General features: G+C 60.6%; 56 protein-coding genes and 1 pseudogene (1 of these 57 only partly in view). 35 read left to right on the top strand and 22 right to left on the bottom strand.

The genetic code is table 11. The features are described from left to right. Nucleotides 1-614: the 5' portion of an SDR family NAD(P)-dependent oxidoreductase gene (locus tag M3I56_RS14420; RefSeq protein ID WP_254354522.1), read on the bottom strand. The gene continues 121 nt to the left of window position 1, outside the view; only the first 614 of its 735 coding nucleotides appear in the window; it begins with the start codon at nucleotides 612-614; its stop codon lies beyond the left edge, outside the window. A gap of 129 nt (nucleotides 615-743) precedes the next feature. Between M3I56_RS14420 and M3I56_RS14415 the strand changes: the two genes are divergently transcribed. Next, on the top strand, nucleotides 744-1,322 hold the full coding sequence (locus M3I56_RS14415) for a TetR/AcrR family transcriptional regulator (RefSeq protein ID WP_254354521.1): 579 nt from the start codon (nucleotides 744-746) through the stop codon (nucleotides 1,320-1,322). Between the two features lie 390 nt (nucleotides 1,323-1,712). Here M3I56_RS14415 and M3I56_RS14410 read toward each other — a convergent pair whose 3' ends face one another. Together M3I56_RS14410 and M3I56_RS14405 are read right to left on the bottom strand one after the other, a co-directional pair. Beyond that, nucleotides 1,713-2,084: a DoxX family protein gene (locus M3I56_RS14410; protein ID WP_254354520.1), complete on the bottom strand. Its 372-nt coding sequence runs from the start codon at nucleotides 2,082-2,084 to the stop codon at nucleotides 1,713-1,715. Nucleotides 2,085-2,163: 79 nt separating this feature from the next. Further along, nucleotides 2,164-3,036 (bottom strand): NmrA family NAD(P)-binding protein, encoded by an 873-nt coding sequence (locus M3I56_RS14405; RefSeq protein ID WP_254354519.1) that lies wholly within the window; start codon nucleotides 3,034-3,036, stop codon nucleotides 2,164-2,166. A gap of 280 nt (nucleotides 3,037-3,316) precedes the next feature. Here M3I56_RS14405 and M3I56_RS14400 point away from each other — a divergent pair, with 280 nt between their 5' ends. Together M3I56_RS14400 and M3I56_RS14395 are read left to right on the top strand one after the other, a co-directional pair. Continuing rightward, nucleotides 3,317-3,736, top strand: a complete 420-nt coding sequence (locus M3I56_RS14400; RefSeq protein WP_254354518.1) for a helix-turn-helix domain-containing protein — start codon at nucleotides 3,317-3,319, stop codon at nucleotides 3,734-3,736. 180 nt (nucleotides 3,737-3,916) lie between these two features. After that, nucleotides 3,917-4,249 (top strand): annotated as a pseudogene (locus tag M3I56_RS14395) (carboxymuconolactone decarboxylase family protein). Between the two features lie 20 nt (nucleotides 4,250-4,269). Here the strand turns inward: M3I56_RS14395 and M3I56_RS14390 are convergent. Next, nucleotides 4,270-5,799, bottom strand: coding sequence for a SulP family inorganic anion transporter (locus M3I56_RS14390; protein ID WP_254354517.1), 1,530 nt, complete (start codon nucleotides 5,797-5,799; stop codon nucleotides 4,270-4,272). A 111-nt stretch (nucleotides 5,800-5,910) separates the two neighbouring features. Continuing rightward, nucleotides 5,911-6,531 carry a carbonic anhydrase gene (locus M3I56_RS14385; protein ID WP_254354516.1) on the bottom strand — a complete coding sequence of 207 codons (621 nt, stop codon included), beginning with the start codon at nucleotides 6,529-6,531 and terminating at the stop codon, nucleotides 5,911-5,913. Between the two features lie 98 nt (nucleotides 6,532-6,629). On the opposite strand from M3I56_RS14385, the gene M3I56_RS14380 reads away from it, so the two are divergent. After that, nucleotides 6,630-6,848, top strand: coding sequence for a hypothetical protein (locus M3I56_RS14380; protein ID WP_254354515.1), 219 nt, complete (start codon nucleotides 6,630-6,632; stop codon nucleotides 6,846-6,848). Between the two features lie 444 nt (nucleotides 6,849-7,292). Further along, nucleotides 7,293-7,499, top strand: coding sequence for a hypothetical protein (locus M3I56_RS14375; protein ID WP_028204535.1), 207 nt, complete (start codon nucleotides 7,293-7,295; stop codon nucleotides 7,497-7,499). A 19-nt stretch (nucleotides 7,500-7,518) separates the two neighbouring features. Here M3I56_RS14375 and M3I56_RS14370 read toward each other — a convergent pair whose 3' ends face one another. After that, nucleotides 7,519-7,905: an ATP-dependent protease gene (locus tag M3I56_RS14370; protein WP_254354514.1), complete on the bottom strand. Its 387-nt coding sequence runs from the start codon at nucleotides 7,903-7,905 to the stop codon at nucleotides 7,519-7,521. 439 nt (nucleotides 7,906-8,344) lie between these two features. Here M3I56_RS14370 and M3I56_RS14365 point away from each other — a divergent pair, with 439 nt between their 5' ends. Beyond that, on the top strand, nucleotides 8,345-8,662 hold the full coding sequence (locus tag M3I56_RS14365) for a redoxin family protein (RefSeq protein WP_302056846.1): 318 nt from the start codon (nucleotides 8,345-8,347) through the stop codon (nucleotides 8,660-8,662). Nucleotides 8,663-8,731: 69 nt separating this feature from the next. Here the strand turns inward: M3I56_RS14365 and M3I56_RS14360 are convergent, their stop codons facing one another. Together M3I56_RS14360 and M3I56_RS14355 are read right to left on the bottom strand one after the other, a co-directional pair. Continuing rightward, nucleotides 8,732-9,334, bottom strand: a complete 603-nt coding sequence (locus M3I56_RS14360) for a DUF2867 domain-containing protein (protein WP_254354513.1) — start codon at nucleotides 9,332-9,334, stop codon at nucleotides 8,732-8,734. A gap of 35 nt (nucleotides 9,335-9,369) precedes the next feature. Continuing rightward, nucleotides 9,370-9,657 (bottom strand): DUF1330 domain-containing protein, encoded by a 288-nt coding sequence (locus M3I56_RS14355; RefSeq protein ID WP_254354512.1) that lies wholly within the window; start codon nucleotides 9,655-9,657, stop codon nucleotides 9,370-9,372. Between the two features lie 494 nt (nucleotides 9,658-10,151). Between M3I56_RS14355 and M3I56_RS14350 the strand changes: the two genes are divergently transcribed. Both M3I56_RS14350 and M3I56_RS14345 read left to right on the top strand, forming a co-directional pair. Then, entirely contained in the window at nucleotides 10,152-10,946 is a 795-nt protein-coding gene (locus M3I56_RS14350; RefSeq protein WP_254354604.1) for an alpha/beta hydrolase, read from the top strand. Continuing rightward, a complete protein-coding gene (locus tag M3I56_RS14345; protein WP_254354511.1) occupies nucleotides 10,947-11,291 on the top strand; it encodes a hypothetical protein in 345 nt (114 codons plus the stop codon). It begins immediately after the preceding gene. Between the two features lie 76 nt (nucleotides 11,292-11,367). Here M3I56_RS14345 and M3I56_RS14340 read toward each other — a convergent pair whose 3' ends face one another. After that, on the bottom strand, nucleotides 11,368-12,894 hold the full coding sequence (locus tag M3I56_RS14340; protein ID WP_254354510.1) for an FAD-dependent oxidoreductase: 1,527 nt from the start codon (nucleotides 12,892-12,894) through the stop codon (nucleotides 11,368-11,370). 331 nt (nucleotides 12,895-13,225) lie between these two features. Here M3I56_RS14340 and M3I56_RS14335 point away from each other — a divergent pair, with 331 nt between their 5' ends. The 3 genes from M3I56_RS14335 to M3I56_RS14325 are packed head-to-tail and all read left to right on the top strand — an operon-like array spanning nucleotide 13,226 to nucleotide 19,057. Then, complete coding sequence (locus tag M3I56_RS14335; protein ID WP_302056839.1) at nucleotides 13,226-14,803, top strand: efflux transporter outer membrane subunit; 1,578 nt, start codon at nucleotides 13,226-13,228, stop codon at nucleotides 14,801-14,803. A gap of 37 nt (nucleotides 14,804-14,840) precedes the next feature. Next, nucleotides 14,841-15,992, top strand: coding sequence for an efflux RND transporter periplasmic adaptor subunit (locus M3I56_RS14330; RefSeq protein WP_254354509.1), 1,152 nt, complete (start codon nucleotides 14,841-14,843; stop codon nucleotides 15,990-15,992). An 11-nt stretch (nucleotides 15,993-16,003) separates the two neighbouring features. Beyond that, on the top strand, nucleotides 16,004-19,057 hold the full coding sequence (locus M3I56_RS14325) for an efflux RND transporter permease subunit (protein WP_254354508.1): 3,054 nt from the start codon (nucleotides 16,004-16,006) through the stop codon (nucleotides 19,055-19,057). A gap of 15 nt (nucleotides 19,058-19,072) precedes the next feature. Here the strand turns inward: M3I56_RS14325 and M3I56_RS14320 are convergent, their stop codons facing one another. After that, nucleotides 19,073-19,237, bottom strand: a complete 165-nt coding sequence (locus tag M3I56_RS14320) for a zinc ribbon domain-containing protein (RefSeq protein WP_028208948.1) — start codon at nucleotides 19,235-19,237, stop codon at nucleotides 19,073-19,075. A 494-nt stretch (nucleotides 19,238-19,731) separates the two neighbouring features. On the opposite strand from M3I56_RS14320, the gene M3I56_RS14315 reads away from it, so the two are divergent. Then, on the top strand, nucleotides 19,732-19,935 hold the full coding sequence (locus M3I56_RS14315; protein ID WP_233888910.1) for a hypothetical protein: 204 nt from the start codon (nucleotides 19,732-19,734) through the stop codon (nucleotides 19,933-19,935). 68 nt (nucleotides 19,936-20,003) lie between these two features. On the opposite strand, the gene M3I56_RS14310 is transcribed toward M3I56_RS14315, so the two are convergent. Further along, nucleotides 20,004-20,888 carry a LysR family transcriptional regulator gene (locus tag M3I56_RS14310; RefSeq protein WP_254354507.1) on the bottom strand — a complete coding sequence of 295 codons (885 nt, stop codon included), beginning with the start codon at nucleotides 20,886-20,888 and terminating at the stop codon, nucleotides 20,004-20,006. A gap of 130 nt (nucleotides 20,889-21,018) precedes the next feature. Here M3I56_RS14310 and argC point away from each other — a divergent pair, with 130 nt between their 5' ends. Further along, nucleotides 21,019-21,948 (top strand): N-acetyl-gamma-glutamyl-phosphate reductase, encoded by a 930-nt coding sequence (gene argC, locus M3I56_RS14305; protein ID WP_254354506.1) that lies wholly within the window; start codon nucleotides 21,019-21,021, stop codon nucleotides 21,946-21,948. 206 nt (nucleotides 21,949-22,154) lie between these two features. On the opposite strand, the gene M3I56_RS14300 is transcribed toward argC, so the two are convergent. Next, nucleotides 22,155-22,685, bottom strand: a complete 531-nt coding sequence (locus tag M3I56_RS14300; RefSeq protein ID WP_254354505.1) for a GNAT family N-acetyltransferase — start codon at nucleotides 22,683-22,685, stop codon at nucleotides 22,155-22,157. A 480-nt stretch (nucleotides 22,686-23,165) separates the two neighbouring features. Between M3I56_RS14300 and M3I56_RS14295 the strand changes: the two genes are divergently transcribed. From M3I56_RS14295 to rpsU, 4 genes are all read left to right on the top strand, one after another. Continuing rightward, nucleotides 23,166-23,369, top strand: a complete 204-nt coding sequence (locus M3I56_RS14295; RefSeq protein ID WP_028208954.1) for a cold-shock protein — start codon at nucleotides 23,166-23,168, stop codon at nucleotides 23,367-23,369. Nucleotides 23,370-23,644: 275 nt separating this feature from the next. Further along, on the top strand, nucleotides 23,645-23,869 hold the full coding sequence (locus tag M3I56_RS14290; protein WP_254354504.1) for a hypothetical protein: 225 nt from the start codon (nucleotides 23,645-23,647) through the stop codon (nucleotides 23,867-23,869). A gap of 514 nt (nucleotides 23,870-24,383) precedes the next feature. Next, entirely contained in the window at nucleotides 24,384-24,650 is a 267-nt protein-coding gene (gene infA, locus M3I56_RS14285; protein ID WP_081772082.1) for a translation initiation factor IF-1, read from the top strand. Between the two features lie 111 nt (nucleotides 24,651-24,761). Next, nucleotides 24,762-24,974 carry a 30S ribosomal protein S21 gene (gene rpsU / locus M3I56_RS14280; RefSeq protein ID WP_081772083.1) on the top strand — a complete coding sequence of 71 codons (213 nt, stop codon included), beginning with the start codon at nucleotides 24,762-24,764 and terminating at the stop codon, nucleotides 24,972-24,974. Between the two features lie 233 nt (nucleotides 24,975-25,207). On the opposite strand, the gene M3I56_RS14275 is transcribed toward rpsU, so the two are convergent. The 5 genes from M3I56_RS14275 to M3I56_RS14255 form a co-directional block, all read right to left on the bottom strand. Next, nucleotides 25,208-25,612: a RidA family protein gene (locus tag M3I56_RS14275; protein WP_254354503.1), complete on the bottom strand. Its 405-nt coding sequence runs from the start codon at nucleotides 25,610-25,612 to the stop codon at nucleotides 25,208-25,210. Continuing rightward, nucleotides 25,602-26,738, bottom strand: coding sequence for a DSD1 family PLP-dependent enzyme (locus tag M3I56_RS14270; RefSeq protein ID WP_254354502.1), 1,137 nt, complete (start codon nucleotides 26,736-26,738; stop codon nucleotides 25,602-25,604). The genes M3I56_RS14275 and M3I56_RS14270 overlap by 11 nt, the downstream gene beginning before the upstream one ends. Nucleotides 26,739-26,742: 4 nt before the next feature. Continuing rightward, nucleotides 26,743-27,420: an HAD-IA family hydrolase gene (locus M3I56_RS14265; protein ID WP_254354501.1), complete on the bottom strand. Its 678-nt coding sequence runs from the start codon at nucleotides 27,418-27,420 to the stop codon at nucleotides 26,743-26,745. Nucleotides 27,421-27,502: 82 nt separating this feature from the next. Next, a complete protein-coding gene (locus M3I56_RS14260; RefSeq protein WP_254354500.1) occupies nucleotides 27,503-28,444 on the bottom strand; it encodes a LysR family transcriptional regulator in 942 nt (313 codons plus the stop codon). An 85-nt stretch (nucleotides 28,445-28,529) separates the two neighbouring features. After that, nucleotides 28,530-29,207, bottom strand: a complete 678-nt coding sequence (locus M3I56_RS14255) for a TetR/AcrR family transcriptional regulator (protein WP_254354499.1) — start codon at nucleotides 29,205-29,207, stop codon at nucleotides 28,530-28,532. Nucleotides 29,208-29,405: 198 nt separating this feature from the next. Here M3I56_RS14255 and M3I56_RS14250 point away from each other — a divergent pair, with 198 nt between their 5' ends. The 11 genes from M3I56_RS14250 (at nucleotide 29,406) to M3I56_RS14200 (ending at nucleotide 42,419) form a co-directional block, all read left to right on the top strand. Further along, nucleotides 29,406-29,816, top strand: a complete 411-nt coding sequence (locus M3I56_RS14250; protein ID WP_254354498.1) for a Zn-ribbon domain-containing OB-fold protein — start codon at nucleotides 29,406-29,408, stop codon at nucleotides 29,814-29,816. Next, nucleotides 29,726-30,985, top strand: coding sequence for a thiolase family protein (locus tag M3I56_RS41365; protein WP_254354602.1), 1,260 nt, complete (start codon nucleotides 29,726-29,728; stop codon nucleotides 30,983-30,985). The genes M3I56_RS14250 and M3I56_RS41365 overlap by 91 nt, the downstream gene beginning before the upstream one ends. A gap of 3 nt (nucleotides 30,986-30,988) precedes the next feature. Next, a complete protein-coding gene (locus M3I56_RS41360; protein WP_254354497.1) occupies nucleotides 30,989-31,855 on the top strand; it encodes a xanthine dehydrogenase family protein subunit M in 867 nt (288 codons plus the stop codon). A 7-nt stretch (nucleotides 31,856-31,862) separates the two neighbouring features. Then, nucleotides 31,863-34,808 (top strand): molybdopterin-dependent oxidoreductase, encoded by a 2,946-nt coding sequence (locus M3I56_RS14235; RefSeq protein WP_254354496.1) that lies wholly within the window; start codon nucleotides 31,863-31,865, stop codon nucleotides 34,806-34,808. Between the two features lie 4 nt (nucleotides 34,809-34,812). Continuing rightward, a complete protein-coding gene (locus tag M3I56_RS14230) occupies nucleotides 34,813-36,060 on the top strand; it encodes a CaiB/BaiF CoA-transferase family protein (protein WP_254354495.1) in 1,248 nt (415 codons plus the stop codon). A 14-nt stretch (nucleotides 36,061-36,074) separates the two neighbouring features. Continuing rightward, the gene (locus M3I56_RS14225) at nucleotides 36,075-37,640 is read left to right on the top strand and encodes an alpha/beta fold hydrolase (protein ID WP_254354494.1); all 1,566 of its coding nucleotides are present in this window, start codon (nucleotides 36,075-36,077) and stop codon (nucleotides 37,638-37,640) included. Beyond that, a complete protein-coding gene (locus M3I56_RS14220; RefSeq protein ID WP_254354493.1) occupies nucleotides 37,628-38,281 on the top strand; it encodes an SRPBCC family protein in 654 nt (217 codons plus the stop codon). The genes M3I56_RS14225 and M3I56_RS14220 overlap by 13 nt, the downstream gene beginning before the upstream one ends. 149 nt (nucleotides 38,282-38,430) lie before the next feature. Beyond that, nucleotides 38,431-39,717, top strand: coding sequence for an MFS transporter (locus M3I56_RS14215; protein WP_254354492.1), 1,287 nt, complete (start codon nucleotides 38,431-38,433; stop codon nucleotides 39,715-39,717). Between the two features lie 64 nt (nucleotides 39,718-39,781). Further along, complete coding sequence (locus tag M3I56_RS14210; RefSeq protein WP_254354491.1) at nucleotides 39,782-40,927, top strand: porin; 1,146 nt, start codon at nucleotides 39,782-39,784, stop codon at nucleotides 40,925-40,927. 27 nt (nucleotides 40,928-40,954) lie between these two features. Next, complete coding sequence (locus M3I56_RS14205) at nucleotides 40,955-41,338, top strand: BON domain-containing protein (protein WP_254354490.1); 384 nt, start codon at nucleotides 40,955-40,957, stop codon at nucleotides 41,336-41,338. 49 nt (nucleotides 41,339-41,387) lie between these two features. After that, nucleotides 41,388-42,419, top strand: coding sequence for an XdhC family protein (locus M3I56_RS14200; protein ID WP_254354489.1), 1,032 nt, complete (start codon nucleotides 41,388-41,390; stop codon nucleotides 42,417-42,419). A gap of 12 nt (nucleotides 42,420-42,431) precedes the next feature. Here M3I56_RS14200 and M3I56_RS14195 read toward each other — a convergent pair whose 3' ends face one another. Continuing rightward, nucleotides 42,432-43,067 carry a TetR/AcrR family transcriptional regulator gene (locus M3I56_RS14195; RefSeq protein ID WP_254354488.1) on the bottom strand — a complete coding sequence of 212 codons (636 nt, stop codon included), beginning with the start codon at nucleotides 43,065-43,067 and terminating at the stop codon, nucleotides 42,432-42,434. Between the two features lie 94 nt (nucleotides 43,068-43,161). Here M3I56_RS14195 and M3I56_RS14190 point away from each other — a divergent pair, with 94 nt between their 5' ends. From M3I56_RS14190 to M3I56_RS14180, 3 genes are all read left to right on the top strand, one after another. Then, nucleotides 43,162-43,935, top strand: coding sequence for an SDR family oxidoreductase (locus M3I56_RS14190; protein WP_254354487.1), 774 nt, complete (start codon nucleotides 43,162-43,164; stop codon nucleotides 43,933-43,935). Between the two features lie 159 nt (nucleotides 43,936-44,094). Continuing rightward, nucleotides 44,095-44,445 (top strand): hypothetical protein, encoded by a 351-nt coding sequence (locus M3I56_RS14185; RefSeq protein WP_254354486.1) that lies wholly within the window; start codon nucleotides 44,095-44,097, stop codon nucleotides 44,443-44,445. A 399-nt stretch (nucleotides 44,446-44,844) separates the two neighbouring features. After that, the gene (locus tag M3I56_RS14180) at nucleotides 44,845-45,369 is read left to right on the top strand and encodes a DUF3734 domain-containing protein (RefSeq protein WP_375541725.1); all 525 of its coding nucleotides are present in this window, start codon (nucleotides 44,845-44,847) and stop codon (nucleotides 45,367-45,369) included. A 554-nt stretch (nucleotides 45,370-45,923) separates the two neighbouring features. Here M3I56_RS14180 and M3I56_RS14175 read toward each other — a convergent pair. Further along, nucleotides 45,924-46,673 carry an SDR family oxidoreductase gene (locus M3I56_RS14175; RefSeq protein WP_254354485.1) on the bottom strand — a complete coding sequence of 250 codons (750 nt, stop codon included), beginning with the start codon at nucleotides 46,671-46,673 and terminating at the stop codon, nucleotides 45,924-45,926. 80 nt (nucleotides 46,674-46,753) lie between these two features. Here M3I56_RS14175 and M3I56_RS14170 point away from each other — a divergent pair, with 80 nt between their 5' ends. Then, on the top strand, nucleotides 46,754-47,326 hold the full coding sequence (locus M3I56_RS14170) for a TetR/AcrR family transcriptional regulator (RefSeq protein ID WP_254354484.1): 573 nt from the start codon (nucleotides 46,754-46,756) through the stop codon (nucleotides 47,324-47,326). A gap of 96 nt (nucleotides 47,327-47,422) precedes the next feature. On the opposite strand, the gene M3I56_RS14165 is transcribed toward M3I56_RS14170, so the two are convergent. Together M3I56_RS14165 and M3I56_RS14160 are read right to left on the bottom strand one after the other, a co-directional pair. Then, on the bottom strand, nucleotides 47,423-47,845 hold the full coding sequence (locus M3I56_RS14165; protein WP_254354483.1) for a hypothetical protein: 423 nt from the start codon (nucleotides 47,843-47,845) through the stop codon (nucleotides 47,423-47,425). A 38-nt stretch (nucleotides 47,846-47,883) separates the two neighbouring features. Continuing rightward, nucleotides 47,884-48,666: a hypothetical protein gene (locus M3I56_RS14160; RefSeq protein WP_254354482.1), complete on the bottom strand. Its 783-nt coding sequence runs from the start codon at nucleotides 48,664-48,666 to the stop codon at nucleotides 47,884-47,886. Nucleotides 48,667-49,396: 730 nt separating this feature from the next. Between M3I56_RS14160 and M3I56_RS41635 the strand changes: the two genes are divergently transcribed. After that, entirely contained in the window at nucleotides 49,397-49,789 is a 393-nt protein-coding gene (locus tag M3I56_RS41635) for an efflux RND transporter permease subunit (protein ID WP_375541726.1), read from the top strand. A 327-nt stretch (nucleotides 49,790-50,116) separates the two neighbouring features. On the opposite strand, the gene M3I56_RS14155 is transcribed toward M3I56_RS41635, so the two are convergent. Further along, on the bottom strand, nucleotides 50,117-51,205 hold the full coding sequence (locus M3I56_RS14155; RefSeq protein WP_254354481.1) for a hypothetical protein: 1,089 nt from the start codon (nucleotides 51,203-51,205) through the stop codon (nucleotides 50,117-50,119). Nucleotides 51,206-52,814: 1,609 nt separating this feature from the next. On the opposite strand from M3I56_RS14155, the gene M3I56_RS14150 reads away from it, so the two are divergent. Both M3I56_RS14150 and M3I56_RS14145 read left to right on the top strand, forming a co-directional pair. Then, nucleotides 52,815-54,608, top strand: coding sequence for a radical SAM protein (locus M3I56_RS14150; RefSeq protein WP_254354480.1), 1,794 nt, complete (start codon nucleotides 52,815-52,817; stop codon nucleotides 54,606-54,608). Between the two features lie 838 nt (nucleotides 54,609-55,446). After that, nucleotides 55,447-56,361 (top strand): tartrate dehydrogenase (locus M3I56_RS14145; protein WP_254354479.1); only part of this gene is annotated, 915 nt, incomplete at its 3' end.

The following is a 56,361-nucleotide window of genomic DNA, read 5'->3' as shown; positions in this document are numbered from 1 at the left end:
GGGATCACGGATTCGAACATCCGCTTCGCCTCCTCGTCGAGAACCTGGTCCTGCATCGGTGTGGCGATGGGCCCCGGGCTCAGCACGTTCACCCGGATATTCCTGCCCTTCAGCTCGTTGAGCCACGTGCGTGCGAATGAGCGCAACGCCGCCTTGCTCGCCGCATACACGCCGTAACCAGGAAAACCTTTTACCGAAGCCACTGACCCGGTCATGAAGATCGATCCGCCATCGTTGAACAACGGCAACGCCTTCTGAACCGTAAACAGCGTGCCGCGTGCATTCAGGTCGAAGATCGCATCGTAATGCTGCTCGGTAATCTCGCCCAGCGGGACGGCTTCGCCCCAGCCGGCGCTCGCGTACAGGACGTCGATCTTGCCCTTTTCCCGCTTGACTGTATCGAACAAGCGGTCGAGGTCGTCGAGATTGGCTGCGTCGCCGCGCACGCCGGTCACGTTCCTGCCAATCAGCTTGACAGCTTCGTCCAGCGTCTCCTGCCTCCGGCCCGTAATGAAAACATAGGCGCCTTCTTCAACGAACCGTCTGGCGCTCGCCAGCGCCATGCCGCTCGATCCACCGGTGATGACTGCAACCTTACCGTCTAGCTTTCCCATGACTTCTCCTTTCGTGGTGTCGGACAGCGTCTCGGTTCCCCTTTGCACAAAAACGCTGTATCTTGTGGATCACTGATCCAGATCCTGATTCCCAAGATACGGATCACTGATCCACTTGTCAAGAAAACTATGCGGGCCGACGCCAGAAAAAATTACGACCATCTGCTAGCAGTCGCGCGCGACGTCGTCACCGAGCATGGTGCCGATGCGTCCATGCGAGATATCGCCCGCCGGGCCGACGTCGGGTTGGCCACGCTGTTTCGTCATTTCCCAACTCGGGAAGCCTTGTTCGAAGCGTTGCTGCGCGAGAATCTGGACGCACTGACGCAAAAGGCAGTGGACCTCGAAACGTCGAATCCACCTGACGAAGCGCTCGTGTCCTGGTTTCGCGAAGGGGTGGCATTCGTTCATAGCTATAGCGGCGTTGTCGCCTTGATGGCGAGCGCTCACGCGGCACCGGACTCCGCGCTTTATGCTTCATGCGCAGCGGTGCACTCAGCGGGCGAGCGACTACTGCTCCGTGCTCAGGCCGAGGGAACCGCGCGCGCCGATATGAATGGGGACGACCTGTTCGCCCTGATGTCGGCGCTCGGCTGGCTCGGCGACCAACCCTCATTCGCGCCACGCGCCGATCATCTCTTTCACGTAATCGCGAGCGCCATCCTGACTGACCGGACGAACAACGATGTGAAAAAGGCAAGGTGTTGAATCAGACCGGCGATCGGATGCTCGGGCCGAGAAGTCGCACATTTGCGGTTAATAGCGTAACCACAGCATTAGTGCTTTGAAGGCAACGCAACAGCTTGAACGGCTGTTGACGAAGGTGATGAGCCATTGGAGCGGCTGAGTTGTCGCACTAACCAGCGACCCCACATGGCCGACTGCCGCCTGACGCGCACGGCGATAGTCGACCCCGAAGGGCCGGTCGCGAGCACAAGACGTCGATGACCGCTTCGGAATTGCTTCGGACGCCCGTTGACCCACCAACCATCAAGCTCAATTCAACAGGTCAACCCTGTCCCATCCAGGATTTGAAACCGATAACTGGTTGGTAATAGCACTTCCAGCATGCTTTTAAGCTCTTGAAGGCCGTAAGGATTAGGCCCGAGCCAAAGAACCGGTAGCGAGCCGCTTGCGCCAGGCAATGCAGCCGACAACAATCGATAGTGTCGCCACGACAAGTGGCGCCACCCCATGTCCGAATTCGCCGTGGACTGTGACGGTCGCCAGCGCAGCCAACATCACGGTGCAGCCGAGCGCCGAGCCCCACAGCCGCGTCCGTGCGCGCGCCAGCAGAACGGCGGTCATGAGTTCCAGCGAACCAGTCACGAAATGGAACCAGTGCGGATATCCCCACTTCAGGTATTCCTCAAAGATGGATCGCGGGGCGACGATGTTACTGAGCGATCCCACGACGAAAAAAGCGGCAAGAACGAAAGGTAATACCTGGCGCCAGGAAATCTTGGACATTCTTCTACCTTCTCTGATGAGGGCACTGGCGAGGATCAGTGTGGCTCGCCGGGTCGACGAGCCGGCCGATCTCCGTTGTTCATGCCGTAGTGGCCTTGTGGGCCGCCGCAAAGACATCGCGAGGGGACGTCGTGCCCGCGATGTGCTCCGTACCCGCGACGCCGAGGTCCATCCAGCCCGCGTTGACGGCATCGAACATCGCTTCGGCCGGTCCGGTCTGGCCCTTCGGGATGCCGAACTGTTCGAACGCTGCAGGCCACCCGGCCCGCGGGATGGCAAAGGCCTTGACGTCGCGCTGCAAGACTTCACCCAGCTGGGCTGCGACTTCATCCGCGCTGACCATCGAGCCAAGCTCAACGACGCGATGCCCTGACCACGCGGGCCCGGCCAACAGCGTCGCCACCTCGGCGCCGATATCGTCGGTCGCGACCATGGTCGACTTCCGACTCGTCGGGTTGTAGTAGACGGGTAGCGTGCCGCCCTGGGCGACGTGCAGGCCGTAAAGGAAGTTTTCGAAAAACCCGCCGGCTCGCACATAGGCGATCGGCAACGTGAGGTGGCGCAGTCCTTGCTCCAGAAGCGACAGGGCCGTGATCATTCCCAGCCCGCTGGTTCTGTTCGCACCCATCGACGACAGCACAACCACCCGCGGTGGTGCTGCCCTGGTCAGCGCCTCGACATAGTTCGCGATCACGCTCTTTGCTTCCCTGAAATCAGGCGAGGGTGCCCAGACAGTCGGTAGCATGACAAATGCGCCTTCGACCCCTTCGAGCGCTTTCTCTACGGCGGCTGCATCATTCCAGTCGCCGTCGACGAGTTCCACATCTTGATCCGCCCATTTCGTCGCCTTCTCGCGATTGCGGACCAGCGCCCGTACCTTCCTGCCTTGCGACAACAGATGTTGGGCCGTCGCACCGCCTACGCGTCCTGTAATTCCCATTACCAAAAACATGTGTTTCTCCTGAAAATTGGCATTGCCCTTAAACGCCAACATTCCTGCGGCTGCCGATGGATGCGGTGAACCTGGAATCTTCGGCTTCCACCTGCGACTCCACCACGCGCTGGCCCGGATGTCCGCCGGAGTCTGGTACAGAAGGCAGGCGGGAACAGGGTTTGATATCCGAGCTCCCCGAGGAACAGTCTTTGTTTGAGGGCAGGTCTATCATAGAGACCGATGCCTCACGCCGGAAGGAGGCAGTTTTTTGTTACCAGAAGAGTTAAAGGGAACCCGAATGAGCACCGCTCAGAATGCGATCGAGAGATTCAGCCGATATCAACGTCAATTGGGCGACGCCCAGGCCGCACACTGCGCGATTCGCGACGTGCTCGACCGCATCGGCGACAAATGGAGCATGCTCATGATCATGGAGCTCGCGACGCGATCGCAGCGCTTCAGTGAGCTTCACCGGGCCATCCCGGACATTTCCAAGCGCATGCTTACCCAGACACTCCGCGATCTGGAGCGCGACGGACTCATCAGCCGCCACGTTTTTCCCACCAGCCCGCCAAGCGTCGAATATCGTCTGGCCCCACTAGGCCAATCCCTGTTGGAGCCGATGGCGGCCCTCATCGATTGGGCTGATCGTCGTTATCCCGACATCCATGCCGCACGTGTCCGCTTTGACGGCGCATCCGGTGCTGTCCCGCGCTAGATGCTCGGCCCGATGTGCGCCAAGCCGGAGACCACGCACTGCCTCGCCAGCGATGATTGAATTTTCATCCAGTTCGGCTGCGAGTGCGTCCGTCAACGCCACCATGCCGTTGGCTTTCACGAAGGTCGAACCATCAGTAGTAGTCACCCCCTCAATCAACTTTCGTAACAGAGGAAAAACATGAACGACTGGAACGAGTATCGCGAGCAACAGACGCTTCGGTTGCGCGAATTCTCCTAACTTGCCCCGGAAACCATGAAAGGCATCGCGTCACTAGGCCAGGCAGGGGAGAAGATAAACCATCTCGACGCGAAGACACGCGAACTGATCTCTCTTGCCGTGGCCGTGACCACGCGCTGCGACGGCTGCATTGCGTTCCACGCGAGTGAGGCGAAGAAAGCGGGCGCAACGGTGGAGGAACTGTCGGAAGCGCTCGGCGTTTCCATCAACCTGAATGCCGGAGCAGCACTGGTCTATTCTGCGCGCACTTTGGACGCTTTCAGTAAAGCCTGATCGTCATCCTGGGCGAGCGCTCAGGCGCCTGAGCGAGTTGCAGGCGGTAGCACGGCTGCGGCATGCCGGACTTCCACCGCGATCGATCGCAGCGGCGCATCGGCAATGAATCGATCGAGCAGTTCACGCACGTCGTGATCGATGTAATCGGCACGCGAGGTGTCGACGATCACCGTCGCGCGATCCGGGATATGGGCGAGCATTTGCTTGAGCGGCACCTTACCTAGAAATGACACGTCCTTGCGAAAGGAGACCAGGAAATGATCGTCGTGCCGCGCGAGCGCGATCGGCCGATGCAGATTCGCCCACAGTGCGAGTCCGGCGCTGCACAGCACGCCGAGCATGATCCCGGTGAGCAGGTCGGTGGCGAGCACGCTGGCGATCGTAACGATGAATGGCGCGAACGGCGCCGTGCCCTGTTTCGCGAGCGCGATGAACAAGGAAGGTTTGGCGAGCTTGAGGCCGGTATGAATGAGAATGGCGGCAAGACTCGCGAGTGGAATCATGTTGATCACGTCGGTGAGCGCAAACACGCTGACGAGCAGCAGCACGCCGTGCACGATCGCGGAGAGCCGGCTTTGCGCTCCGGCGTGCACGTTCGCGGAACTGCGCACGATGACCGAAGTGATGGGCAGTCCGCCGATGGCGCCGGCGACGATATTGCCGACCCCTTGCGCCTTGAGTTCACGGTTGGGCGGCGCGGCGCGCCGCTGCGGGTCGATCTGCTCGACAGCTTCGAGGCTCAGCAGCGTCTCGAGACTTGCAACGACGGCGAGCGTCAGGGCGACGATCCAGATCTCCGGGGCGGCAAGGCGCGCGAAGCTAAGCTCGAATTCACCGAACTGGAGGGCGTCGCCGAGGGCCGCGAATGATTCGATGGCAGGCAGTGCCACGCGTTGTTCGACCGGCAAAGCGAACGTCGTGCCGGGCGAGCCACAAACCAGCGTCGCGCCCACGCCCGCAAGCACGACGACGAGCGGCGCGGGTGCGAGCCGCACTAGCGGGAAGCGTCGCAATGCGCGCGTTTCCCAACCCGCAAGAATGGCAAGCGAGATCGCGGTGACCGCGCATACGATGGGCGAGATCGACTCGAGCGCGTGAGTCAGAGACCCGGTCTCGTTGCCCGAAGTCAGTCCGAGCGCGAGCGGAACCTGCTTGATGACCAGCAGCAGGCCGATTGCGGCGAGCATGCCCTTGATGACGGGTGTGGGCACATACGAGGCCAGGCGCCCGGCCTTGAGCATGCCGAAACCGAACTGCAGCACACCCGACAGCAGCACAGCAATCAGGAATGCAGAGAAACTGCCAAGGCGCGCAATGCCATCCACGACGATCACGACGAGTCCAGCGGCGGGGCCGCTTACGCTCAGGCGCGAGCCGCTGAGCGCGGCGACGACGATGCCGCCGACAATGCCGGAAACCAGGCCGGCCAACGGCTCCGCGCCGGATGCCCTTGCAATGCCGAGGCACAGCGGCAGGGCGACGAGAAAGACGACAGTGCCTGCGGCGAGGTCACGCGCAAGCGCGGACAGGGAAGCTCTCGAAGTCATGATGGAAGCGGGTAGAAGAGAAGGGTGGAGAACTCGGCGGCAGCGGCCTTGGCGCGACTTGAGGCCTGCGCCTCGAGCGTGCCGGGCTTGCGCAATGCGGAATGGATTTGCTCAGGCCGCCACGCTTGCCTTCGCAGTTTCAACGTCGTAGCCCGACGCGAGTTCGCGCAGCTGGCCGTCGTTCAGCGAAAAGATCCAGCCGTGCACGAGCGGCACAGGTGCGCCGTCGCGCACGAGCGGATGTTCGCGCAGCAGGCGCACCTGCTCGATCACGTTCAGTTCGGCAAGGCGGTTGATGCGCGCCTCTTCCGACGGCAGGCGCGCGAGCGTCGAGCGATGCGTTTGCGCGAGCGCGCAAAGCGGCTTGATGCGACGGTTCACGTGGGGCAGGGCTTCGGCGGGCGGTAGCAGCGAGGCGCGTACGCCGCCGCATCCGTAGTGTCCGCAAACGATGATGTGCACGACCCGCAGCACATGCACGGCGTATTCGAGCACGCTCATGTTGTTGTCATCGTCGGGATGGAAAAGGTTCGCGATATTGCGGTGAACGAACAACTCTCCGGGCGCGCAGTGCGTGACGCTTTCGGCGGGTACGCGGCTGTCGGAGCAGCCGATCCAGAGCACCTGGGGCTTTTGCCCTGTGGCAAGCGTGCTGAAGAAATGCGGATCGCGCCGGGCGATTTCCTGCGCCCAGGCGACATTGGCAACGAGCATACGTTTCGGAAGATTCATGGGTCGAGGCTCCTTTCAGGGCGGCGGCTTCGTTCAATCCTTACGTATACCTTTCTATCAGAAATCAGCCTGTCGTTTTCGAAAAATAAATCGGAACAATGCGCGGCGAATATAAAAAAACAGCCCCGCAATGCTCGTCGGTCAACGGCGGAAACGCAACGATCGAGATCTGGCTTGTCGCGCCGAACGTTCGGCAGCCCGCTGAGACGATCATCAGGTTCGCCTCGCGCGACTTCTTCAACAGGGCGGCGACATACGGCAACGAGGCCGCACAAGTGTGGCGTTCCTTGCGTAATATCGCTCATTTCGACCTCTGAATTGGGTCGAGGGGATTTAAATCACGATCTCAACAATAGGGCACATGCGCGGAACCGTCAGTGATATTTAATTATTTTCGGGTACGTTTTGAAAATGTAAAAAGTGGCGATTCCAACGTTCGGAAACCGTGGATAGAAAGCAGATTTAGTTGGTTTTCGAAGGTCTATATATCGCTGGAAATCCAGCGTTCAAATGTCCGTGCAACGGTGTAGATCATTGACCGTTGTTGGCCGCCTGCGACCGAGTGTGTCTCGCGGTAAGCGAACCCAAAGCGGACCTGCATGCAACGTCGTCGCGACGACCGTTGCGATCGCCAGCCGTTTGAGCGCATGATGGGTGAGCGCGGCTGGTTGTGCTCGTACCGCCGGTAGGCAGCACGCCTGGCGCGGCGGCGATACCCGGAGCAGTGAAGAAACGCACGGCGGCGGCACAAGGAGCTGGCGATGAAATTCTATGCGCGTGAGTATGAAGGGCGGCTGGAAGTGTTTAGCTTCGACGGTGTTTATAGAATTCGCATCGCTCAGTTGTGCGGCGCGGCAAAAACAGCGTTCGCCGATACCGTCCAGCTATGGATAGGTGACGGCGTATCAGCAGACGAAGCCGTTGCCCGAGAGGCCGAGTCATTGGCTCGATTAATTAACGAATACTAGAAAATGACAAGTCCGACGATCAGAGATCTCCGCGCACCTCACCGGTTCCCAGCGCGCTCCGCCGCCGGTTGACCTCCGCCCAAAGCTCATCGCTGTCGTCATTGCGCAGCAGGACCACCCAGTCCAGTTGATTGTCGGCCACGCCGAAGTATCCCAGGATCTCCCTGCGAACAGCATCGACGAACTTCGCGTATTCCGGGGTTGCCTGGGCCTGAGCGTGCAAGGCGTCGTATGCCGCATCGTCCGCGCCGCCGCCGTGCTCGTCGATGTAGCGCGAGATGCACTGGTCCCGTTCGCGGTCGTAGTCGGCCTCGGCCTCGGCGCGCATCGCCTGCACTGCCGTGTAGAAATCCAGTTGGGCAAACGCGGCGATCGCCGCCGTTGTTGCCTCGTCGAAGGTTGTCATCCCATATCTCTTGTTGACGGTGGCGCATCATCTCACGGGCCGCACCCGGGCGGGTGCCGCGAATCCGGATGGTGCATCGTGCCCCCGGGGCGCCGACGTTTGGCCCGCACAAAGGCACCATGATCCGGCGGTCCACGCCTTCGAGCGCGCCATTCACATGGGCCCCACGGGGCGACAGGACACTCAATTTGCCGCACTGCGTCTCACGCGTCTCGGTACGCAGCTTATACAGCACGCATAAGCTGCCCCTAACCTGGCAGTCGTCGTGCCCGAAAGCGGCCGTTGCGAATCGAGTGAAAAGTGATTGCAACCGAAACAGGAGAGTCACATAAGACATTCGTTAACGAGTCCAGCAACTGGCGGCACGCTCGCTAGCTATGCAAGCCCTTGTCGTCGGCTCACCGAGAGAGCTAAACATGAAAGATCCGATGGACATTGACTGGTCAACCATGCCGGCCCCTATAGACGACGGGAGGGCAAAAGCTATATCTTCGGACTGTCAACGCAGGATACGCCGTATCAAAGAGGCGCCGTTGAGCGTCTGCATCTCCCGTATCCGCTATTGTCGGACGAGCATCTCATGTTGACGAAGGCGCTTTCCCTTCCGACGTTCACGGCTATGGGCATGACGTTGTTGAAGCGCTTGACGATGGTCATTAACGACGGCGTGATTGAACACGTTTTCTATCCGGTGTTTCCCCCCGATCAGAATGCGGCTGAAGTGCTCGCCGGGCTAGAGGCGCAATGCGGTCAATGAGCGTCTAGACGCTAGCTCGGGCTACGCTTTGCGCTTGACCTGCATGGCGTGCGGAGACACGTTGTCGCGTCAATTGACCGCCCGTTGCAGCATCGAGCGAGACAGGCGCTTATGAAATGGCATGATGACGAACAAGTAGACTCGTCCAAGGAGATTGTTGATTTTAACCAACGTTGAGATCGTCACTTCCGATCCCTTCGGACTCGGTTGAATGCTTATCCAGATCCTGAAATCCAGATGCTTGTCGTTACCACCAACGACGACTTCAGTGCCCGTACTTGAGATAATCGGAAACACGTCGATTTTCCCCAGCCCGCGATCGCTAAAGTCAATACCTGCCTTTAGTCCGAACGGCGCCACGATTTCGTTACGCAAGGCCATCAGACATCGGACCATGTGTGGCGGATCGGCGAACACGGCGCGCGCTGCTTGTTCGGCGTCGACGTAGGTTCGATCCGCCAGACCGGAATAACCATCGGCGAAATCAATGTGCGTCAATCCCGACGCGCGAATTGCCGCCGTCGGCGTGGGAATCAGCAAGACTTTGTTTGTCATGAGTACCCCAGGTGAAATTTCCAGTGTGGGAATCCATGTCGCGTAGCGCCTGAAATGCACTGCCGCATGCTGCAAGGCACACAGACGCGCAGTCGTGCCGCGTGAGTCATAGGTCAAAGCCCGGCTCCGCGGGCCGAACGTCGTGCCTTTTGTCACACGCCTTCGACAAGAACCGCGCGATAGCGCGCACCCTTGAACCGGTGCTGCGCGACTTCCTGATACGCCGGGCTGTCGTACCACGCACGTGCGGCCGCAGTCGACGGAAACTCCACTATCACGACGCCCTCTGGCGCTTCGCCCTCAAGAACCTGTTGAGGTCCGTAGGCCGCGAGAATCTTGACCGGATGACCCTTGAAGGTCTCGCCCACCTTGCTTTGGTAGATGTCGAGTTCACTCTGATCCTGCGTGCTTTCCTTCGTGAAGACAATATAAGTCGCCATTGCGTCGCTCCTCAGGTTGTGTGAAGGTCCGCACGATGATGCCATGAAACCGCATCGGGCCTCGATACGCAGTGTCGGTGCGGATATCGCCCCATCACTGGGCGAGAGAACCACCCGATCCTCGCAAACAGAGGTTCGCGAGGCGATCCTGGAGGCGGCGTTCCCCACCCGACTGGCGGCATCGCCATGGCTGGTTAAACGTACAGTCTCGCAAGCCCCGGGGGGAAAGGTTAGACTGATTAATCCGATGTCTACGCGGAGCACACCATGGTCACGAGGACGGTCCGCCGTGCATTGTCTGGCTTGGCTTCCGCGTTTACGCCAATGCCCAAAGCAGGGCAACGGACCGCGCGCACCTTGAAATCCGCGCAGCAACATGCCGATGAAGCCTGGAAACGCACGATGAATGGAGGCGGTATCGTCTCGCATCGGAAGATTCCAAAGCCGTGAGCTGCGGAATGTAGAAGCCGTTCGAGGCGATGAACGTCGCCGGGATGCCCAGGAGGAATGGCGCCACGTCTAGCCTTCGCGGGTTGGTCCTTTTGGAAGGCGTTGCCATGTTGCAGGAACGTTTTCTCTACTTTCCTGAGAAGGTTGCAATCGAGGACATCGTCTCCGACCGACTTGTGACCTGGCCGACTACGGAGGCGTTCCGAGGCCTTGTTGGCGAACCGCCCGGAACCGTGCGCGGCACGGCCATTGTCTTTCATGGCAATGCGGGGCACGAAGGGCACCGGTCCTTCTATGCCTCAGCGCTCAACCGGCTGGGACTGCGCGTGATTCTCGCCGAATATCCGGGCTATGGGCCACGCGAAGGCTCGCCAAACGAAGCATGTCTGATCGTCGATGCGCAAGAGACCATCGGGCTTGCGCATCGTCTCTACGGCGCCCCTTTGCTGCTTGTCGGGGAGTCGCTCGGAGCGGGCGTGGCCGCAGCGGCCGGCTCGCGCGAGCGCGACAAGGTCGCCGGCCTGATGCTCATTACGCCATGGGATAAGCTCGAGCACGTCGCCGCCTTCCACTACCCATGGGCGCCCGTGAAGTGGCTGATGCATGACCGATACGACAGCGTGACCCACCTGGCGGCGTTCGGCCAACCCGTTCTCGTCGTGGTGGCCGAACGCGACAGCATCGTCCCGGCGCGCTTCGGCGAAGCGCTACACAGCGCGCTGCCCGGTCCGAAACAGCTGAAGATCGTGGAGGCGGCTGAGCATAACGACTGGATTGGCCATGTCGACGATAGCTGGTGGCGGGAGGCGATCGGCTTCCTGCGCGCGCCTGACCAATAGATGAGATCCCGCTCCGTCCCGCCCAGGGGTGAACGCTTCTATGTCCTCGATGCGAAGAACAGGCCTGTCGAGGTGTTCGACCGCAGCGAGTGGTCTCGCTGGATGGCGGAGAACGAATTGATCTTTCGCCGTACGTTGCTCGAAGAGTCCGGCGTGACAGTCACGACGCGCTTTCGCGGTGTGGCCGACGCGGGGGGTGGGGAACCCGCGCTGTTCGTGACGCGAATCGCCGGAATGGAAGTGCGCGACGACAACGAGAGCTATGGCGCCAGCACGCTCGAAGCGGCGCTCGCGCGGCACGAACGCATCGTTCGGAAGATCCTTAGGAGTCTGACCGGGCAGTGACTGGTGCATAAATTCACGGCAGGCCACTGCGAACGATCCCAGCCTGGCGAGAATCCGTTTGCGATTCGTTCCGGTGTCAACGCAAGTCGCGCTCCATATCGACTTCTGCCCGCAGACTTTCTACATCGCGATAAATAGAGGCTACGGCGACGACCCGTCCGTCTCGCTTGTAGCGCAGGAAACAGTCGCGTCCTGCAATATCGCCGTCAACCGAAATCTCGTCCCAGCTGTCCGCGTGCCCGAGATAGTTGATCGGGACATCGTAGTGCTGGCTCCAGAAGAATGGCACGGCGTCGAACTTCTCATGTCCGCCAATCAGGTTCATCGCCGCCGTTTGTCCCTGGCGCTGCGCGACGACCCAGTGCTCCACGCGAATCGCCGTGCCACTGTGCGGATCGGGCCAGCGAGCGATGTCGCCGGCAGCGAAGACGCCAGGCGCGCTGGTCTGCAGGCAGGCGTCGACTACTACGCCGCGGTCGATTGCGAGGCCGGCTTGCTCGGCCAGTGCCAGTCGCGGCCGCACGCCGACGCCGACCACCACCAGATCGGCCTCCAGGTTGCCGCCTGCTTTGAGCGATACCTGCTGCGTATCGATCGCGCTGGCGGTGTTCCCGAGGTGGAAGACGACGCCGTGTTCTTCATGCAACCGCTGCACAAATTCACCCATCTGGGGCCCCAGCACACGCTCCATCGGACGCTGCTCCGGCGCCACGACGTGGACTTCGAGTCCACGCGCGCGCAACGACGCCGCCACTTCCAGTCCGATGAAGCTAGCTCCGATGACAACCGCGCGCCGCGAGTTCGCGGCGCGAGCGATGATCGCGCGGCAGTCGGCCAATGTGCGAAGGGTATGCACATGCGGCAAATCCATGCCGGGGATAGGCAAGCGAACCGCTTCGGCTCCCGTGGCCAAAAGCAGGCGGTCGTAGGGGACCTTGCTCCCATCCGCCAGTTCCACTTCCTGCGCGGCGACGTGAAGACGCAAGACGCCGGCGTTCAGCCGCAGATCGATGCGCTGATCTGCGTAAAAGGCATCATCTCGAAGCGGCACCCACTCCTCCGGCGCGCTGCCGGCCAAATAGTCTTTGGAGAGGTTGGGCCGGTCCACCGGCGGCGCCTCGTCGTCGCTCAGCATCGTCAGGCTGCCCGCGTAGCCGAGGCGCCGCAGACGCTCGGCAGCAGCGAAACCTGCAGCCCCTGCGCCGACGATCACGATCTTCTGTGGCGCTCCGGCCGGCGAGGTCACGGAACCTGCGGGCGGCGCTTTTTTGTGCAGTACGACAACCTTGTCGCCCCGGATCTCCGTAGACCAGCACGCGACAGGGCTGAGCGCAGGAGCCCGCAGCGCTTCCCCGGTGCGCAGGCTGAAGCACGCGTGATGCCATGGGCACCGTACTGTGTCCCCGACGATCAACCCCTCGGCGAGCGGGCCGTGGTAGTGAGTACAGGCAGCGTCGATAGCGAAGAATTCAGCACCGAGCCGTGCAATCAGCACCGCGTCATCACCGACGTGTCCTGACAACAGGCCAGCTTCGCCGAGAGATTCGATGGGCACGCCTCGTGCCAGATCGGGACCGCTTTCGTTCGATGCCTCACCACTCATGTCGACCTCCACGGGTACGTGACGCAGCCCATGCACCACCACCAGCGTCCCGGGCAGAGGCCGCCTCTTCCCATGTTAGTCCAGGTTGATCAGAACACCGCCACCGGCGGCAACCACAAACAGCACCTGGCATCGGGAGATATCAGTCCGCTTTCGGAACCCTTTCGGTCATCCGAAAGCTTCGGGACTCCGCCATTCGGCTGGCACCTGCGGTGAGGCGCGGGTCCCCCGGGAAGTCCGTTCGCGGGTCGCGTGAACAGGTTGTGGCATGATTTCAAGCTCTGCCTCTGCCGTTTCGTTCGTATTCCGCGCAGTGAAACAAGGTGGATCGATGATCGATGACGTCAACCACGGTTTCCGTCGCAGCCGCTCGCACTGGCATTCGCGCAGTGCGTCTCGCCGCCATGCAGCCTGCGAGACGGTTACGCGTGCTGCATGGGGCACTGTCCTGATCGCCTTGTCCGGCTGCATGGTCGGCCCGGATTACCATACGCCCGCGCCGCCCGCTACCGGCACTTACACATCCACGCCGCTACCCGATCAAACCGCCTCGGCGCCGGGCGCATCGGGTGTCCCGCAACAGTTCGTGGCCGGCCAGGACATTCCCGCCCAGTGGTGGACGCTCTTTCATTGCGAGCCGCTCGACGCGCTGATCCGCGAAGCGCTTGACAACAGTCCCAACGTTGCCGCGGCGCAGGCGGCGCTCAGGCAGGCCGGCGAGAATCTTCGTGCGCAAATGGGCACCACGCTCTATCCGTCCGTCGATGCGAAGGCCAATGCGACGCGCGAGAAGTTCAACGGCGTCACGTTCGGCGAGCCGCAGCTCACGGAACTGCTGAACCTCTATAACGCATCGGTGAGCGTGTCGTACAACCTCGATGTGTTCGGAGGCGGAAGGCGCGAGCTCGAATCGTTGCGCTCGCAGGTCGATTACCAGGGCTTTCAGCTGCAGGCTGCGTATCTCGCGTTGTCCGCGAACATCGTGACGGCGGCCATCAAGGAAGCTTCGCTGCGGGAGCAGATCGAAGCGACCGCGCGCATCGCCGACGACGAAGACGCACAGCTCCGCATCATGCGCCAGCAGCTCGAGCTGGGCGGCGTGAGCCGCCCAGCGGTACTTGCGCAGGAAACGCTGGTGGCGCAGACGCGCGCGACATTGCCGCCGTTGCACCAGTCGCTCGACCAGACGCGTCACCAGCTCGCGGTCCTCGCGGGCAAGCCGCCGAGCGATACGGACGTGCCCGAGTTCAGGATGTCGATGTTCACGCTGCCGCAAACGTTGCCCGTCAGCGTGCCGTCTTCGCTCGTGCGGCAGCGCCCCGACATTCTCGCCGCCGACGCCACGCTGCATCAGGCGAGCGCCCAGGTCGGCGTGGCGACGGCGAACATGTATCCGCAGCTCACGCTCTCCGCGAGTTACGGCCCGCAGGCGCTGACACCCGCAGGCCTTCTCAAGTACGCCGACATGATCTGGAGCATCGGCGCAGGCATCACGCAGCCGATCTTTCACGGCGGCCAGTTGAGCGCGCAAAAGCGCGCGGCAGAAGCCGCATTCGACGAGGCCAACGCGCAATACCGTCAAACGGTGCTGCTCGCATTCCAGAACGTCGCTGATACGTTACGGGCGCTAGAGCACGATGCAACCGGCCTGAGCGCGCAGACGCAAGCATGGCGTGCTGCCAGCGATTCGCTCGACCTGACGCGCGGCCAGTTTCACATCGGCGGCGTCAGCTATCTCGCGCTGCTCGATGCACAGCGTCAATACCAGCAGACCGTCGTGAATCTCGCGCAGGCGCAGGCCGCGCGCTATGCGGACACGGCGGCGCTGTTTCAGGCGCTCGGCGGCGGCTGGTGGAACGACACGGCGACGAGCCAGGCAGACCAGCCCACGCCGGCTACGCCGAAATGAATCCTTGTGCAATGGCCGCCCCTGCCAGGACATGACGATGACGACGAAAAAACCGATGGCAAAGCGGATGATCATCATGCTGATCTGCGTGGGCATGCTGCTCGGCGCGCTGGTCGGCTTCAATCTGTTCAGGGCGCACATGATCCGGAAGTTCATGGCGAGCAACGCCGCGCCGGCCGCCACCGTCACGGCCGCTATCGCAAGCTATCAGACATGGCAGCCGCAGCTTGCCGCAGTGGGCAGCCTGCGCGCGGTGCGCGGCGTCGACGTGACGACGGAAGTGGCCGGGCTCGTGCGCGAGATCGCGTTCAACTCGGGCCAGGAGGTGAAGACAGGCCAGGTGCTCGTGCGCCTGAACGACGATTCGGACCGCGCGCAGCTCGCGTCGCTGCAAGCAGCGGCGGACCTTGCGCAAACGGTCTACAAGCGCGACAAGGCGCAGTTCGACATTCAGGCGATTGCGAGGGCGCAGCTCGATGCCGACGCCGCCGACCTCAAGAGTAAACGAGCCCAGGTCGATCAACAGGCCGCCCTCGTCGTAAAGAAGACGATTCGCGCACCGTTCGCGGGACGCGTCGGTATCACGACGGTCAACCCCGGCCAGTACCTCAATCCGGGTGACGCCATCGTCACGCTGCAAGCCATCGACCCGATCTACGCCGACTTCTTTCTGCCGCAGCAGCAGCTCGGCCAATTGCAGGTTGGCCAGACCATCGTCGTCGATACGGATGCGTTCGGCAACCGCACGTTCGACGGCAAGATCCGCTCGATCAATCCGCGCGTGGACAGCACCACGCGCAACGTCCAGATCGAGGCGACCGTCGACAATCGCGAGCGCAAGCTGCTGCCCGGCATGTATGCGAACGTGAAGATCGATGCGGGCGGCGCGCAGCGCTATCTGACCTTGCCGCAAACGGCGATCACCTACAACCCGTATGGCGCGACTCTGTTCGTCGTGAAGCCCGGCGAACAAAAGAATGCACAAGGCAAGATCATGCCCGTCGCGCAACAGGTGTTCGTCACGCCGGGGCCGACGCGCGGCGACCAGGTCGCGATTCTCAAGGGCATCAGCGAAGGCGCGCAGGTCGTGACGAGCGGCCAGTTGAAGCTGAAAAACGGCACGCCCCTCGTGATCGACAACCGCGTGCTGCCTGCGAACAGCCCGAACCCGACGCCCCAGGAACAATAGAAGAGCGCGCGATGAAATTCACCGACATCTTCATTGAACGGCCGGTCCTCGCATCGGTGGTGAGTCTGCTGATACTCGTGCTCGGCTTGCGCTCGCTGGCGGCGCTGAAGGTCAGCGAGTATCCGCAAACCGAAAACGGCGTGGTGACGATCACCACCGCGTACTATGGCGCGAGCGCCGACACGATGGCCGGCTTCATCACGCAGCCGCTCGAAGCCGCGATCGCACAGGCACAGGGTATCGACTACATGTCGTCGACGAGCACCACGGGCGTCTCGACGATCACCGCGACGCTGCGGCTCAATTACGACTCCAATCGCGCGCTCACAGAGATCAACACGCAGATCGCATCGGTGCGCAACCAGTTGCCGCCGCAGGCGCAACAGCCCGTGCTGACCGTGCAAGTGGGTCAAACCACCGACGCGATGTACATGGGTTTTTACAGCGACGTGCTGCCGAGCAACAACGTCACGGATTATCTGCTGCGTGTCGTGAAGCCGAAGCTCGATTCGGTCCAGGGCGTGCAGACGGCGGAAGTTCTCGGCGGCCGTCAGTTCGCGCTGCGCGCATGGCTCGACTCGGGCAGGCTCGCCGCACACAACGTGACGGCCGCCGACGTCTTCACGGCGCTCGGCAACAACAACTATCTGGCGACGCTCGGCACGACCAAAGGCCAGATGATCAGCGTCGACCTGAATGCGGGCACCGACCTGCATTCCGTCGAGGACTTCAAGAAACTCGTCGTCACGCAGAAGAACGGCGCGATCGTGCGCCTCGAAGACGTCGCGAACGTCGTGCTCGGCGCGGACAATTACGACTTCAACGTCGCGTTCAGCGGCAAGCGATCGGTGTTCATCGGCATCAAGGTGGCGCCCGATGCGAACGTGCTCGACGTCGCGAAGCGCGTGAAAACGATCTTCCCGGATCTGCAGAAGCAGTTCCCGACGGGCATGACGGGCGACATCGTCTACGACGCGACCGACTTCATCAACACGGCGATCGCAGAAGTGGTGAAGACGCTCGTCGAGGCGCTGCTGATCGTGACTGTCGTGATCTTCCTTTTCCTTGGCAGTCTGCGCGCAGTGATCGTGCCCGTGATCGCGATGCCGCTCTCGCTGATCGGCACGTTCTTCGTGATGCAGGTGCTCGGCTATTCGATCAATCTGCTGACACTGCTTGCGCTCGTGCTCGCCATCGGCCTCGTCGTCGACGATGCGATCATCGTGGTCGAGAACGTCGACCGGCATATGAAAGAGGAGGGCAGGCAGCCTTTCGACGCCGCACTGATCGCGGCGCGCGAACTCGGCGGCCCGATTCTCGCGATGACGGTCGTGCTGATCGCCGTGTACGTGCCGATCGGCTTTCAGGGCGGACTGACCGGCGCGCTTTTCACCGAGTTCGCGTTCACGCTGGCGGGCGCCGTCACCGTGTCGGGCGTGATCGCGCTGACGCTTTCGCCGATGATGTGCTCGCGCTTTTTCCGCATGGACCAGCAGTCGGGCCGCTTCGCACGCTTCGTCGACCGGCAGTTCGAACGTGTGCATCACGGCTACCGGCGTCTGTTGCATGCGTTGCTCGACACGTGGCACGTGTTCGTCGTGATGGGCGCGCTGCTCCTGTGCGGCACCGTCTATCTCTTCATGACGTCGCAATCGGAGCTTGCGCCTCAGGAGGACCAGGGCATCGTTCTGTCCCAGGTCCTGGGGCCGCCGAACGCGACGATCCAGCAGATGCAGACCTACGCGGATCAGGTCTTCGAAATCTCGAAGCAGTTGCCGGAATACGCGCAGATGTTCCAGCTCACGGGCGTGCCGACGCTGAACCAGGGCATCGGTGGCGTGCTCTTCAAGACGTGGGACAAGCGCAAGAAGGGCGCGACGCAATTACAGCAGGAGTTGCAGCAGAAGTGGAACGGCATCGCGGGCGCGCGTGTCGCCGCATTTCAGTTTCCGCCCCTGCCGGGCGCGCAAGGACTGCCCGTGCAATTCGTCATCAGCACGACGGAGCCATTCGAGAACCTCAACGAAGTGTCGCAAGCCGTGCTGCAAAAGGCGCGCGAAAGCGGCATGTTCTTCTTCGTCGACAGCGATCTGAAGATCGACAAGCCGGAAAGCGTGTTGCTCGTGGACCGCGACAAAGTCGCTTCGCTCGGCCTGACGCAAAGCGATGTCGGCCAGACGCTGGGCGCGGCGCTTGGCGGAAACTTCGTCAACTATTTTTCGATTGCTGGCCGCTCATACAAGGTGATTCCGCAGGTGCTGCAAACGGACCGGCTGAACCCGTCGCAAGTGCTCGACTATTACTTGCGCACGCCCAATGGCAGTGTGATTCCCGCATCGACGGTCACGCATCTGAAACGCAACGTCGTGCCCGAGTCGATCAATCACTTCCAGCAGCTTAATTCGGCCACGATTTCCGGCGTGCTCGCGCCGGGCATCTCGCAGGGCGAAGTCCTCGACTTCCTGCGCAAGGCCACCACCGACGTTGCGCCGGCGGGATACACGGCCGATTATTCGGGCTTGTCGCGACAGTTCGTGCAGGAGTCTGGCGGCTTCGTGACCACGCTGCTGTTGGCGACGATCATCGTGTTTCTCGCGCTCGCCGCTCAGTTCGAGAGCTTTCGCGATCCGGTCGTGATTCTCGTGTCGGTGCCGATGGCGCTGTTCGGCGCGCTGATCTTCATCAACGTGGGACTCACGACGCTCAACATTTACACGCAAGTGGGCCTCGTCACGCTGATGGGCCTCGTCAGCAAGCACGGCATTCTGATCGTGCAGTTCGCGAATGAACTGCAACGCATGGGGCGCGGCAAGCGCGAAGCACTCGAAGAAGCGGCTGGCGTGCGCTTGCGGCCGATCCTGATGACGACGGCGGCGATGGTGCTGGGCGTCGTGCCGCTCGTGATCGCATCGGGTGCGGGTGCGGCCGGCCGCAACGCGATGGGACTCGTGATCTTCACGGGGATGTCGATCGGCACGCTGTTCACACTGTTCGTCGTGCCCGCGATGTATATGTTCCTCGCCGCGGACCATCATCGGGACAGGGAGCATCCGGAGCAGACCTGAGCAACCGAACAGATCTCAGGACTTTCTGGATGTTTTCGCCACAAATGGTGTGGGAATGTGCTGAACCTTCTCGCTGCCACACTTGGGGCAAGGCGGATGAGCGGATTCATGTTCAGCAAGATGCTCGGCATGCTCGAACATCTCACCGCATTTCTCGCACCTGTACTGGTAAGTCGGCATGGTATTCCTCTAACGAGAATCCGGGCGATAACCCATTCTAGTGCAGGAAATGGGAGCGCTCTTCGGTGTCAGCCCGAGCCGCCAGCTAGTGCTTGCGATGCATCCAGCTCATATGGTGCGTGTCGAGCCACTGGTTCAGGCTCTCTGCCGGATGTTCGCGCCTGTAGCGACGGGACAGGGCCATGGCAACGACAACGAGGACTACAAGGCCAACCCAAAAACTGATCATTGACTGAGTCATGGCAGCCTCCTTCGGGAATGCAACCATGCTTGAATTCTAGTGCCGAGACGGCGGAATTTGCCCCGAAAGTTGTTGCGGGGCAGGGGCAGCAGGGCCGTACCCCACGCGCGTCTCCCGAACTTTGCCTCGTAACTGGGAACCGTGATGGCGATTTATGTAGTGCTTGCACAATTCACCGCCGAGCGCGTAACCGATGCACCCTCGTTGCGCTGCGCGGGCGACGCCAGCGGTGGTTTTCTATCGAGGAGGTCAAATGAACACCAAGGACAAAGGCAACGTGCGTGCATTCGTGCAGACGGCAGAACAGATCGGCGGATGGGTGTGGGTTATCTCGCTCGTCGACTTCGATGCGCGCGAAGTGCGGCGCTCGCTCGTAGCCGAAGAACCCTTCGCCACGGAGCGCGCGGCGAAAGACGCGGGTAACGCTCGTCTCGAAGCGCTCGCACACGATCAGTAGCCGCGCAGGGAGAGCCCCTATGGGCGTTTGAATTCGCCGGACTGCCAGGGAGCGGCAATTGGCAACGCCTACGCCAATCGCAAATCCCACAACACATCAAGTACGTGTTGCGCGGAACGCTCGACGTACCCCGCACGATGTGCAATACCGAGCCGTCGCCACAACGCTGGACGCAGCGCACGCATGACAATGCGCTTATCGGGTAATGGCGTAGTGGCCTCGTGGGGCAACAGCGCTGCGCCGTAACCTGCCGCTACCAGACTCTTGATCGCGTCGTTGTAGTTGAGCTGAATGCGCGGCGCAGGATGCTGCCCACCGGTTGCGAACCACTCCGCAGTCAGACGCGAGAGACGCGTGGTCGCGTCATTGAGAATGAGAGGTTGGGCGGCGAGCCATTCAGGGGTAACGCGGGCCGGACACCGCCAATGCGCCGGCACAAAGGCCATCACAGGGTCGCGGCGCCAAGGCTTTATCACGAGCCCGGCCACCGGGGGCTGAGGCAGCGCGACCAGCCCGACGTCCAGCGTTCCGTCCAGCAGCCGGGACAGGGTTTCTTGCGAAGTCAGCACTGCAATCTGAATGTCGATGGCGGGATGGTGCTCGCGCAGGACCTCGAGCGCTTGCGGCAGCAGGTGTGCGATCACGCCCGTGGATGCGCCGAGACGCGCACGCCCTTCGAGCCCCTCAACCTGGCGTTGAACATCGTCTAACGCCTGCTCCGCGTCGGCCAGCAGTCGGCGCGCGCGCTCCACCAGCACCTCGCCGATAGACGTCGGCCCCACATGTCCGCGCTTGCGTGACAGGAGGGGAGCCCCAATGCGGTCTTCGAGTTCGGCGATGTGCAGGCTGACCGTTGGCGGCGCCAGGTGCAGTGCACGCGCCGCATCGGCAAATGAACCACGGTCGGTAACGGCGACCAGAGTGCGCAAGCGGTCCAGGCTGATCTCTCGCATGACGGCGTCCAGATTCAGAAAAACTGAATGTTTGCGTTATGAAATTCAACTTTCTCTATTCTAGCCGTCCGCGCAACATAGGGGCTCGTTTTTACCTGTTACAACCCACAGTCAGCGGAGTCATCCACGTATGAGCTCTCCCGTAGTTTTCATCGACGGCGACCAAGGCACCACCGGGCTGCAAATCCACGACCGGCTGCGCAACCGGATGGACATCAGAGTGTTCACACTTGCCGCTGCTGAGCGCAAAGATTCGCGGCGTCGCGCAGAAGCCATCAACGCCTGCGACATCGCCATCCTCTGTTTGCCGGATGCCGCCGCGCGCGAGGCAGTGGGCGCCATTGCCAATCCTGCCGTCCGGGTTATCGACGCAAGCTCCGCCCACCGCACACAGCGGGACTGGACCTACGGTTTTCCGGAAATGACGCCGGGGCAGGCTGAGCGAATTGCAAACGCACGTCGGGTCACCAATCCTGGTTGCTATCCGACCGGTGCAGTTGGCCTGCTGCGTCCGTTGGTGCAGGCCGGGCTCATACCGGGCAATTACCCGATCAGCATTCATGCGGTATCCGGCTACTCCGGACGCGGGCGTGCCGGCGTGGAGGAACACGAGGGGCCGGGAGCCGGCAACGCGCCTTCATACCAGGTCTATGGCCTGGAACTCGCGCACAAGCACACGCCGGAGATCCAGCAACACGCCTCGCTTGCGCAGCGTCCCATTTTCGTCCCTGCGTACGGCGCGTTCCGTCAGGGCATCGTGCTGACGGTGCCGCTGGCGCTGCGGCTGCTGGCGCCCGGCGTGGATGGCGCCACGTTACACGCATGCCTCGCACGCCACTATGCCGAGGCAACTCACGTACGCGTCTTGCCGCTGCACGAATCGAGCGCCTTAAAACACCTGGATCCACAAGTGCTGAACGGTACGAACGACATGCACTTGAGCGTATTTCATGACGTCGAACACGGGCACGTCCTGCTGTCCGCGGTTTTCGATAATCTCGGCAAAGGCGCATCCGGGGCTGCGGTTCAGAACCTGAACCTCATGCTCACGCGGCAATAGTGGCCGATGGCTCTAGCTAACGTTCGGCCGCCCCATATGCCGGCAACGGTTGCCAGTCTGGCCGTGGCCGTCGAATGTCTCATGCTGGCCGACGACAGCCCGATGTGGTCGGGCACGAACTCACCTGTGGTGAAAAGAACGGACAGGCGTTCGTCCCATACGACCGGCCGCGCTTCGGCCGCTCGCAACGGAAGTCGCACTGGCAGTCAGCCACCGCTCTTCCATTCCATTTTCTGCACGTTGATGCCGGGCTGATTGGCTAGCGCTTCTCGTTCGGGCAAGAACTGGAAGCCATGTCGGCGATAGAGACCTACAGCGCAGGTGTTGTCTGGCGAGACTCTCAACACGACTCTTTGCTGTCCGCGTTCGATCGCACGCGCCTGGATTGCGTTGACCAGGCGACCTGCAATTCCCAAGCCTCGGCACTTCGAGTGAACCCACATGGCAATCAGGTTGTATTCGCGCGAGCGGCTTATCGCATCGCCGATAAGACCGACTGCTTGCCCTTGCACTATGGCTACCAGATATTGCGGTTGCGTCTGACCTGAAGCACATTCGCGCCATTGCTGCTCGCTATACGCGGCCGCGGTGGCGTAACTCAGGCCGAATGCCGTTGGGCTGTCAAGCAGCGCGGCCAGGAAGACCGTCTTCAAGGTTTGCCAGTCGTCTTCCGCGCTCGGGCGAATTAGAACCGGGCTCGACTCTGTGCGATGGCGAGCGTTAACGATTGCTTTCATCAGGCTTTCTACGTGATTCGTTCAATCGGACCGAATGATGTGGCGGGCAGAAAGGGAAAACGGCTCGGCTCGATCGCACCTGCCGTTGATTAACGACCGCTATCGCCAAACCTGAATGTCTATGGCGGCCGGGTTTTGCCAGAGGGCCGCGGATTCGATCAAGCGAACGCGGTGGAGGCATTTTCATGCAGTGCCGGCCCGCCACCTCTGTCCAACCTGTACGCCATGGCTGGCAAGGGGTCGCAGCCGGGCACCCCCCCGCATCGCTTAGCCTGCAGAACGGGCGCGTGGTGAAGCAGTTACAAGATAAGCCTTGACGCCAATCCCCCCGGCGGGTAGTCTGCTGCACGAAGTTCAAGAAGTTCGATTGCTGTTCATCAATTGCTCGCTCCTAAGCGGTATTCGTGTCCTTTCCCTCCTTGAAGCTTCACGCACTCTTTAATAGAGCAAATCTTCGTATTTTTTCCTCAAGGATTCTTCATGGAAACCGGCACCGTTAAGTGGTTCAACGACAGCAAAGGCTTCGGCTTCATCACCCCGGACAAGGGCGGCGACGACCTGTTCGCTCACTTCTCCGAAATCAGGAGCGATGGCTTCAAGACGCTGGCTGAAAATCAGAAGGTGAGCTTCGAAACGAAGCAAGGCCCGAAGGGGCTGCAAGCGGCTAACATCAAGCCGCTGTAAAGTTGAAGGGCCCGGCATCCCGATGGATGCCGGGTTGCAGCGACATCCTCGCGGAGTTTAGTCTCCCTCAGTTGGCGCGATCACTCCTGATTGGCATCTGTTTATTGAGCAGCTTGCCAGGCGCCATACGCCTCGTTGCACCCTCATTTTCCCCTCTGGCTTCAACGCCATTTTTCGCTCTTCGATTGCGTCAGTATTCGGCTCGAATCGCTTTGAATCGGCGCACCCGTGCACTTCGCACGGCACGAGCGCACTCAACTATCATTAAAATTAAAATGCAAAACAAACAAATGCAACAATACAACGGCTATGCCGTCGAATCCTCGGCACATCGTTTGCCCGACGGAAGCTTCTCATCCAACCTGCTGCTCGAACGCATCGATAGCGCGCGAGACGAAGGCCGCTACTGGTTCTATTCGCTCGAGTACTTCAAGAGTGAAGAGCAGGCATTGCAGCACTCGACCCTGTGGGCACGCGACTGGATCGATATGCGCGGTTAAAGACGACGCCACAGTTCGCAACCCCCAACTCATCTGAGCGCCAGGGCGGGTGCAACAACACGTGCCCAAACATCACGCATTATCCCGAACTGCGCATCGTCGGCACCCACGGCTGACACCGTCCCCTCCTTCTGGCCCCGCCGAAAATGGCAGGGCAAATGGCGACCTTCGGTTACAATGCACGATTAGTTCGCTTCGCACAGCATTAAAAGACGCGAGTTGATTCGTCGCGAACTTTCCTTTGATTGATAGTCCAGTGAGGCTGGCGATACCGTGCTCGCTGGACTGCACGCCCCGACTCGCATCGGTATTGCGAGCCGCCGCGTCTGCCCCATCCCCTGCGTACCTGATTCGCCGTCCGCCAAGGCGGTGTCGATGACCTCCTGGACGCAGGGGCTGCCCAGCAATCTTCATGCTTCCCACTACCGCGCGAGCGCGCGTCGATCAACGCTCGCGACTTCTTCCTCACGGCGGCATCCGGGCCCACGTCCCGCCAATCGATCAGGAACCTTGAATGGCCAAAGAAGAACTGCTGGAACTCGACGGTATCGTTGAAGAAGTGCTGCCGGACAGCCGCTACCGCGTCACGCTCGACAATGGCGTGGTGGTAGGGGCGTACGCGTCCGGTCGTATTCGCAAGAATCACATTCGCATCCTTGCTGGCGATCGGGTAACGCTGGAACTTTCGGTGTACGACCTGACGAAAGGACGAATCAATTTTCGACATAAAGATGAGCGCAGCGGTCCCGCATCGCCAAGAACCGCATTTCGCCGTCGTTGATGGCGCGATAGGCGAGCGTCGGCTGGCGTAGATACTTGTCTGTACCACGACGCCGCGTGCCCATCTTCATCACCATTCACCATTGCTGACGGATCTCAACCAGGGAAAAAAATGACTACCGTAATTCTGAAACCCGACGAGCCCGTGGACGTTGCATTACGCCGTTTTCGTCGCGCGATCGAGCGCACGGGGTTGATTCAGGAGCTTCGTGCCCGGACAGCCTATGAAAAACCTACCACAGAACGCAAGCGCAAAAAGGCTGCTGCAGTGGCACGCGTGCGCAAGCTGGTCAAACGGTCGTTGCCGCCGAAAAAACGCTACTGACCGGGAACGGCCAGGCAGCCATGCTGAAGCGGCCGCCTGGTGCCCAACTGGGTGTCTCGAAGAACCGCCGCATGGGGAACCGGTCATGATCCGGGCCGAGTGGCCGGTTGAATCCGCCTTCACATACCGGCCATCCGATCGAGCCTGCTCAGTTAGTCACACTCGCGCCCGGAGGCCAGCTTCCCGGCCGGCTCGCGCGATTCGTGCCATGAGCACAAGCAACCACAAGCAACCTACAGCACTGCCGTCGCTTCGATCTCGATCTTGAAGCCGAAGTGGAGCGGCCCCGTCGGCACAATTGTGCGTGCCGGCCGCGTCTCGCCCGCCCAATCCGCGTAGATCTGATTGAAACTCGGCCAATGCTCGATATCGTCGAGATAGACGCGAACCTGTACCAGTTGCGCGATGCTGCTGCCTGCGCCTTCTAGCGCGACCTTGAGATTCGCCAGCACCTGCTCTGCCTGCACCTCGAACGACGCGTCCGTCAGCTTTTGGCCCTGCGCGTCGATCGGCAACTGACCGGACACGAATACCAGTCCGTTTGCGATCGCCACGTGACTATAGTGGCCCCCCGGGGGACGCAGGTTCACCGGGTTTTCCGTGCGCGGCAATCGCGTGCCCGATTCGTTACCAGCCATGAAAGCGGCTCCATACGGTTGTATCGCCATCTGCGGATAGCGCGTGATACTCCGGGAACTGCGTACCCGTCGCGCAGGCATGATTGGGCAGGATACGCAGCTTCGTTCCGATCGGAAAGCGTGTCGCCAGGCTCGTTGTTTGCTGCGTCTCATGAGCGGGCGACAGAATGCCGTGCTCCTGGTTTGCGCCGCTCAAAACCCAGTCGGTCAAAGGCGTGCCATCGAGGCTGCAGGGCAGACCATATCCGAAATCTTCCGTCTGCCGCGACGTCCCGCGGTCGCGGCTCATCGCCATCCAGCCTGCGTCCACAATCACCCAGTCTTTTTCCGGCTGATGGCCGATGACCGTCGTGAGCACGCTCAAAGCGATGTCATCGGCTGAGCATACGCCGATGTTGCGCATCACGAGATCAAAAAAGACGTAAACACCCGCGCGCACCTCGGATACGCCATCGAGTTTCCCGGCGGACAACGCGGTGGGTGTCGAACCGACGCTCACCGCGTCACAAGGGAGGCCCGCGTCACGCAGCCGTTGCGCTGCGCGAACACAGCCCGAGCGTTCCTGCTCGGCGAGCGCAGACAGCGCGTCAGGCGTGTGAAGCTCGTAGCTGGATCCCGCGTGCGTCATCACGCCGCCAAGCTTGACGCCGCTGTCGTGCAGGATGCGCCCGACCTCCAGCAACGCATCCTGCTCCGGTGCGATCCCTGAGCGATGCCCATCTGTATCCACCTCGATCCAGACTTCGAAGGCTTCCTGCTGTCCGGCGCAAAACTTCGCAACCTCTACCGCTGCGCGCGTGTTATCCACCACCAGCTTCAGATCGCAGCCCCGTTGTCTGAGCGCCATCGCTCTAGGCAGCTTCGACGGCGCGATACTGACCGCATAGAGAATATCGGTCACGCCAGCCGCAAAGAACGCTTCCGCTTCTTTCAGCGTCGATACCGTGATGCCGTTCGCGCCGGCTGCCAATTGCGCCCGCACGACCTCCAGACATTTGGTCGTTTTCACGTGCGGGCGAAACCTCACGCCGAGCGCGTTCATGCGCGACTGCATGCGCGCAATATTCCTGTTCATCCGCGGGATATCGACCAGCGCCGCAGGGGTATCGAGTTCATCAAGTTTCATGATTTCAGACGGGCAGGTTGTTGTGCGTCGAAGCGTCAAACCGGCTGCACCAGGGCACGAGTGCTTCCAGTGTCGGCGCCTCGATTTCAGGAGGCGGCGCACCTTCTACCAATGGCAGGGCAACCCTGTTGTGCCAATAAGTCCGCAAGCCGACCGAGGCGGTGCCGAACATGTCGTAGCTCGATCCGGCGACGAAGACGGCCTCTGAAGGCGTCACGCCGAGCACGTCGAGCGCCAGGCGATAGGGCCTCGGGTCGGGTTTGTAGGTTCCGGCTTCTTCGGCGGTGATCACCGCATCCCATTTGACGGGAATGATTCCTGCCGCCTGGCGGCCAAGTCGTATCGAGCAGTTGGTTATGATGGCGATCTTGCAACGCGATTGAAGTTGTTGCAATGCCTCGACAGCACCGCTCCACGGGGTCAGCTGAAGCCAGTCTGCCTCAAGCGCGAGTGCGGCGGATTCGGGCAAGCCCACGTGCGCCGCGGATTCCTTTACCAGCTGTTCGTAAGCGACATAGCGCCCGCACCCGTAGGTTAGACGCAAATACTCGGCGCGCCACGCACGCCCCGCCTGTTCCGAGCCTGCGCAACGGTTCCAGAGCGTCCACGAGTCGAGCAGTGCAGTCAGGAGATCGAAGAGGACCGCCTTCGGATAGCCGGTCGGTACAGATGGATTGCTCATGAGCGAGGCCTCCATGCGGTTCGTTCATGGCATCAAGTATAGAGTTCGACCAGGCGCCGGGAATTCAGTCGGACGAAATCAATCATTCAGAAAGATTGAATGTCTTTCGAGGCGTCGCCTGGCTTCGCCACGGCGGCTGTGGCCGAAACTGTGCCTGCAGATATTGCATGAATTGCCGGGTGCGGGTGGGCAAGCCGGCGCGACTGTTGGTGAGCGCGATCACATCGGCGTCGTGCGTCTTCCATGCAGGGAGCAGTCGCACGAGGTTTCCCTTCGCGATATCGCCGGCAACGTCCCATTCCGAGCGGAGAATGACGCCGCGGCCCTCACACGCCCATTGGCGAATCACCTCGCCATCGTTACAGCTCAACTTCGACGACACGCGGATGCTGCGCGCCGTGCGGCCCTTGCGGAATCGCCAGAGCGATGCATCTTCGTTGTTCTCTCGCAGCACGATACATGGCAGTTGCGCCAGGTCGTCAGGGGTTTCCGGCTTCGGAAAGCGCTTCAGAAACGCGGGGGATGCACACACGAAACGTGCATTCGGCGCAATCGCGTAGCCGATCATATTGGACGCAGGCAGTTCGCCGATGTGAACCACGATGTCATAGCGGTCGGCCGACTCAATCAATGGTTGATCGGTGAGCGTCAACTCGATGTCGACGTCGGGGTTGCCTTGCTGGAAGCCGGATACGACGGAAGCGAGATAGCGCCGCCCGAAACCTAGTGGCGCGCGAACCCTCACGGTGCCGACGAGCCCGCCGCGGCGTGCGCGCAAATCCTCGAACAGCGTGTCGAACTGTGTCACCAGGCGCGCGCCGCGTTGACACAGCAGCATTCCCTCTTCCGTGAACCGTAAGCGGCGAGCGGTGCGGTCGACGAGACGGAGATCGAGCTTTCTTTCGATCTGCTGCAACCGCTGCGTGATCGCTGGCGGCGAAAGCCCAAGCTTTCTCGCTGCCGCAATGAGGCTGCCCGCTTCCTGTATGGTCAGCAGGAAGCGAATGTCATTGGAATCGCTCATGTGGGTCTCGTCGCAGTTGCGGCTGCGATTGTTGTCTGGTAGACCCCGCAGCGGGAGGGACGCGGCGGGATCGCTGCGATGCGATTCATTGCACTCGATATCGCGCCAGGAAAGTGCAAATGGCGCTCTCGACGATGCGTTCTACGTGATCGTCGGATAGGGCGTAATCGGTTTGCATCAGGCGAGGATAAAAAACGGTTTCGCCCAGCATGCCAATGAACTCTGCGCGTGCGAGCTGCACGTCGGCAACACGCAACTCGTCTTCGTCAACGCGCCTTTGCAACCAGGCGTCCGTAATATCGCTGAATAAATGCTTCGCAAGCTGAAAGCGGGCGCCCACGGCGGGAAAGTTTCGCACTTGCCCAATGATCAGGCGCATCGCGGAAATCAAACGCGCATCCGAAACGAGTTCGCAGAATGCGCGTCCAATTTCGCGCAGGCCGGGTTCGACGTCGTCGGGCACGACGTGATCTTTCCAGCTTGAGAATAGCTGATGGATCAAATGGTCCACCGCTTCGACGAATAGCGTTTCCTTGCTGGGAAAATGTTTGTACAGGGTCGCGTATGACACTGTCGCGCGATCGCCAATGGAATCCATCGTGGCCGCGTCGTATCCGCTTTCCAGGAACGTTGCGATCGCAACCTCCAGGATCAGCGCGCGCTTTTCCCTGCTAACGCGCTGCTGATATCCCTCTACGCCGTCCTTCGAGGAAGCCTCTCCCCGCGAGATGGGCTTCTTTCTTCCTGCCTTCGCTATTTCCACTCACGAGCTCCAAAACTATCGGTCTGGAAGGCATTCTGCCCCCCGTTGGCAAAAATCGCCAGCAAGCGAGACTGCGGAACGTCTTTCGGAATCGGACGCATCGGCAGTGCCGGGTTTTCCCTACCTTTCTCGCTGCCGCTTAGTACTATAGTGTAATACACACTACACCATGAAGCTCAAACAGAAATGGGAGCCAGCGTGAACGGTTTCAGACGATTAGGCACAGCCTCGGTTGTTAGAGGCGGGAAGGGTTGGTCATTACTCGGGGCGAAGTGCTCCGGTTGCGAAGCGCCGATCTATCCGGTACTCACCGTGTGCCCGCACTGCGGCGGTCGTGACTTCGTTGCGTTGCCGTTGCCGGCAATCGGCACCCTCTACTGCCACAGCGTGGTGCATATGGGACCAAGGGGCGTCGACACGCCCTATACCGTCGGTTATGTGGACTTTAGTGACGGCCTGAGGGTTTTCGGGCGCATCGAAATGGAGGTTGGCGCTGTCCAGACGGGGCAGCAACTCGAATTGCGAGTGAAACCAGCAAACAAACGAGCGAGCCAGTTCATCTACTTCTTTGCCGCGCCCGGCGAAGTTTCCGGGCAGGCAAGTTCATGAGCGTGACGAACGGTTTGAGGAGCGTGAGCGTCGTTGGCACAGGCATGGTTCGCTTTGGGCGTTTCCCGGAAGTGAGTCTTCCACAACTCGCCGCGCCAGCGGTCATCGAAGCACTTGACGAAGCTGGAATCGATCGATCGCGCATCGGCGCCATGTATTGCGGAACAGTATCCGGTGGTCCATTGGCCGCCCAACGTATCGCACGGGAGACGGGGCTGACCGGCATCGAAGCGGCGAATTTCGAAAATGCCTGCTCGTCGTCAGCGAGCGCATTTCGGCACGCCTGGCTCGCGATTGCCGCGGGGGCGGTGGATTGTGCCGTCGTGGTCGGAGCAGAGCAATTGACTCGTCTCGGGGGCGGCCCGCTTGACCTGGGCGATGAGGATGTCGAGGCGGCGAACGGATTGACGATGCCGGCGCTGTACGCAATGCGCGCACAGCGATACATGCACGAATTCGATTTATCGCCTCGCGATCTCGCGCAGATCGCGGTCAAGGCCAGGGCGAATGGTGCGCTCAACCCCTATGCACAGATCCGCAGCACCATTTCGGTGGATGAGGTGCTCGGCAGCCGACAGGTGGCCTCGCCGCTGACGTTGCATCAGTGCTGCCCGCTGGGCGACGGCGCATCGGCGGTGGTACTTGCGGCCTCCGGCCTTGCCATTGCGAATCGGCAAGGCGCCGTGACGATTCTTGCGTCCCATCTGACGTCGGGCCGTTACATGCAGGGAGGCAGGGATATGACGACTCCCGAGGTCACGATGCGTTGTGCGAACGAAACCTACGAATCCTGCGGCATCGGCCCTTCCGACATCGATCTCGTCGAGTGTCACGATGCCTTCACCATTGCCGAATTGCTGTACTACGAAGCACTGGGTTTTGCCCGCCACGGAGAGGGGGCGGGTTTGATCAGAGAAGGTCAAACGTCGCTGAACGGGCGGATTCCGTTCAACCCGTCCGGCGGTCTGCTCTGCAGGGGCCATCCGCTTGGCGCGTCGGGAATCGCGCAGATCGTCGAAATAACCCGTCAGTTGCAGGGTCGCTGCGGCGCACGGCAGGTAGCGAAAGACAAGTCGCGCGGTCCGCGAATCGGGCTGGCGCACATCACCGGCGGAGGTACCTACGGCTTCGATCACGGTGCCTGCGCAATACACATTCTTGGAAGGTGAGAAGTGAAATCAGCACCCTTTACCTGGCACCGCCCGGAAAGCGTGGCGCGTGCTGTCGAGCTACTTGCCACGCTGGACAACGCACGCCTCATCGCTGGCGGGCAGACGCTGATGCCGATGCTGGCCATGCGTTACGCGTATGTGGACCATCTGATCGACTTGAACGCGATACCCGGCCTCAACGAGATAGCGTTGGAAGGCGGCGAGGTCTGCATCGGCGCACTGGTTCGCCAGCGGGATATCGAGCACTCTCCTCTGATTCATCAATACGCACCGCTGATGGTCGAGGCGTATCGATTGGTCGGTCATATTCAGACGCGAAATCGGGGCACTTTTGTCGGAAGCGTTTGCAACCTCGACCCGGCCTCGGAGCAGCCCGCACTCGCCGAAATCTTCAATGCGACCATCGTCGCTGTGGGACCCCGCGGAGAGCGGCGTATCCCATTTCATGAGTTCGCGTGCGGCTTCATGACGACTTCGATCGAATCGGACGAAATGGTGACGCAAATTCGCCTTCGCATCTGGAACGAGCCGCACGGATATGCGTTCGAGGAATTCGCGCGCAGGCATGGGGACTTCGCAATCGTCGGCGCCGCGGCCATGGTGTCCGTCGACGCAAATCGCGCTATCGGCCGTGCTGACGTCGTCCTGTGCGGGATGGGCGGCAAACCTTGTCGTCTGCAGCTTGACGACGTCCTCCAGGGGCTGCAGCCCAGCGACGGTCTCGCAAAGGTAGCAGCCAGCAGAGCAAGCTGGATTGATGCCATTGGCGACACGAGTGCCAGTGGCGCATATCGGAAACGCCTCGCGTGCACCGTGACCGAGCGTGCGCTTGGGCGCGCGTTCGCTCGCGCATTGAACGCAAGCTGAGGGAATCATGGATCAGAGAATCGAATTCGTAGAACAGCGAAGGATTGCCTTCGAACTGAACGGACAGGCAATGACCTGCGACATCGACCCCAGAGTGACGCTCGGCGATTTTCTTCGTCACGAGCTTGGCAAGACAGGCACGCATTATGGCTGTGAGCATGGTGTTTGCGGGGCATGCACGGTACTGGTGGATGGACGGTCCATGCGCTCATGTCTTCAGCTTTGTGGTCAGGTCGACGGGCGGAAGGTCACAACCGTAGAGGGGCTGACGAATACTGACGGCTCGCTCGGCATCCTGCAGCAGGCGTTTCAGGATCGCCATGCGTTGCAGTGCGGATACTGCACACCAGGCATGTTGACCACGCTCACGGAGTTTCTGGAGGCCAACCCCGACCCGTCCGAGGCGGAAGTTCGCGATGCGATCAGCGGGAACATCTGTCGCTGCACAGGCTATCAGGCCATTGTCGAAGCGGCGCTGCTCGCGGCCGCCCGAATGCGCGGCGAGCCCGATCGCGTTTTCGGACTGGTTACCGCACACTCAAAAAACAGCGATTCCCCTTTGGATTCGGCCGTAGGCGCGCGATATGTCGGCAAACCGGTCAAGCGCACGGAAGACCCCGCGCTGCTCAAGGGCGAGGGGCAATTCGTCGACGATATCCACCTTGCTGGAACGTTGCACTGCTGTTTCGTGCGATCGTCGCACGCGCACGCCCGCATCCGGCACGTCGATACGCAAGCAGCAAAGGCTGTACCGGGCGTACAGCATGTCTGGACATCCGCCGACCTGGATGAAGCGCTTCGGCGGCCATTGCCTGTCCTCGCTCCCACTCACATGCTCAATGAGCCGCGCATGTGGTCGCCGCTGGCTGCGGACGAGGTGTGCTACGTCGGCGAGGCGGTTGCTGTTGTCCTCGCCGAAAGCCGGTACATCGCGGAAGACGCCGCTAACCTGGTGCAGATCGATTTCGAGGTGCTGCCTGTTGCCGGCGACATCAGGAAGATATTCGACCCGGATGCGCCGCGGGCTCACAGCGACGTTCCGACAAACCTCCTGCTCGACATGCCGTTTGCGTTTGGCGAAGTTGACTCGGCCTTTGCGAGCGCAGCGCACGTGGTCAAGCGTGAGATATTGCATCATCGCGGAACGGCGCACCCGATGGAGTGCCGCGCGACCCTCGCGCGGCTCGATGGCGGCACCGGCGATCTGACCGTCTGGAATTCAGGCCAGGCGCCGCACCTCGAAAGACGTCTTCTCGCGCAAGCGCTCCGCTACGACGAAGCGAAGATCCGGGTCATCATGCCGGACGTCGGAGGGGCTTTCGGTCCCAAGGGTATCGCCTATCCGGAAGAGTTCGTCGTGGCCTCCGCGGCACTCAGGCTAGGTGTGCCGGTCAAGTGGACCGAAGATCGGCGCGAGCACTTCCTGTGCATTACCCAGGAGCGCGATCAACTGTGGGATCTCGAGATGGCGCTCGACAAGGACGGAAAGATCCTCGGCGTGCGCGGCTCCGTGGTCCACGATAACGGTGCGTACGTGCCGTGGGGCATTGTCGTGCCGATCATCGCGGTGACCTCGTCGCTGGGTCCGTATGTCGTCCCGGCATTCGACGTGAAGCTGAAAGTCGCGTGCACGAACATGGTGCCGACCACGCCGGTGCGTGGCGCGGGACGGCCTAAAGCGGTATTCGCGATGGAGCGGATGCTCGATGCGGCAGCCGACCAGCTCGGCCTCACCCGCCTGGAAATTCGACGCCGCAATTTCGTGCAGCCGGAACAGCTGCCGTACAAAACCGGCCTGATATTCCGCGACGGTTCGCAGATGGTGTATGACTCCGGAGACTATCCGGAGACTCAGGAAAAGGCGGTCGAGCTTGCCGGTCTGGACGCGTTTCGCGCCCGTCAGGAGGACGCGCGCACGCAGCAACGGTATCTCGGGATCGGCTTTGCCAACTACGTCGAAGGTTGCGGTCTCGGTCCTTATGAAGGGGCGGAAGTCACGCTGCAAAACGACGGACGCATACATCTGGACGTCGGTGGCGCCGGCGCGCAGGGGCAAGGAATGAAAACCATCTTTGCCCAGATAGCGGCCGATCAGCTCGGTGTCGGGATGGATGCCATCACGGTAGTCGTCGGCGATACGGCCAAGCTTGCAATGGGCATCGGGACATTCGCGAGCCGGATCACCGTCAACGCCGGAAATGCCGTTCATATCGCATGCGGCAAGCTCGCCGGAAAAATCAGGGCGCTGGCTGCGAACGCCCTTCGCGTTCCGCTGGATCAGATCGAGATCGCGCGTGGCGTCGTACGCGTGCGAGGTCAGCCAGAAAGGGCGTTGCCGCTCGGGAAAATCGCTCAAATGTCTTACGGGATACCTGGGTTCACGCTTCCTGACGGGCTGGATGCAGGCATGACCGTCACGCATTATTTCTCCCCGAAAGCCAGTGTCTACGCCAACGGAACGGCGTTCGCGGAAGTCGAGGTGGATATCGGGACTGGCTACGTGAAGGTCCTGTGTTATGGCGTTGCGCACGATTGCGGGAACGTGATCAATCCGATGCTCGTCGAGGGGCAAGTGATTGGCGCGATTTCCCATGGGATCGGCAATACGCTGCTCGAGCGCCACGCCTACGACGAGAATGCCCAGCCGCTCGCGACGAATTTCGCCGAGTTTCCGCTGCCAGGCGCGCTCGACATGCCATCCCGCATCGCGATGGCGCATCTCGTTTCCCCCTCGCCGAACAACCCTCTTGGCGTCAAAGGCGCCGGGGAGAGCGGGACGATTCCTGCATCCGCCGCGATTGTCAGTGCCATTGAGGATGCGCTGAGCCATTGGTCTATCCGTTTCGACGAAACTCCCGTGCTGCCTGAAATGATCTTTGATCGTCTGCATGCCGCCGGCGCCTACAGCGACGTCGCCCCCCGACACACCTCGAACGAAGAATTTGCAGGATAACGAAATGGACTCTGGAAAAACTGGTCCGCTGAGCGGAGTGAGGGTTCTGGACCTCACGCAGTTCCTGTCGGGACCTTTCGGAACGCAAATCCTCGGTGACCTCGGTGCTGAGATCATCAAGATCGAGCCGCCGGCGGGCGAACTTTCACGCGGCGTGCCTCCCCATTTCGTAGAGGGGGACAGCGCCTACTATCTCGCGGTCAATCGCAACAAGAAGAGTGTTGTCATTGACCTCAAGACGGAGAGGGGAGCGGAACTCGTTCGGGAGCTGGCGGCGCATTCAGATGTCCTCGTTGAGAACAATCGCCCCGGTGTGATGGAGCGGCTCGGGCTCGGTCAAGCGGAGCTTCGCGCGCGCAATCCGCGACTCGTCTATTGCAGTATCAGCGGCTTCGGACAGACCGGCCCGGACAGGGATCTTCCCGCTTACGACATGATCGTGCAGGCGATGTCGGGGGGCATGAGTCTGACCGGAGAGCCCGGGCGGGCGCCCGTTCGCGCTGGCATTCCGATCGGCGACCTTGCGGCCGGCATGTATGGCGTAATGGGCATACTGGCTGCGCTGGTCGAGCGCCAAACTACCGGCGAAGGACGGTTCGTTGATGTATCGATGCTCGATGCGCAAATCGCGATGCTTTGTTATCAGGGCGCCTATTACCTGCTGTCGGGCGAAGTGCCGGAACCACAGGGACGAGGCCACGATTCGATACCGACTTACCGCGCGTTCGAATGTGGCGACGGCGTTTCACTGGTCGTGACCGCCAACACCGAACGTATGTGGGCCGACCTGTGCAAGGCAGTCGGTTTGCCTCACCTTGTGCACGACCCGAGATTCAAGGATCCGGCCGAACGCCTGGCAAACAAGGTGGCGCTATGGGAAACACTGGAGGCGCGCTTCCGGTCCGAACCAGCGCAGAGTTGGCTCGATTCGCTGAATTCGGCCTCGATTCCGGCCGCTCTGGTCAAGACAGTGGATAAAGCACTGAACGCCTCTCAGGTCGCGCACAGAGACATGCTCATCGAGCTTCGCAGTCGAGCGGGATCTCATGTGCGCGTGCCCGGCAATCCAATCAAGCTTGATACATCAGGGCCTGTCGGTGCGAGTTACCCACCCCATCTAGGGGAGCATACGAACGACGTGCTTGGAGAGTACATCGGCCTGGATATCGAAGAACTGAGGACACTTCAGAACCAGGGGGTCGTTCGGCAGTTTGTACCGGGCATGCCATCACCCGGCGTGAAATCGCGATGAACGTGGAGATCGGAATGCATGAAAAGCTTCTGCTGAAGATGAAGGGTCATGTTCTGCATATCGCCCTGAACAGCGCTGACGGCAGGAACGAACTGGATGATGCAATGTTGCGAGCGCTCACAGAGGTGATCAGCGATCCTCCCGAGAGCACCGTGGCAATCGTGTTGTCCGGAGAGGGCGAGAACTTCTGCACAGGCCGGGCCGCATCGCCACCGCCGGCACTTTCCCCAATGGAAGATCCACGCCCAGCAATCAAGGAGCGCGGGGCGGCGCCCATTCTCGCGCTCTATGAGGCAATCCGTTCGAGTGCGGTACCGGTTGCCTGTTTCGTCAAAGGGCTCGCTTCGGGTATGGGTTGCGCAATCGTTGCAGCGTGCGACTATGCAGTCGCCGACGTGCGTAGCCAGTTCGAAGCCAACGAACTGGAGAAGCAGTTTGCGCCTGCACTGCTGATGTCCGTGCTCATCGCGCGTATCCATGTGAAGGCGATTTCGCGTCTGGTTTTGACGGGCCGGCCCATCGACGCGACGACCGCTCTGGAGTATGGGCTTATCGGCGACATAGTCGCTCCCTGGGAACTGGACAAGGCGCAGGACGAGTTCATTGCTTTCATGAACAGCCGGGCTCCGCAGGCATTACGTGGAGTCAAGACCTTCCTGCGCGAATCGGCCGGTCCGCATTCGCCCAAGCTTGCCACGCTTGCCGCCGACGTTCTGGCGGAATCGATTGCGGCTCGCCTCGACGTGACAGCGCCGTTCGTGCCGTCCCACGACAAGCGGTTTCTGAGCGTCGACGGCGAGCGCATTGCCTATATCGACATCGGTAGCGGGCCTGCGGTCGTTTTGCTCCATAGTCTCGGCACATCGAGCGCGCTGTGGGACGATATTCTGCTCGCACTCACCGCGAAATATAGAGTGGTAGCAATAGATGCACGAGGTCATGGCGACTCGACGAAGCGAAGCGCGTGGAATGCAGACGCTGTTGCCAACGACGTCGTCGCAGTGGCGGAGGCCATTGGTCTCGATTGTTTTGGCCTGGTGGGCATCTCGATGGGGGGACTGACTGCGGTACGCGTTGCCTCGAAGTTGGGTCGACGCGTTGCTGTCATGGTCTTGTCGAGCGCTTACGCAGGCGTTTCAGGACCCGCGATGGAAAAGCGGCTCGCCGCAGCCGAAGGGATGTTGAAAAAACTGCCTATGCATCTCTTTGCGCGCATGTACGTGGAGCAGACCCTCCACAGGAACACCGCGTATCCGAAGCGGGAGCGACTTGCCCAGCAGATTGCGGCGATGGCTTCAACGGATTACCTGGAAATATTGCGCGCCATTTCCACGGATGACGTGTCCGGTCTTTTGCGCAACATCGAGGTGCCGACGCTCGTGCTGAACGCCGAACTCGACATGAGCATACCCAGAGCCGTATCGGCGAAGTTGGCACAAGGAATCCCGGGCGCGAAGGAGCGAACGCTGGGCGCTGCCGCGCACCTCGCATGTGTTGATACGCCCGAAGCGTACGCGGAAGTTTTATTAGACCTGTTCGAGAAATACACGGATGAAGGTGGGGAAGTATGGAAATCGTAAATCGCTTTGCAGTCGACTCGACTATCGAGAACGCCTGGAACGCACTACTCGACGTCCCGCTGGTGGTGTCCTGCTTTCCCGGTGCGACGCTCACGGACACACTCGGCAAAGATTCGTACAAGGGGTTGATTCGCGTCAAGCTGGGTCCAATCGCGATGGAATTCGCCGGTACCGTCAAATTGAGCGCCCCGGTGGCAGACGCGTATACGGCGAGCGTCGAAGCTACATGGCAGGAGACCAAAAACCGGGGATCGGCCAATACGGTGACCACGTTCTCTCTAGCGCGCCTCAGTGAAGCCGCCGGCACTCAGGTTGACGTTCGCACCAGCGTGCAGATGGCGGGGCAGGTGGCGCAGTATGGCCGCGGAGTTGGAATCATCAACGCCGTTTCGGAACAGATGGTCCGTCAATTCGCGGCTAATTTGCTGGAGAAACTTGCGGACCGGCAGGCTGAAACAGGGGTGCCCTTGGTCGGCACAGACGCGTTCGCTTCAACATCCACTGGAGAAAGAGAACCCGTCGCGGCAACGCGCCGTGACAACGCTGCGGGCTCAACGAACGAGATTTCCGTGCTTGGTTTGTTGTGGAAAACGATGGTTTCGAAGTGCAGGCAGTGGTTTGCCAGACCGCGTTCGTCATAGCTCTCTTCGTTGAGGTTTCTGTTCAGTTTGGTCAGGTCGGCAAACGGCAGCAGCTTCTACTGAGCCTTGTCATGCCCGACACGCGATGCCATCGAATTGATGGAAAGTGTTTGTCAAATCGTAAGTAGTACAAATCAGGAGACGGGAAGATGGAAACGAAATCGACTCTTTTTGAGTCGACGGACCACGGGAGCAACGTCAGTGTTTCTGTCGTGGGCAAGGCCGCCTGGATTGTGCTTGCGTCCGCGTTTGTGGGGTGGATGTTCGACGCGATGGATCTCTACCTGTTCACCATGATCATGGTTCCGGCCCTTCACGACCTGCTCGGGGCCTCACAGGGCAGCGTCATGCGGATCGGAGGGTTCATTGTCGGCGCGAAGCTGCTTTGCTGGGGCATCGGCGGGATTCTGTTCGGTATCGTGGCAGACCGGTTTGGGCGAGCCCGAGTGATGCTCGGCACGATGTTGATCTACTCGGTATTCACGGCCGCCGGTGCCTTCGCGCGGGACTGGCATCAGCTCCTTGTGTTTCAGATGCTGGCGGGCTTTGGCATCGGAGGAGAGTGGGCCGCCGGCGCCGCGCTAGTCGTGGAGACCTGGCCGGAAAAACACAGGGCGAAGGCCATTCAGGTGATGCAGGTTGCCAATGTGGCAGGGCTGGTTGCGGCCTCCGCGCTTGCGATCCTGCTTTCAGGCGCTGGATGGCGTTGGGTGCTTGGCGTGGGGGCGGCACCGGCAGTCGCGAGCCTTGGCCTACGGTTCATCACCCCGGAATCGGCGCGTTGGGAGCAGTCACGTGCGGCCGCAATGCGTCATGCGGGTCCGAAAATGGGCTCGATATCGGAGATATTTGGCAGCCAGTTGCGCCGTCGAACCATAGTTGGAACGCTCATTGCCTCGGCAATGATGATTGGTGGCTGGGGCGCATCCATCCTCTTCCCCACATTGCTGAGAGAGTTCTTCCCATCCGCCGGCAACGCGGAATTCACGAGACAGACGGGCATCGCTTTCATGGCGACCAACGCCGGCGCGGTACTTGGATACGCCTCGATTCTGCTCCTCGTCAGTCTGATACCGCGTGTTTCCAGACGGATCGTCTACGCGGTGTTTTGCGCTGGCGCCTGGATTGCAGTCGTTGCCCTTTTTGGAGGGTCGAAAACACTGGGGACGTTTTATTTCGCGATGCTTGGATTCGGGTTTTTCGCAATGGGCGGATTTGGGATCGTCGCTCTGTACCTGACTGAGCTTTTTCCGCTCCATGTTCGCGCCACAGGACAAGGCTTCGCCTGGAATATGGCACGTCTCTTTACCGCGCTTGGACCGTTGGTCGTGTCGTTTGCGTCGGAAAGTCTGGGATTCCGTGTGGTGGGAATCACTCTCGCAACCGTTTTCGGAATGGGATTGGCCGCTGTATTTTTTGGGCCAGAAACTGGCTGAAAAGACCACGCGGAAGTTCGAAGCGTGGCACGCATCCGCCAAAAAATATGACATTGGAGACAACATGAAATCGAAAGTGATCGTTGCCTCGACGCTCTCTGCGTGGACGGTCGCGGCACACGCGCAATCGTCGGTGACGCTGTATGGCGCCGTCGACACGGGATTGCTGTATCAAAGCGCGAATGCGCCGAATTTCCAGTCGAAGGTGAATCTCGGGCACGCGTACGAACTCAAGGACGCAGGGATTTTCACCAGTTTCTGGGGGCTCAAGGGCGTTGAAGACATTGGCGGTGGTTACAAGGTCAACTTCAGGCTCCAGGGAGCATTCACCAGTACCAGCGGGAAGTTCGGGCTGTCCGACACACCGGGCTCCAGCGCAATCTTCAACCAGCAAGCGACGTTAGGCATCTCTGGTCCTTTCGGCTCGCTCGACGCGGGCCGTCAGTTTGTGCCAATGATATTTGCGATGGCCGACACCGACGTACGGGGTGCGCAATTCTTCGGCAGTATCCTCACCGCATGGCTTGGCATGAATCAGGCCGCAGGCTGGCAGGGCACCAGTACAAACGGAGCGATCGGTGCGCTGTACGACTCCAACGCGATTGTTTACCAGTCGCCGAAGTTTCACGGCATATCGCTGGGACTCGAATATGCGCCGGGCGGCGTCGCCGGTCAATTCCAGGGTGGCACGCGCGAGTCCGCAGTGCTCAGGTATTCGAACTACGGCCTGAACCTCTCGGCTGTTTACTACAACGGCCACGACAGCAATCCCTTCACGACGACAGCCACGGGCGCGATCATCACGGCACCGTCCACGGGACGCGATAACAATCGATTTTACTATTTCGGCGCGATGTACACGTTCCACGACTTGTCAGTATCGACGTCATACAGCATCGGCAAGGATCCGGCGAACAGCGGTCAGGCCGACATCGAGATGATTTCCGGGGGGCTCGGCTACAGGTTCACTTCTGCTCTCAAGGTCACCTCGGGCTTCTATTACCTGAAGGATCGCAACGTGGCATCCAGTCAATCGGATTTATACGCGGTGGGTGCTGAATACGGCTTGTCCAGGGCCACCATCGCCTACGTACAGGTTGGCCATGTCAATAACCGGGGCAAGATGAGCCAGACAATCGCCTATGCCGCGCCGGTTCCTGAGGGCACCTCTAGCACCGCCGCGATGATAGGCATTCGGCACACCTTCTGATCCCACCGTGGCTGAGCGGAGCATTCAATGAAGACAAGCAGAGCACTGGTAATCGCTGTCGGGTTACTGGTTGGATCAACCTCCATTCACGTCTGGGCGCAGGCCAGCGAGAGCGAAGTGCACACCGTGTCGAAAGGCACAGCGACCGAAGCCTCCGGCAGCATGACGCAGACGAGTAGCCGGAAGGACAATTTTGCGCTGCGCCGCAAGGTCTACGCGGCGATCGCGCAGCACAAGGAGATCAACGCGGGCACCATCAGCGTGGTGGTGAAGCGCGGCGCGGTGGCGCTCGACGGGACGGTGGTTGATGCCTCACAAATCGGTGAGATGACGGAGATCGCGCAAGGCGTTCCTGGCGTGAGGTCCGTGACCAACAGGCTGACGGTCAAGACGCCGTTCGGCAGTCAGTAGGTGCATGTGCATGACGCAACTTGACTGCGTACCGAAGGAGAATGTGAGCATGAACAGTGTCGATTTCGAGGTGCTGGAAGCTACGATGCGCTGGCTTGATGCAGGCCACCGAATGCTGCTCGTGACGGTGGTGAAGACTTGGGGCTCGGCGCCTCGCCCGGAGGGGGCGATGCTTGTCCTGCGCGACGACGGTTACGTGGTGGGCTCCATTTCGGGCGGCTGCATCGAAGATGATCTCATCGACCGTGTGCGTCGATACGGCGTCGCGCAAAGGACGCCGGAAGTGGTCGAATATGGCATTAGCACCGAGGAGGCGCGTCGGTTCGGGTTGCCTTGCGGCGGCACGATGCAACTCGTGCTTGAGCCGATTATCCGGCAAAGCGGTATTCCGGCCCTGCACGAAGCGCTCAGTCGCGGCGAACTGGTAGCGCGCACGCTAGACATGACAACGGGTGCAGTCACACTTGGGCCAGCGAGGACGACTGAAGGTGTGTACTTCAACGAGACACGTCTGACGACGATTCACGGGCCCCGTTACCGTATGCTCGTTATTGGCGCGGGACAGCTATCGCGCTACTTATGCCAGGTTGCGACAGGGCTCGACTATCAGGTGGTGGTGTGCGACCCACGCGAAGAGTACGTGCACACATGGGATGTGCCCGGCACGACGCTCGTGCGCACAATGCCCGACGATACCGTCCTGGCTATGAGACCCGACGAACGCACTGCAATCATTACACTCACGCACGATCCTAAACTCGATGATCTCGCACTGATGGAAGCGCTGAAGACACCCGCGTTTTATGTCGGCGCGCTTGGCTCGCGACGCAATAACGCTGTGCGGCGAGAGCGGCTTAGAGAATTCGATCTGAGCGACGCACAACTTGCACGGCTACGCGGTCCGGCCGGTATCTATATCGGTAGCCGTACGCCGCCCGAAATCGCGGTATCGATTCTCGCGGAAGTGACGGCCGCGAAGAATAGTGTGTGGCTACCGGCAATCGTCCGGGTCGAGCGTGGGAAGACGGCAAAGGAAATCACGAATGGCACACCGATAAGTGCGCTGGATCGTGTTTGGTGAAAGCGGGTTCTCTCACGAAACCGCGTTCTGGCGATGAACTGCACGCGAAGGCCATGCAGACATCGCAATATCAGCCAGCCGCTTCAGCGTATCCCTGCATGCCCCATCACAGGCTTGCGCCGACATGCCTTGCACCACTGCGCCATAAAAGCGTGCGAGCGCTTCGGTGTCGGTATCCGGGGCAAGCTCGCCCTCGGCGACGGCACGGTCGAAGCGTGCCTTGAGGGTCTGCAGCCCAAGCTCCCGTCGCGCGGAGACCAGCTGGGCGACAGACTCGCTCTTTTCGGCATGTTGGAGAACGGCAGTCGAAACCATGCAGCCGCGCGGCCTTCCCGGGTCGCTAAAGCGTTCCGCAGCGTCGTGCAGATAGAACGCTATCGCATCGCGCGCCGGCAGCTTTCCGCCTAGCGCTTCCAGCGCTGCCTTGTTTTCACGCTCGCTGACATGGTCGAGCGCCTGTCTGTAAAGGTCCTCCTTCGAGCCGTACGTTGCGTAGAGGGACGGCGGCGGGATGCCCATGGCCTCGGTCAGATCGGCGATCGAGGTGCCCTCGTATCCACGCTCCCAGAACAGCCGCGCGGCGACATCGAGTCCCACGTCGCGGTCCAGCAACCTCGGCCTGCCACGTTTCCGGGCGGGTTCGCTCATTTTTATATCGATTCCTATAAAATTCGTTGACAAGGGTCTTTTGACCTTAATATTATAGCGATCACTACTAATTCAGTCATGAAAGGAGTGGTCGATGTCTGCAAAACTTTCAAACAAGGTGGCCCTTATTACTGGAGGCTCGCGTGGCATCGGCCGTGCTGTAGCACTGGCCTTTGCGAGAGAAGGGGCTGCGCTCGTCGGCGTGCACTACGGCGCCAATCAGGATGCGGCTAACGCCACCATCCGCGAAATCGAAGCTCTCGGATCGAAAGCCGTCGCTATCGAAGCGGACCTGAGTCGCGGGAAGGAAGCAACGGACAGTCTCTGGGAACAGTTCAAGGCAGCTGCGATCGCCGCCACGGGCGAGCCGCGGCTGGACATTCTCGTCAACAATGCTGGCGTGGCACCGGCCATCCCCCTGTCTCAGACGAGTGAGTCCGTATTCGACGAGGTCCTGACGATCAACTTCAAGGCACCATTCTTCCTGATTCAGGCTATTGCAGATCACATCCGCGACAATGGACGAATTATCAACGTTTCGACGGGCTTTACGCGTGTCGCGGCTCCAACGCATCCCGCCTACGCCGCATCGAAAGGTGCCATTGAAACGCTGACGCTGGCGCTGGCCCCTGAGTTCGGCGCTCGCGGCATCACGGTGAATGCGGTCATGCCGGGTGTGACGGAGACCGACATGAATGCGGCGTGGATCAACGTACCGGAGGCACGTGCTGGCGCAGAGGCCATGTCGGTGTTTTCACGAGTGGGCCAGCCTGTCGATGTGGCTGACGTCGTCACCTTCCTCGCATCGAATGAGGCACGCTGGACGACGGGGCAGGTGATCGACGCGACGGGCGGTGCCCGGCTCTAAGCATTGCGTTCCCCTCGACAGGGCATCTGAGCGCAAGGATGCCGCGCGCCTGCTGACAAACGCCGCGCCCCCTCGACAGGCCTTCCGCACGAAGGCCCTTGTCAGGCGATGCCAGGATCGCCGAAGATCGGGGATCCGCCCATTCTTCCCGGGGACGACATGCATCCATTCGCGGATTCCGCCAATCCACCGCTCCATGATGGCGTCTTTGCACTCTGGGATCGGCTGGCCGAGTTCTCCGCAGGCGAAGGCGATGCCGCGCTGACCCATTTGCTCACCACGCTCTGTGCGATGGTCTCGGCACAGAATGCGCTTTGGGCCGTAGTCGTGCGATTGCCTTCGCCCGCGCCACAGGATCCTTTGTTCGGCTGGCGTCCACGTCTGGTTCGGCTCCTGCATCCGGTACCCGCGATGGTCGCTTCCGTGCAGGAGCAGTTCGACACACTCTGGTCTGGCAACGTCGACTCGTCACATGTCGTGGCCGCGTCGTTTCGGGCTTCTCACAATTGATGAGGAATCCGACGCAACTGAATGGGGGCTAGGACATGAGATTCCAGATCCATACCACAATCGTTTTAGCCTGCTGTACATTCGCGGCGATTGTGGCTGCAGGGAGTCAAGAATGCGTTGCAGCTTCCGACGAAGCCGAATTCGAGCTTGGTGACTCAAGGGACGTGCCCAATCCAGGAGCTACGCCGTTCTCACGCTTCTTCCCTTTGCATGCGCCGTCGGATGCGGGGGCGCCCTAACCACCCCTGGAAATTGCGCTTTGCCTCCCGGACCTGTATTGCTCACTCCAACACGGGTAGCGCAGCGTCGTTGGACGCAATATCTGGAGAAACTCAAGCGCGTGCTGGCGCAATCAATGAAATAGGCAGGCCGCGCCAGGCTCCCATTTCGAGGGCGTCGTTGATTGGCCCGTATCCGGTCCGTAGTGCCGGAAAAAACACAAAGACCCAAGGTAAAAAGCCGCGGGTCCTTCTTCTTTATGGCCAGGACTGCGCCGATCGTCAGAAGCATGCGCGTTTCATCAAGGAGTTGCTCCCGCACGTGCCGGCCGAACTGCGCAGGACCGATCCGCTCTTTCGTCTCGCTGAAGAAGCGGCCGATGGCAGCGCGATCAATGTGGTGCACCTCATCTATAAAAGCAGGCCTTATGAGGGGCATTGCAAGGATTACGAGTTCCGTGTCGACACGATGCAGGAGCACTGGCGAAGCGGTCTCGAAGACATGCGCGATTCATTTTCCCGTCGGGATTGGTTCGATGTGCCGAGCCGCGAACAGGTTTTCGTGACTCACGACGTGCATCGCCGACCTCGCTCCGTGCCGGAGTCTGACCGTGATGCGATCGCATTGCCCACCGCGCTACGTGCGCGATTCACCATGGAGCCTCGCGGGCGCCATCGGGCTACATTGTCCGCAGCTTCGCATTGATTGTACTGGCCGCCTGCCCATCGATCATATGCGCCTGCCTTGCGCAGACCTCAGCAAGTTGGCATTTGTTTGAACGGTCGGGATCGGTAATAACAATCGTCGGCCTTCTGTTGGCGTCGCGCCACTATCTTCTTCTGGCTCTCGCTGTAGTAGATCCGGCGTCTCTGTTTCATTTGCAACACTCCCGCTGCTCACGCAGCGTTCATTGCGTTGCATCGACCGGTTGAATCCGCGTTGCCAATGCGATCATCCGTACTGGCCACAGCAAGCTGTAAAGTACAGTGCGGTACCTTGGGCTCGAAGTTGACGATACCTGGAGATCTCCGAGCAGACCGAAATCTGGCGGGACCGGCGCATGCCGCACGGACTGGGTGCGAGTTCGTGCGGCAGCTTTTGGGCGCTCCTCCAGCCGCGCGAAACCGGCCAGGAGTTGACTATCGTCATCCTGGTTAGAGCGTCCGCAGGAAGCAGACAAACGGACGTATATACCGTCGCTCAGCCGCTGCGGAAATCGGTGTATGTCTGGCGAGAGCGACGCAACGGTGCATTGGCGCTCAAACCGCGAGTGATCCACCGTCCACGAACAGTTCGACGCCCGCGATGTAGTTGCTTTCGTTTGATGCCAGGAAAAGCACGGCACGCGCGACCTCATCCGGCTGCCCCAGGCGCCCCATCGGCACAAGTTGCTTCAACACATCTTCGACTCCCGGACGTGCGTCGAGGTAACTACGCATCGGGCGTGTCTCGGTACCGCTCGGCGAGACCACATTTACGCGGATGCCTCGCTCCTTCAGGTCGCTCGTCCAGCTTCGTGCGAACGAGCGCACCGCGGCTTTGCTCGCGTTGTAAAGCGACTGGCCCGGAAAGCCTTTGCTGCCCGCAACCGAGCCGTTAAGGACGACAACGCCGCCAGACGACAGCAGTGGCAAGGCTTTCTGCACGGTGAAAAGCACACCACGCACGTTCAGGCCGAAGAGATGGTCGAAGCTGTCCTCATCGATCATTCCCAGCGGTCGCGGCTCGCTTTCAGAGACGCCAGCGTTTGCAAAAACGACATCGAGCTTGCCATAGTCGCGCCGGATGCGCTCGTAGAGCCGGTCAATGTCGGCGAGGTTACTGGCGTCCCCCTGAACGCCAACGGCGCCGTTGCCGATTTCCCTCACTGCTTCGTCAAGTCGATCCTGCCTGCGACCCGTAACATAGACCCGCGCACCTTCGTTTGCGAACAGCCGGGCAGTTGCCAAGCCTATGCCTTCAGTGCCGCCGGTGATCGCCACAATCTTGTTTTCGAATCGCTTTGCCATATCTACCTCTGCTTAAGTGGAGTATTGCTCCACTTAGTATATGGAGGCATCATCCACTTTTCAAGAGAAATCACGGCAAAATGAAGAGCAAGCTTTCCGCGACCGACGAAGCGCCGCTGCGTGCGGACGCAGCCCGCAACCGGGAACGCATCCTCGAAGCGGCGGAAGAAGTGTTTCTCGAACGTGGCGCTGAGGCTTCGCTCGACGATATAGCCAAGCGTGCCCAGGTAGGTATCGGCACGCTCTATCGTCGCTTCCCGACGCGCGATGCGCTCCTCGCGGCGACGAGCGATGAGCGCCTCCTGTCACTCGCCGAGGCGAGCCGTGCACGGGATGAAAAGCTCGAGCCGAGCGCTGCCATACGCGCCTTCGTCAAGGAACTCGTGAACCACGCGAGTCACTATCGCGGGCTCGCGGCGTTGCTGGGAACGGTACTCCAGGAAGACACGCCTGGCTGTCACGCGGGACGTGAAGAGGGACACCGACTGCTCCAGCGTGCCCAGAAGACGGGGGCTGTTCGCAAGGACGTCTCTTTCGACGATCTCGTCTGTATGGTCACGGCGATCTCTCTTGCCATCGAGCAAGGCGGCTCGTCGAAATCGCGCGTTGCCCATCTGGTGGACCTCTTCTTCGACGGCATTGGTCATACCTAAGCGGTGTGAAAGCTCACGCGGCGCGCACCCAGTTCGGTCAGACGAACCTCAAGGGGCACGCGCCCCTCCAGCAGGGGGCGTGACCCCGCCTGCGTGTCACGAGGCCTTGCCGGCGAGCTTGTCGAACGTGTCTAGGAGGTTGTTCATTGCGGCGGTGCAGTCAGCCTGCGTCGGGTGGTCGGCGCGTAGCGCTTCGAGGGCGCGGTCGATCGCCTTGTCGAGCCCATGCCAGTCGTTCGCCGCACGCGGTTTCAGGCCGGCTTCCGCCTCGTCCCAGGCAACCTCGAGATCCTTGATGCGTGTCTTGCCTCCTGCGAGGTCGCCCTTCGCGACGAAACCGGACACGTCGGCGGCAATCGTGCGGAACTGGGACAGGTCGCCGAGCTTCGATGCACTCGTGGGCGAGCCACTTTGTGCGGTGGCGCTGCCAGCCTGTTTCGAGCAGCCGGCTGCGAGGCCGAGTGCAGCGCAAACGGAAACGGCAACGAACAAGCGCGAAAGCGTAGTCGGATGGCGCATGAAAGATCCTCGATTCGATGATGAAGTAAAGGTGACGGTCATTCGGTGACCCCGACGCGCGTGCGGCGACTGGCGCCGAACTGTGCGACGGCGACGAGCACAACGATCACGGTGAGGAACAGCAGACTCGTCGACGCGGCGCCCAGGCCGAATCCGCCGTAGCTGCGCGACTGCGTGAGCAGGTCGCCGAGTGATGCGCCGAACGGACGCGTCAGCACGTACGCGATCCAGAACGTCAGGACCGCGTTTACGCCCGATCGCCATGTGAGACAGGTGGCTGCAAGCAGGGCGCCGAAGCACACAGCGCCGAGCGAGAAGCCGAGACCGAGCGCTTCGGTCGCGAGATCACCGGCGGCAGTGCCGAGCGCGAACGTGCAGAGGATCGCGGCCCAGTAGAACAACTCGCGACGTGGGGTGTCGATGGCGCCGATCGATAAGGTGCCCTCGACGCGATACCAGATCGCGAAAAACGCCGCGAGCATAACGGCGAAGACCCCCGTGGTGATATACAGGCTGACCCCGAGGCCGTCGGTAAGCAGATCGGTGATTTGTGTCCCCACGATGCTCACAAGCACGACTGTGAGCCAGTAGATCCATGGCGTGTACTTGCGTGTGCGCATCTGCAGGATGAGCGCGATCGCAAGCAGCGACATCATCAGCCCGCGCGTTGCGCCCTGGCCCCATCCCACGTCGACTGCGAGAAAGTCGGCGCCGGTTTCGCCGACTGTGGTCGACATGATCTTGATGATCCAGAACGCGAGGGTAATCTCGGGAACCTTGTTGAGCCGGCGTGTGGCCGGTCGATCGGCAGCGTAGGACATGCGGACGACTCCTGGGAAATCGGGTGACGAATACGCAGGCTAATTGCTCAGACTTAGCAGAACCTTATCTGGGCGCTCGGACGATTAAATTTGCCAACGCACTCGATCCTAAGGAAGCGGTTAATTCGTGCGGCGCTACCCGTCGCCACTCGGGTTTTCGATCCTGGTACCCGAGGGATGGGCCGTCGCGAAGCAACAGGCTCAGTCACGTTTTCGGACAAGTACTACACAGTTGCGATCGCGGTATCGCAGCGATCGCAGCCCCCGACCCTCAACGACATCAAGGCCGGCGAAATCAATCAATTGCTCCAGACAGGCAACGTCATCCGTGTGAACTCTGTCAAGGCCGTACGCTTAGCCGTCCGGCAGCGCGTTCGTCGTGTCACACGCGACGGATGCGCATGACCTGGCAGATGGACCATGGCCGTGTGCATGGGCCGAACGCCGAAGCGCGGCTGACCAGAGCCGCGTCCGGTCTGGACGCGAGTTCCGCGGAGCAGCGGTAATGGCGCGCTGGCTAAGGCTCATCCTCTCCGGGCATCCGGGACGATTGCTTCGGTGCGCTGATCGGTCTGGCGCTGACGGTCGGCCTGCTCACCACGCTCGACGGATTGGTTGTGTCATCATCGCGACCGTCAGTTCTCCCACGGGTAGGCTGGACGGGGCGCACCGGTCGCGGACGGTGTAGTCCACCGACCAGCTTTCCAACGCATCTACGTTCGATGATTGGATCATCGCCTGGCGCGATGATTCACCTGCGTACGTTCGCGATGTCGGTCGCGCGATCGTCGTCGCTATCCACAAGGCGCCGGGCGCCAATGTGACGGCCGCCGTTGATGCGGTCGTGGCACTGCTGCCGTCACTCGAAAGCAGCTTGCCCAAGACGATTTCGGTCGAGGTGGAGAGCGACCGTGCGCAGACCATCCGTGCTTCGGTCGCCGACGTTCAGTTGAGCGTCCCCCGTAGTTCGCCGCAATCGTCGGCGTCATACGGGAGTTGCCCCGTGAGACGGTCGTCCGTCTACCGGCTATTTTCATGCAGAACGCGTAGCTCCCGATTGGAGGGTGCGTCACGTCCGGGCTCATTTGGAATCCCGGCTCCTCAACTACCCGTTTCCGGATGATTGAATGGTGTCTTTGCGTTTGCCGGCGGCGGCCTCGCGCAGCCGCCGCACTTCATCACGACTCCCTTGTTGAGGCATTATCGCTGCGCCGCGCTCGGACATAGCCGATTCCCCACTGATGCAGCCGCACGTCATCAAATCTGATAGCGGTTTGAAACTAGGCTGCGTTAGCATCTGCGCCATGAAACTTGTCGACGGGCGGTTGTTGGCTGTATCGGGTCGGGCTGCCTGGGACCGTCGCGACGTTGGCGAAGCACTTGCCGGATGACGCAATCGCCGCGAAACGGCTTGCTGCGATCACGTCATCCGGCAATCAATGCGCGGCCGTTATTGCTGGGCGCCTGTCGATACAAAGACCATGCCGTGCGGACTGGCCAAATTGGTTACCAGCGGCAGAAGTGCACCGCTGCGCAAATCAAGTTGGCCAACATAAGCCGGCACTGCCGGCGTGCTACCCGTAGCGGCCACACCCGTTGAGGCGGAGAACGCTGCGTCACGCTGCCAGACATTGGCGCTAATCTTGTACACCGTGTTGGCTTTCGTATCGGATACCAGCAGGTAGCCCCGTTGCGCAGTGGCGAATACCGTGTCATCAACCTGCACGTTGCCGAGAAGTGGCAGATATTGCACGCGCGGCTCATCGCCCGACGAGCGCAACAGGACAAGCTGGCCATCTCCCTGATCATCGAGCAGTACATCTCCCGACGGCGTTAGCGTCATTGAATCCGGATCGGTCAGGTTGAGGGTCGCCACCGTGCCAAACGGAATGTTGCTGGCGTCGAGCGAGCCGCTCATCACCGGCGTAACGTCGATCCTGTAGCTGTTTGCATCAAGGTGCACGACGCGGACGATCGCGGGCCCCGTATTCTTGCCGCTAGCGTTAAGGGTGGGATTGGACGCACTGAAGTAGGCCTGCCCGTCCTTGAACACGATGTCGTCATAGCCGCCGCCGTGCAGCGTTTTGGCGAAGGAATACGGCTTGGATGCCTGGCCGGTCGCGGGATTGATGATGACGAGGTTCGGATTCGCATCCTCGTTCTGCATCGCCCAGATCTCGCGCGTGTACGGGTTGACCTTCAGGCCATCGTTGTGTCCCGCGACTTGATACGACTTCACGACGCTGCCGTCCAGCGTGTATTCGACAATCACGCTCATCGCGCCATTCGTGCCATCCGGTGCGCCGGTGTTTGCATAGCCGACCCAAACGTGATCATCAAGCACGGCAAGTGAGTCCGGTGCGCTCATCAGGCCGCCGGAACCCGTCGCGAACACGGCCAGGCTGAAGCCCGGAGTGACTATCGGCTTTGCCGAGGTCTGCGCGTCGGCGGCACCAGCCGCGAAGCAGAGTGCGGTGAACACCAGCGCGGTGCTGCTGAAAATGCGGCTTGCTGCGTAAAGAGGTTGAATGCTTCGCATGTTCATCTCCTGAAGCGGGTATGCGGGCAGAAAAGTCGGGGCGCCGTCGTTTCCGAGGCGACCGGTAAGAAACCGAAATAGATGGAAACATGGGGACGTGACTTGACCGTGACGATGCATGAGACGCCGGCCGATATCGCATCAGGTGCCGGCGAGGGAACGATTTCCAACCGGTTCGACCGCGGCCTGGACCCTCGGTCCCCGGTTCAACCGCCTTGTGCGCATCGTCGACCCCACTATGGTCGTTCGATTCCGCACACCCCAAACCGAACCTTTCGAATGCACTTCGGCCGCCAATTCCGATAAGCCCCAGAGGCTCCAGACGCATAGTTGGACCTCTTTGTAGATTTCCGATGCGATCGCGATGGCTCTGTCAAGTTGACTGGCGAAAACTACATGTGTTGCGCAAATAGTAGTTATCCTTACTAGATAATTTGATCGATTGCAGCAGTGACAGTCCAGCCATCCTCCGCCCGACAGGCCACGTCGGCTGGCGAGCGTGACATGGGAATCCAATCCCTCATTGACGCTTTGAACGCACGCGCGTGGAAAATTTGCCACACTTCTACACGAATGTCGTTACGGTCCGGGGTTGTTCAAAGACCGCAAGCAGGGCTTCTGTGCATGCTATTCAACTCAAATGGGGGCAGACATGGCTTCCGGCAAGTACCGTGGTGTCAACAGAACAAGCCAAACGTATTCCTGCTTCTGTAACAAGGCGCTGCCCAGTATGCGAATCGCCGCATCGGCGCCGACCTCGCGCGGCGAGGATTTCTGATCGGCATGGGGGCGACCATGCCCTGTACAGGTTGTTCACCAGGTGAAGGCGAATGCCGCGATAGCCTGCAGTGCACTCTCGCCATCGTCGCTGCCTGGGTAGCGGCACCGATCAGCTGACAGCGGGACGAATGCGATCGTCGCGTGAAAGCCCGTTGTGTGACTTGAGCCGACGTTTGAATCTCGGTCAAAATCTCCTGGTGAGCGACAGGAGGTGGCCGCACTGCGTCCCACGACCGAGCACGCCCGGCGTCCCGGATGCGTGTCTCATGCAAAGGGCATGGATCGACCCGTTGGTACCGGTCGATCCGGTGTTCCCTCAACGGCAATTTTATAAGGTGCAACGGCCGTTCGCGTGGTCCGATTAGCGGGGGGGCTTGTTCGGACGATTCCGTCCGCCAGGCAAAATATAGGTATCTCGCGGGTCCGGACGCCAAAGCCGATGATACGAGGCGCCGAGTGTTCAAGCTGCTCGAGGATCGCATGCAAACGCTGCGTCCTTTCGCCGTTGCCAATCCTGACGAAGAGGAGTCTGCTGATCCTGAACTTGACGCCGCTGACCCATTGAAGGGATTCGGTAAGCCAGAACAACGAAAACGTGTCGAGCAAGCTACGGAAAACCAGTCATTGCCCACTACACTCAATTCAGGTGGAACCCATGCCGTCTCCTCGCCGATTTGCGCCTGGCGGCCGCGGAATTGTAAACACAGCAGGGGGCCAGGCGGGTAGGATGCGCGTTGTTGTACTGCCAGTTCACCATCCAACTCCAGTTTTCGGAAGACGGACGACCTTCACGGTTTTGTGACTTCCAGACAGGGCTACAGGGCAGACCATGGACACGATGCACTCGATTTCTGACGGTCTCCGATTCTCTCTCGTCCTCATCAAGCCGACCCATTACGACGACGACGGCTACCCGATCCAGTGGCTCCGCTCGGTCATGCCTTCCAATACACTCGCCTGTATGTATGCGCTCGCTGATGACGCGCGAAAGCGAAACCTGCTGGGCGCTGGCGTCCATTTCGAGATCGAAACATGCGACGAAACCAACCAGCGGGTGTGGCCGGAGCGCATCATTCGTGACCTGAAGGCAATGGGCGGGAGATCGATGATTGGCTTGGTCGGTGTCCAGTCGAACCAGTACCCACGCGCACTCGACCTCGCCCGCCAGTTCCGTGCCGCAGGCTTGCCGGTTGCGATCGGTGGCTTCCACGTTTCTGGCTGCATCTCCATGCTGCCCGAGATGCCCGCTGATCTTAAGGAAGCGCAAGCAATGGGTGTGGCGCTCTTCGCTGGGGAGGCCGAGGAGCGGCGTCTTGATGAGGTCCTTCTCGACGCGTGGAATGGTGCAATGAAGCCCTTGTATAATTTCATGGACACGTTACCTTCGCTCGAAGGTGCTCCCCAGCCCTTCTTGCCGCGCAAGCATATCGAACGCACGGCAGGTACCTATACATCGGTTGACCTCGGCCGTGGTTGCCCGTATCAGTGCTCGTTTTGTACCATCATCAACGTGCAGGGGCACAAGAGTCGCTTTCGCACTCCCGACGATCTCGAAAAGATCATCCGCGAGAACGCAACGCAGGGCATCGACCGGTTCTTCGTCACGGATGATAATTTCGCCCGCAACCACGACTGGGAAATCCTTCTCGACCGCGTCATCGAACTTCGGGAAAAGGAAGGCATTCACTGTGGCTTCACGATCCAGGTCGACACGCTCTGTCACAAGATTCCAAACTTCATCGAGAAAGCAACGCGCGCGGGTGTGCGTCGGGTGTTCATCGGGCTTGAGAATATCAATCCCGAGAATCTGATCGCGGCCAAGAAGCGGCAGAACAAGATCACTGAATACCGCGCCATGCTGCAGAAGTGGCGCGCCCACGGCGCGATTACCTACGCTGGCTATATCATCGGATTCCCGGCGGACACGAAAGAATCGATCCTGCGCGATATCGAGATCATCAAGCGTGAATTGCCAATCGACATTCTCGAATTCTTCATGCTCACCCCGCTTCCGGGCTCCGAGGATCATCAGACGATGGTAAGGAACGCTGAATGGATGGACCCGGACATCAACAAATACGACACCAACCACCGGGTCACGCACCACCCGAAAATGTCGGACGCTGAATGGGAAGAAGCGTATCGGTGCGCCTGGAGCGCGTTTTACTCGTACGAGCACATCCGTACGATCGTCAAGCGGGCAGCGCAGATCCCGAACGGCCGACCGAAGACAATCATGCGCACAATCGCCTGGTTCAGACTGATGATCGAACACGAGGGTGTGCATCCGCTCGAAGGGGGAGCCCTGCGAATGAAACACCGACGTGACCGACGTTGGGGGCTACCGGTCGAATCGCCGCTTCGCTTCTATCCGCGCTACTGGAGTGAGACCGCTGTCAAGTTGACAAAATATCTGCGCTTCTACCTCAGGACAGAGGCGACCCTCAGGGAAGTCATGAAGGCACCGGAGCGTTACGCCTACACGGATATTGCCATCACGCCGCTGCAGGAAGAGGAGTTCGAGCAGCTTGGACTCTTTCACGCCACGAGCGGCGGCGAGGCAGCGCTGGCTGTCCACCACCGGCGTATTGCCATCCGGTCATCGGGCCCGTCTGCAGCCTGATATCGTTGACAATGTCATCCAGTTTTCCTGGGCATCTACCTATTTTCTGGTCTGGCAGGCTGTTGAAAATAGCTCCCGCCGTCGTCATCGGAGCGGGGGCGGTAAACGTTGAACCAGAGAAACGGAAAGTACTGTGATCGAAACGATGCGCTGAGCAGATGGCTTCCCCGAGGCGATGGCATCAATTCGACATGAACCAGACCTACGCGGTGGCTCTTTGGAAAAGCGTGCCGCGCATCGGGGATGTGTCTTTCAACAGCCTGCCAGGTCACCGACAGTCGATAGCTTCAGCCACTATTGCACGTGCGTCGGAATGCGGACGTCTCTGGTGCGTTGCAAGCAGCCGTTGACATGTGCAGGATGCGACCGACGCCTTCGGGCCGAGAGTACGTATTCGACCGCAGTGAGAACTGCCATTCATGGTCGTGCGGGTGCTGATGGCTGAACGGCAGGGTTAGGACTCCTTGCTAAATATTATCCATTAAAGCTTCGTCGGTATTGATATACGGCGCTGATGCACGCTTGACACTTAATGTCGCAACGTTGGCAGATTCAATGTGCTCTACGTCTGCGTCGGAAAGCCTGCGCCTTCAGCGGAACGGGGCGAGGGGCGATCCAGGCGGATTTTCACGAGCTGAAGTTTACAATTAGAATCGACGACTTGTGATAAGAATACTTATCCTAATGTTAATAAAAACCCACACCTCCCGCCCAATTATTCACACCCCGTGTTCAACGGCTCAACGCTGCGGGGGCTAATTTCCAGCGCGCATTAAGGCATCCTTGCATCTATCGAGCGCGCACCCATTCAGGCGCGCCGCGCAACGGAGAACGAGACATGAGCAAGACATTCAAAATCGCCGCCATTGCCGGCGACGGTATCGGCCAGGAAGTGATGCCCGAGGGTGTGTGCGTCGTCGAGGCGGCGGCCGCGAAGTTCGGCCTGAACCTCGAAATCACCCATTTCGACTGGGCAAGCTGCGACTACTACCTGCAGCACGGCAAGATGATGCCCGACGACTGGTTCGCCACGCTCAAGGGTTTTGACGCGATCTATTTCGGCGCGGTCGGCTGGCCCGACAAGGTGCCCGATCACATTTCGCTGTGGGGCTCGCTCCTGAAATTCCGCCGCGAGTTCGACCAGTACGTGAACCTGCGTCCGGTGCGTCTGCTGCCCGGCGTGCCGTGTCCGCTCGCCAACCGCAAGCCCGGCGACATCGACTTTCTCGTGGTGCGCGAGAACACCGAGGGCGAGTACAGCTCGGTGGGCGGCAGGATGTTCGAAGGCACCGAGCGCGAGTTCGTGCTGCAGGAATCGGTGTTCACGCGCCACGGCGTCGACCGCATTCTCAAGTACGCGTTCGAACTCGCGAACCAGCGCGGCCGCAAGACACTCACGGCGGCCACGAAGTCCAACGGCATTTCGATCAGCATGCCGTACTGGGACGAGCGCGTGGCCGCGATGGCCGAGGCGTATCCCGGCGTGAAGTGGGACAAGCAGCACATCGATATTCTGTGCGCGCGTTTCGTGCTGCAGCCGGACCGCTTCGACGTGGTCGTCGCGTCGAACCTGTTCGGCGACATTCTTTCGGATCTCGGCCCCGCATGCACGGGCACGATCGGTCTGGCGGCTTCGGCGAACCTGAATCCCGAGCGCAAGTTTCCGTCGCTGTTCGAGCCTGTGCACGGCTCGGCGCCCGACATCTTCGGCAAGCAGATCGCCAACCCCATCGCGATGATCTGGTCGGGCGCG

This window comes from Paraburkholderia sp. CNPSo 3281 (assembly GCF_024206515.1).
GTDB lineage: Bacteria > Pseudomonadota > Gammaproteobacteria > Burkholderiales > Burkholderiaceae > Paraburkholderia > Paraburkholderia nodosa.
Note: the sequence above shows the minus strand (reverse complement) of the source record. Positions and strands in the feature narration are given on the sequence as shown.

Coding starts and splice junctions, on each gene's coding strand:
- M3I56_RS14370 (WP_254354514.1), bottom strand. CDS start 7,905: ATGACAACCTTCGACGAGGCAACAACGGCGGCGATCGCCGCGTTTGCC.
- M3I56_RS14350 (WP_254354604.1), top strand. CDS start 10,152: ATGCCCAGGAGGAATGGCGCCACGTCTAGCCTTCGCGGGTTGGTCCTT.
- M3I56_RS14415 (WP_254354521.1), top strand. CDS start 744: ATGCGGGCCGACGCCAGAAAAAATTACGACCATCTGCTAGCAGTCGCG.
- M3I56_RS14270 (WP_254354502.1), bottom strand. CDS start 26,738: ATGAAACTTGATGAACTCGATACCCCTGCGGCGCTGGTCGATATCCCG.
- M3I56_RS14310 (WP_254354507.1), bottom strand. CDS start 20,888: ATGCGAGAGATCAGCCTGGACCGCTTGCGCACTCTGGTCGCCGTTACC.
- M3I56_RS14385 (WP_254354516.1), bottom strand. CDS start 6,531: ATGAATCTTCCGAAACGTATGCTCGTTGCCAATGTCGCCTGGGCGCAG.
- M3I56_RS14170 (WP_254354484.1), top strand. CDS start 46,754: ATGAAGAGCAAGCTTTCCGCGACCGACGAAGCGCCGCTGCGTGCGGAC.
- M3I56_RS14290 (WP_254354504.1), top strand. CDS start 23,645: ATGCAAAACAAACAAATGCAACAATACAACGGCTATGCCGTCGAATCC.
- M3I56_RS14230 (WP_254354495.1), top strand. CDS start 34,813: ATGGACTCTGGAAAAACTGGTCCGCTGAGCGGAGTGAGGGTTCTGGAC.
- M3I56_RS14390 (WP_254354517.1), bottom strand. CDS start 5,799: ATGACTTCGAGAGCTTCCCTGTCCGCGCTTGCGCGTGACCTCGCCGCA.
- M3I56_RS14295 (WP_028208954.1), top strand. CDS start 23,166: ATGGAAACCGGCACCGTTAAGTGGTTCAACGACAGCAAAGGCTTCGGC.
- M3I56_RS14405 (WP_254354519.1), bottom strand. CDS start 3,036: ATGTTTTTGGTAATGGGAATTACAGGACGCGTAGGCGGTGCGACGGCC.
- M3I56_RS14275 (WP_254354503.1), bottom strand. CDS start 25,612: ATGGCTGGTAACGAATCGGGCACGCGATTGCCGCGCACGGAAAACCCG.
- M3I56_RS14265 (WP_254354501.1), bottom strand. CDS start 27,420: ATGAGCAATCCATCTGTACCGACCGGCTATCCGAAGGCGGTCCTCTTC.
- M3I56_RS14320 (WP_028208948.1), bottom strand. CDS start 19,237: ATGCCGACTTACCAGTACAGGTGCGAGAAATGCGGTGAGATGTTCGAG.
- M3I56_RS14205 (WP_254354490.1), top strand. CDS start 40,955: ATGAAGACAAGCAGAGCACTGGTAATCGCTGTCGGGTTACTGGTTGGA.
- rpsU (WP_081772083.1), top strand. CDS start 24,762: ATGACTACCGTAATTCTGAAACCCGACGAGCCCGTGGACGTTGCATTA.
- argC (WP_254354506.1), top strand. CDS start 21,019: ATGAGCTCTCCCGTAGTTTTCATCGACGGCGACCAAGGCACCACCGGG.
- M3I56_RS14345 (WP_254354511.1), top strand. CDS start 10,947: ATGAGATCCCGCTCCGTCCCGCCCAGGGGTGAACGCTTCTATGTCCTC.
- M3I56_RS14190 (WP_254354487.1), top strand. CDS start 43,162: ATGTCTGCAAAACTTTCAAACAAGGTGGCCCTTATTACTGGAGGCTCG.
- M3I56_RS14400 (WP_254354518.1), top strand. CDS start 3,317: ATGAGCACCGCTCAGAATGCGATCGAGAGATTCAGCCGATATCAACGT.
- M3I56_RS14150 (WP_254354480.1), top strand. CDS start 52,815: ATGGACACGATGCACTCGATTTCTGACGGTCTCCGATTCTCTCTCGTC.
- M3I56_RS14335 (WP_302056839.1), top strand. CDS start 13,226: ATGATCGATGACGTCAACCACGGTTTCCGTCGCAGCCGCTCGCACTGG.
- M3I56_RS14195 (WP_254354488.1), bottom strand. CDS start 43,067: ATGAGCGAACCCGCCCGGAAACGTGGCAGGCCGAGGTTGCTGGACCGC.
- M3I56_RS14325 (WP_254354508.1), top strand. CDS start 16,004: ATGAAATTCACCGACATCTTCATTGAACGGCCGGTCCTCGCATCGGTG.
- infA (WP_081772082.1), top strand. CDS start 24,384: ATGGCCAAAGAAGAACTGCTGGAACTCGACGGTATCGTTGAAGAAGTG.
- M3I56_RS14165 (WP_254354483.1), bottom strand. CDS start 47,845: ATGCGCCATCCGACTACGCTTTCGCGCTTGTTCGTTGCCGTTTCCGTT.
- M3I56_RS14260 (WP_254354500.1), bottom strand. CDS start 28,444: ATGAGCGATTCCAATGACATTCGCTTCCTGCTGACCATACAGGAAGCG.
- M3I56_RS14300 (WP_254354505.1), bottom strand. CDS start 22,685: ATGAAAGCAATCGTTAACGCTCGCCATCGCACAGAGTCGAGCCCGGTT.
- M3I56_RS14235 (WP_254354496.1), top strand. CDS start 31,863: ATGGATCAGAGAATCGAATTCGTAGAACAGCGAAGGATTGCCTTCGAA.
- M3I56_RS14175 (WP_254354485.1), bottom strand. CDS start 46,673: ATGGCAAAGCGATTCGAAAACAAGATTGTGGCGATCACCGGCGGCACT.
- M3I56_RS14315 (WP_233888910.1), top strand. CDS start 19,732: ATGAACACCAAGGACAAAGGCAACGTGCGTGCATTCGTGCAGACGGCA.
- M3I56_RS14225 (WP_254354494.1), top strand. CDS start 36,075: ATGCATGAAAAGCTTCTGCTGAAGATGAAGGGTCATGTTCTGCATATC.
- M3I56_RS14340 (WP_254354510.1), bottom strand. CDS start 12,894: ATGAGTGGTGAGGCATCGAACGAAAGCGGTCCCGATCTGGCACGAGGC.
- M3I56_RS14210 (WP_254354491.1), top strand. CDS start 39,782: ATGAAATCGAAAGTGATCGTTGCCTCGACGCTCTCTGCGTGGACGGTC.
- M3I56_RS14380 (WP_254354515.1), top strand. CDS start 6,630: ATGCGCGGCGAATATAAAAAAACAGCCCCGCAATGCTCGTCGGTCAAC.
- M3I56_RS14215 (WP_254354492.1), top strand. CDS start 38,431: ATGGAAACGAAATCGACTCTTTTTGAGTCGACGGACCACGGGAGCAAC.
- M3I56_RS14160 (WP_254354482.1), bottom strand. CDS start 48,666: ATGTCCTACGCTGCCGATCGACCGGCCACACGCCGGCTCAACAAGGTT.
- M3I56_RS14410 (WP_254354520.1), bottom strand. CDS start 2,084: ATGTCCAAGATTTCCTGGCGCCAGGTATTACCTTTCGTTCTTGCCGCT.
- M3I56_RS14185 (WP_254354486.1), top strand. CDS start 44,095: ATGCATCCATTCGCGGATTCCGCCAATCCACCGCTCCATGATGGCGTC.
- M3I56_RS14155 (WP_254354481.1), bottom strand. CDS start 51,205: ATGCGAAGCATTCAACCTCTTTACGCAGCAAGCCGCATTTTCAGCAGC.
- M3I56_RS14330 (WP_254354509.1), top strand. CDS start 14,841: ATGACGACGAAAAAACCGATGGCAAAGCGGATGATCATCATGCTGATC.
- M3I56_RS14355 (WP_254354512.1), bottom strand. CDS start 9,657: ATGGCGACTTATATTGTCTTCACGAAGGAAAGCACGCAGGATCAGAGT.
- M3I56_RS14375 (WP_028204535.1), top strand. CDS start 7,293: ATGAAATTCTATGCGCGTGAGTATGAAGGGCGGCTGGAAGTGTTTAGC.
- M3I56_RS14220 (WP_254354493.1), top strand. CDS start 37,628: ATGGAAATCGTAAATCGCTTTGCAGTCGACTCGACTATCGAGAACGCC.
- M3I56_RS14200 (WP_254354489.1), top strand. CDS start 41,388: ATGAACAGTGTCGATTTCGAGGTGCTGGAAGCTACGATGCGCTGGCTT.